General features: G+C 70.1%; 59 protein-coding genes and 1 rRNA gene (1 of these 60 only partly in view). 40 read left to right on the top strand and 20 right to left on the bottom strand.

Annotated elements, in window-relative coordinates; all coding sequences use genetic code 11:
• From rrf to ACWEMY_RS18045, 4 genes are all read left to right on the top strand, one after another.
• Window positions 1–77 (top strand): 5S ribosomal RNA (gene rrf / locus ACWEMY_RS18030); the annotation flags it as partial.
• 208 nt (window positions 78–285) lie between these two features.
• Complete coding sequence (locus ACWEMY_RS18035; protein ID WP_452390950.1) at window positions 286–537, top strand: hypothetical protein; 252 nt, start codon at window positions 286–288, stop codon at window positions 535–537.
• A 51-nt stretch (window positions 538–588) separates the two neighbouring features.
• On the top strand, window positions 589–1,332 hold the full coding sequence (gene nucS / locus ACWEMY_RS18040) for an endonuclease NucS (RefSeq protein ID WP_375938679.1): 744 nt from the start codon (window positions 589–591) through the stop codon (window positions 1,330–1,332).
• A gap of 16 nt (window positions 1,333–1,348) precedes the next feature.
• Window positions 1,349–1,639, top strand: coding sequence for an ATP/GTP-binding protein (locus tag ACWEMY_RS18045; RefSeq protein WP_452390951.1), 291 nt, complete (start codon window positions 1,349–1,351; stop codon window positions 1,637–1,639).
• Between the two features lie 83 nt (window positions 1,640–1,722).
• Here ACWEMY_RS18045 and ACWEMY_RS18050 read toward each other — a convergent pair whose 3' ends face one another.
• Together ACWEMY_RS18050 and mce are read right to left on the bottom strand one after the other, a co-directional pair.
• On the bottom strand, window positions 1,723–2,727 hold the full coding sequence (locus ACWEMY_RS18050) for a coiled-coil domain-containing protein (protein ID WP_375938673.1): 1,005 nt from the start codon (window positions 2,725–2,727) through the stop codon (window positions 1,723–1,725).
• Window positions 2,728–2,813: 86 nt separating this feature from the next.
• The gene (gene mce, locus ACWEMY_RS18055; protein WP_375938670.1) at window positions 2,814–3,275 is read right to left on the bottom strand and encodes a methylmalonyl-CoA epimerase; all 462 of its coding nucleotides are present in this window, start codon (window positions 3,273–3,275) and stop codon (window positions 2,814–2,816) included.
• A gap of 133 nt (window positions 3,276–3,408) precedes the next feature.
• Between mce and ACWEMY_RS18060 the strand changes: the two genes are divergently transcribed.
• The 4 genes from ACWEMY_RS18060 (at window position 3,409) to ACWEMY_RS18075 (ending at window position 7,153) form a co-directional block, all read left to right on the top strand.
• Window positions 3,409–4,593, top strand: a complete 1,185-nt coding sequence (locus ACWEMY_RS18060; protein WP_452390952.1) for an acetyl-CoA C-acetyltransferase — start codon at window positions 3,409–3,411, stop codon at window positions 4,591–4,593.
• Between the two features lie 102 nt (window positions 4,594–4,695).
• Window positions 4,696–5,052 carry a DUF3817 domain-containing protein gene (locus ACWEMY_RS18065; RefSeq protein WP_375938664.1) on the top strand — a complete coding sequence of 119 codons (357 nt, stop codon included), beginning with the start codon at window positions 4,696–4,698 and terminating at the stop codon, window positions 5,050–5,052.
• Between the two features lie 61 nt (window positions 5,053–5,113).
• On the top strand, window positions 5,114–5,971 hold the full coding sequence (locus ACWEMY_RS18070; RefSeq protein WP_452390989.1) for a tetratricopeptide repeat protein: 858 nt from the start codon (window positions 5,114–5,116) through the stop codon (window positions 5,969–5,971).
• A 96-nt stretch (window positions 5,972–6,067) separates the two neighbouring features.
• Window positions 6,068–7,153 (top strand): class I SAM-dependent methyltransferase, encoded by a 1,086-nt coding sequence (locus ACWEMY_RS18075; protein WP_452390953.1) that lies wholly within the window; start codon window positions 6,068–6,070, stop codon window positions 7,151–7,153.
• A 3-nt stretch (window positions 7,154–7,156) separates the two neighbouring features.
• On the opposite strand, the gene glgB is transcribed toward ACWEMY_RS18075, so the two are convergent.
• Both glgB and ACWEMY_RS18085 read right to left on the bottom strand, forming a co-directional pair.
• Window positions 7,157–9,313 (bottom strand): 1,4-alpha-glucan branching protein GlgB, encoded by a 2,157-nt coding sequence (glgB, locus tag ACWEMY_RS18080; protein WP_452390954.1) that lies wholly within the window; start codon window positions 9,311–9,313, stop codon window positions 7,157–7,159.
• On the bottom strand, window positions 9,313–11,313 hold the full coding sequence (locus ACWEMY_RS18085; RefSeq protein WP_452390955.1) for a maltotransferase domain-containing protein: 2,001 nt from the start codon (window positions 11,311–11,313) through the stop codon (window positions 9,313–9,315). The genes glgB and ACWEMY_RS18085 overlap by 1 nt, the downstream gene beginning before the upstream one ends.
• Before the next feature lie 242 nt (window positions 11,314–11,555).
• Here ACWEMY_RS18085 and glgP point away from each other — a divergent pair, with 242 nt between their 5' ends.
• From glgP to ACWEMY_RS18110, 5 genes are all read left to right on the top strand, one after another.
• Window positions 11,556–14,126 carry an alpha-glucan family phosphorylase gene (gene glgP / locus ACWEMY_RS18090; RefSeq protein ID WP_452390956.1) on the top strand — a complete coding sequence of 857 codons (2,571 nt, stop codon included), beginning with the start codon at window positions 11,556–11,558 and terminating at the stop codon, window positions 14,124–14,126.
• 102 nt (window positions 14,127–14,228) lie between these two features.
• Window positions 14,229–15,590, top strand: coding sequence for an NCS2 family permease (locus ACWEMY_RS18095; RefSeq protein WP_375938649.1), 1,362 nt, complete (start codon window positions 14,229–14,231; stop codon window positions 15,588–15,590).
• Between the two features lie 37 nt (window positions 15,591–15,627).
• Window positions 15,628–16,041, top strand: a complete 414-nt coding sequence (locus tag ACWEMY_RS18100) for a hypothetical protein (RefSeq protein WP_375938646.1) — start codon at window positions 15,628–15,630, stop codon at window positions 16,039–16,041.
• A gap of 180 nt (window positions 16,042–16,221) precedes the next feature.
• Entirely contained in the window at window positions 16,222–16,776 is a 555-nt protein-coding gene (locus tag ACWEMY_RS18105; protein ID WP_375938643.1) for a DoxX family protein, read from the top strand.
• 180 nt (window positions 16,777–16,956) lie between these two features.
• Entirely contained in the window at window positions 16,957–17,769 is an 813-nt protein-coding gene (locus ACWEMY_RS18110) for a hypothetical protein (protein WP_452390957.1), read from the top strand.
• On the opposite strand, the gene ACWEMY_RS18115 is transcribed toward ACWEMY_RS18110, so the two are convergent.
• From ACWEMY_RS18115 to ACWEMY_RS18140, 6 genes are all read right to left on the bottom strand, one after another.
• A complete protein-coding gene (locus ACWEMY_RS18115) occupies window positions 17,740–19,035 on the bottom strand; it encodes a glycosyltransferase 87 family protein (RefSeq protein WP_452390958.1) in 1,296 nt (431 codons plus the stop codon). The genes ACWEMY_RS18110 and ACWEMY_RS18115 overlap by 30 nt on opposite strands.
• Window positions 19,036–19,220: 185 nt before the next feature.
• Entirely contained in the window at window positions 19,221–19,850 is a 630-nt protein-coding gene (locus ACWEMY_RS18120; protein ID WP_452390959.1) for a hypothetical protein, read from the bottom strand.
• 167 nt (window positions 19,851–20,017) lie between these two features.
• Window positions 20,018–22,063 (bottom strand): ATP-dependent DNA helicase, encoded by a 2,046-nt coding sequence (locus tag ACWEMY_RS18125; RefSeq protein ID WP_452390960.1) that lies wholly within the window; start codon window positions 22,061–22,063, stop codon window positions 20,018–20,020.
• Window positions 22,064–22,105: 42 nt separating this feature from the next.
• Complete coding sequence (locus ACWEMY_RS18130; protein ID WP_452390961.1) at window positions 22,106–22,642, bottom strand: DMP19 family protein; 537 nt, start codon at window positions 22,640–22,642, stop codon at window positions 22,106–22,108.
• 89 nt (window positions 22,643–22,731) lie between these two features.
• On the bottom strand, window positions 22,732–23,298 hold the full coding sequence (locus ACWEMY_RS18135; RefSeq protein WP_452390990.1) for an isochorismatase family protein: 567 nt from the start codon (window positions 23,296–23,298) through the stop codon (window positions 22,732–22,734).
• 35 nt (window positions 23,299–23,333) lie between these two features.
• On the bottom strand, window positions 23,334–24,647 hold the full coding sequence (locus tag ACWEMY_RS18140) for a nicotinate phosphoribosyltransferase (protein ID WP_452390962.1): 1,314 nt from the start codon (window positions 24,645–24,647) through the stop codon (window positions 23,334–23,336).
• 59 nt (window positions 24,648–24,706) lie between these two features.
• Here ACWEMY_RS18140 and clpS point away from each other — a divergent pair, with 59 nt between their 5' ends.
• The 10 genes from clpS to rdgB all read left to right on the top strand — a co-directional run bounded on the left by clpS (window position 24,707) and on the right by rdgB (window position 31,492).
• Window positions 24,707–25,057 (top strand): ATP-dependent Clp protease adapter ClpS, encoded by a 351-nt coding sequence (gene clpS, locus ACWEMY_RS18145; protein ID WP_452390963.1) that lies wholly within the window; start codon window positions 24,707–24,709, stop codon window positions 25,055–25,057.
• A 13-nt stretch (window positions 25,058–25,070) separates the two neighbouring features.
• Window positions 25,071–25,640 (top strand): oxidative stress transcriptional regulator AosR, encoded by a 570-nt coding sequence (gene aosR, locus ACWEMY_RS18150; protein WP_452390964.1) that lies wholly within the window; start codon window positions 25,071–25,073, stop codon window positions 25,638–25,640.
• Window positions 25,640–26,698 (top strand): P1 family peptidase, encoded by a 1,059-nt coding sequence (locus ACWEMY_RS18155; RefSeq protein ID WP_452390965.1) that lies wholly within the window; start codon window positions 25,640–25,642, stop codon window positions 26,696–26,698. Before aosR ends, ACWEMY_RS18155 begins: the two co-directional genes overlap by 1 nt.
• 102 nt (window positions 26,699–26,800) lie before the next feature.
• Window positions 26,801–27,220 (top strand): Mov34/MPN/PAD-1 family protein, encoded by a 420-nt coding sequence (locus ACWEMY_RS18160; protein ID WP_452390966.1) that lies wholly within the window; start codon window positions 26,801–26,803, stop codon window positions 27,218–27,220.
• A 35-nt stretch (window positions 27,221–27,255) separates the two neighbouring features.
• On the top strand, window positions 27,256–27,531 hold the full coding sequence (locus tag ACWEMY_RS18165; RefSeq protein ID WP_375938612.1) for a MoaD/ThiS family protein: 276 nt from the start codon (window positions 27,256–27,258) through the stop codon (window positions 27,529–27,531).
• A gap of 4 nt (window positions 27,532–27,535) precedes the next feature.
• Window positions 27,536–28,498 (top strand): PLP-dependent cysteine synthase family protein, encoded by a 963-nt coding sequence (locus ACWEMY_RS18170; protein ID WP_375938609.1) that lies wholly within the window; start codon window positions 27,536–27,538, stop codon window positions 28,496–28,498.
• 53 nt (window positions 28,499–28,551) lie between these two features.
• A complete protein-coding gene (locus ACWEMY_RS18175) occupies window positions 28,552–29,262 on the top strand; it encodes a rhomboid family intramembrane serine protease (RefSeq protein WP_452390991.1) in 711 nt (236 codons plus the stop codon).
• 69 nt (window positions 29,263–29,331) lie between these two features.
• Window positions 29,332–30,096 carry a cyclic nucleotide-degrading phosphodiesterase gene (locus ACWEMY_RS18180; protein ID WP_375938606.1) on the top strand — a complete coding sequence of 255 codons (765 nt, stop codon included), beginning with the start codon at window positions 29,332–29,334 and terminating at the stop codon, window positions 30,094–30,096.
• Window positions 30,097–30,116: 20 nt separating this feature from the next.
• Entirely contained in the window at window positions 30,117–30,884 is a 768-nt protein-coding gene (gene rph / locus ACWEMY_RS18185) for a ribonuclease PH (protein ID WP_452390967.1), read from the top strand.
• A gap of 2 nt (window positions 30,885–30,886) precedes the next feature.
• Window positions 30,887–31,492, top strand: coding sequence for an RdgB/HAM1 family non-canonical purine NTP pyrophosphatase (gene rdgB / locus ACWEMY_RS18190; RefSeq protein ID WP_452390968.1), 606 nt, complete (start codon window positions 30,887–30,889; stop codon window positions 31,490–31,492).
• A 71-nt stretch (window positions 31,493–31,563) separates the two neighbouring features.
• On the opposite strand, the gene ACWEMY_RS18195 is transcribed toward rdgB, so the two are convergent.
• From ACWEMY_RS18195 to ACWEMY_RS18210, 4 genes are read right to left on the bottom strand one after another with little or no spacing between them, the layout of a single operon-like run.
• Window positions 31,564–31,911 (bottom strand): DUF3817 domain-containing protein, encoded by a 348-nt coding sequence (locus tag ACWEMY_RS18195; protein WP_375938685.1) that lies wholly within the window; start codon window positions 31,909–31,911, stop codon window positions 31,564–31,566.
• A gap of 26 nt (window positions 31,912–31,937) precedes the next feature.
• Window positions 31,938–32,372 (bottom strand): transcriptional regulator, encoded by a 435-nt coding sequence (locus ACWEMY_RS18200; protein ID WP_452390969.1) that lies wholly within the window; start codon window positions 32,370–32,372, stop codon window positions 31,938–31,940.
• Window positions 32,373–32,422: 50 nt separating this feature from the next.
• Entirely contained in the window at window positions 32,423–33,298 is an 876-nt protein-coding gene (locus ACWEMY_RS18205; protein WP_452390970.1) for an oxidoreductase, read from the bottom strand.
• Window positions 33,299–33,337: 39 nt separating this feature from the next.
• Window positions 33,338–34,258 (bottom strand): sigma-70 family RNA polymerase sigma factor, encoded by a 921-nt coding sequence (locus tag ACWEMY_RS18210; protein ID WP_452390971.1) that lies wholly within the window; start codon window positions 34,256–34,258, stop codon window positions 33,338–33,340.
• Window positions 34,259–34,638: 380 nt separating this feature from the next.
• On the opposite strand from ACWEMY_RS18210, the gene ACWEMY_RS18215 reads away from it, so the two are divergent.
• From ACWEMY_RS18215 to ACWEMY_RS18235, 5 genes are all read left to right on the top strand, one after another.
• A complete protein-coding gene (locus ACWEMY_RS18215; protein ID WP_375938585.1) occupies window positions 34,639–35,268 on the top strand; it encodes a TetR/AcrR family transcriptional regulator in 630 nt (209 codons plus the stop codon).
• A 67-nt stretch (window positions 35,269–35,335) separates the two neighbouring features.
• Complete coding sequence (locus ACWEMY_RS18220) at window positions 35,336–37,366, top strand: MDR family MFS transporter (RefSeq protein ID WP_452390972.1); 2,031 nt, start codon at window positions 35,336–35,338, stop codon at window positions 37,364–37,366.
• A gap of 24 nt (window positions 37,367–37,390) precedes the next feature.
• The gene (locus tag ACWEMY_RS18225) at window positions 37,391–38,428 is read left to right on the top strand and encodes a methyltransferase (protein WP_452390973.1); all 1,038 of its coding nucleotides are present in this window, start codon (window positions 37,391–37,393) and stop codon (window positions 38,426–38,428) included.
• A 32-nt stretch (window positions 38,429–38,460) separates the two neighbouring features.
• Window positions 38,461–39,102 carry a PadR family transcriptional regulator gene (locus tag ACWEMY_RS18230; RefSeq protein WP_452390974.1) on the top strand — a complete coding sequence of 214 codons (642 nt, stop codon included), beginning with the start codon at window positions 38,461–38,463 and terminating at the stop codon, window positions 39,100–39,102.
• Window positions 39,103–39,268: 166 nt separating this feature from the next.
• Complete coding sequence (locus tag ACWEMY_RS18235) at window positions 39,269–40,477, top strand: FAD-dependent oxidoreductase (protein WP_452390975.1); 1,209 nt, start codon at window positions 39,269–39,271, stop codon at window positions 40,475–40,477.
• A 41-nt stretch (window positions 40,478–40,518) separates the two neighbouring features.
• Here the strand turns inward: ACWEMY_RS18235 and ACWEMY_RS18240 are convergent, their stop codons facing one another.
• The 4 genes from ACWEMY_RS18240 to ACWEMY_RS18255 form a co-directional block, all read right to left on the bottom strand.
• Window positions 40,519–41,238, bottom strand: a complete 720-nt coding sequence (locus tag ACWEMY_RS18240) for a phosphatase PAP2 family protein (protein WP_452390976.1) — start codon at window positions 41,236–41,238, stop codon at window positions 40,519–40,521.
• Between the two features lie 26 nt (window positions 41,239–41,264).
• Window positions 41,265–41,489 (bottom strand): hypothetical protein, encoded by a 225-nt coding sequence (locus tag ACWEMY_RS18245; RefSeq protein ID WP_375938567.1) that lies wholly within the window; start codon window positions 41,487–41,489, stop codon window positions 41,265–41,267.
• A 35-nt stretch (window positions 41,490–41,524) separates the two neighbouring features.
• Window positions 41,525–42,310 (bottom strand): HNH endonuclease family protein, encoded by a 786-nt coding sequence (locus tag ACWEMY_RS18250; RefSeq protein ID WP_375938564.1) that lies wholly within the window; start codon window positions 42,308–42,310, stop codon window positions 41,525–41,527.
• A 159-nt stretch (window positions 42,311–42,469) separates the two neighbouring features.
• On the bottom strand, window positions 42,470–43,126 hold the full coding sequence (locus tag ACWEMY_RS18255; RefSeq protein ID WP_375938561.1) for a phosphate signaling complex PhoU family protein: 657 nt from the start codon (window positions 43,124–43,126) through the stop codon (window positions 42,470–42,472).
• A gap of 96 nt (window positions 43,127–43,222) precedes the next feature.
• Between ACWEMY_RS18255 and ACWEMY_RS18260 the strand changes: the two genes are divergently transcribed.
• From ACWEMY_RS18260 to ACWEMY_RS18310, 11 genes are all read left to right on the top strand, one after another.
• Window positions 43,223–44,317, top strand: a complete 1,095-nt coding sequence (locus ACWEMY_RS18260; RefSeq protein WP_452390977.1) for a calcium:proton antiporter — start codon at window positions 43,223–43,225, stop codon at window positions 44,315–44,317.
• Window positions 44,318–44,515: 198 nt separating this feature from the next.
• Entirely contained in the window at window positions 44,516–45,361 is an 846-nt protein-coding gene (locus ACWEMY_RS18265; protein WP_375938555.1) for an MlaE family ABC transporter permease, read from the top strand.
• Entirely contained in the window at window positions 45,361–46,227 is an 867-nt protein-coding gene (locus ACWEMY_RS18270) for an MlaE family ABC transporter permease (RefSeq protein WP_278266093.1), read from the top strand. Before ACWEMY_RS18265 ends, ACWEMY_RS18270 begins: the two co-directional genes overlap by 1 nt.
• Before the next feature lie 4 nt (window positions 46,228–46,231).
• Window positions 46,232–47,266 (top strand): MlaD family protein, encoded by a 1,035-nt coding sequence (locus ACWEMY_RS18275; protein ID WP_452390978.1) that lies wholly within the window; start codon window positions 46,232–46,234, stop codon window positions 47,264–47,266.
• Complete coding sequence (locus ACWEMY_RS18280) at window positions 47,263–48,267, top strand: MlaD family protein (RefSeq protein WP_452390979.1); 1,005 nt, start codon at window positions 47,263–47,265, stop codon at window positions 48,265–48,267. The genes ACWEMY_RS18275 and ACWEMY_RS18280 overlap by 4 nt, the downstream gene beginning before the upstream one ends.
• Entirely contained in the window at window positions 48,255–49,256 is a 1,002-nt protein-coding gene (locus ACWEMY_RS18285) for an MlaD family protein (protein WP_452390980.1), read from the top strand. The genes ACWEMY_RS18280 and ACWEMY_RS18285 overlap by 13 nt, the downstream gene beginning before the upstream one ends.
• Window positions 49,256–50,344: an MlaD family protein gene (locus tag ACWEMY_RS18290; protein WP_452390981.1), complete on the top strand. Its 1,089-nt coding sequence runs from the start codon at window positions 49,256–49,258 to the stop codon at window positions 50,342–50,344. Before ACWEMY_RS18285 ends, ACWEMY_RS18290 begins: the two co-directional genes overlap by 1 nt.
• The gene (locus tag ACWEMY_RS18295) at window positions 50,341–51,387 is read left to right on the top strand and encodes an MlaD family protein (protein WP_452390982.1); all 1,047 of its coding nucleotides are present in this window, start codon (window positions 50,341–50,343) and stop codon (window positions 51,385–51,387) included. Before ACWEMY_RS18290 ends, ACWEMY_RS18295 begins: the two co-directional genes overlap by 4 nt.
• Window positions 51,384–52,343 (top strand): MlaD family protein, encoded by a 960-nt coding sequence (locus ACWEMY_RS18300; protein WP_452390983.1) that lies wholly within the window; start codon window positions 51,384–51,386, stop codon window positions 52,341–52,343. The genes ACWEMY_RS18295 and ACWEMY_RS18300 overlap by 4 nt, the downstream gene beginning before the upstream one ends.
• A gap of 132 nt (window positions 52,344–52,475) precedes the next feature.
• Window positions 52,476–53,138: a hypothetical protein gene (locus tag ACWEMY_RS18305; protein ID WP_452390984.1), complete on the top strand. Its 663-nt coding sequence runs from the start codon at window positions 52,476–52,478 to the stop codon at window positions 53,136–53,138.
• Window positions 53,139–53,355: 217 nt separating this feature from the next.
• Window positions 53,356–54,930 (top strand): Na+/H+ antiporter, encoded by a 1,575-nt coding sequence (locus ACWEMY_RS18310; protein ID WP_452390985.1) that lies wholly within the window; start codon window positions 53,356–53,358, stop codon window positions 54,928–54,930.
• A gap of 6 nt (window positions 54,931–54,936) precedes the next feature.
• Here ACWEMY_RS18310 and ACWEMY_RS18315 read toward each other — a convergent pair whose 3' ends face one another.
• Window positions 54,937–55,659: a VIT1/CCC1 transporter family protein gene (locus tag ACWEMY_RS18315; RefSeq protein ID WP_452390986.1), complete on the bottom strand. Its 723-nt coding sequence runs from the start codon at window positions 55,657–55,659 to the stop codon at window positions 54,937–54,939.
• A 9-nt stretch (window positions 55,660–55,668) separates the two neighbouring features.
• Window positions 55,669–56,262, bottom strand: a complete 594-nt coding sequence (locus ACWEMY_RS18320; protein WP_452390987.1) for a YdcF family protein — start codon at window positions 56,260–56,262, stop codon at window positions 55,669–55,671.
• A gap of 63 nt (window positions 56,263–56,325) precedes the next feature.
• On the opposite strand from ACWEMY_RS18320, the gene ACWEMY_RS18325 reads away from it, so the two are divergent.
• Window positions 56,326–56,466, top strand: the 5' end (the start) of a protein-coding gene (locus ACWEMY_RS18325) for a flavin-containing monooxygenase (protein WP_452390988.1). 1,356 nt of this gene lie beyond the right edge of the window; the window shows 141 of its 1,497 coding nt (coding positions 1–141); it begins with the start codon at window positions 56,326–56,328; its stop codon lies off the right edge, out of view.

Raw genomic sequence — 56,466 nt, forward strand, 5'->3', positions numbered from 1 at the left:
CGAACCCGGAAGCTAAGGCCACCTGCGCCGATGGTACTGCACTCGACAGGGTGTGGGAGAGTAGGACACCGCCGGAACATCATTGCGAAAGGCCCTCCAACTTCGGTTGGAGGGCCTTTTTGCGTTCCTGTGCAGCTGATTTCGTGGGCACATGGGTAACTCACCGGGTACGCCCAGCCCGCAACCATCTCCTTGCCGCCGTCCCGCTGACCAAAGTCTTCCGGGCCTTTCGTCCGGCAGAAGTCGCGGGGAGGCGGATCAGGTCCGGCGGCGACCATGCGGATCGTGGCCAGTGAGATCGTGAGCGGCCGTGACGTCGAAGTCGAGTGCTCGAATCCGGACAAGCTGGTGATCACCGACGGGCAGGTCGACGGTGAGTACACCGTCGCGCACTCGTGCGCGGCGCCCAATCTGGTCGTCGGCAACTGCTACTCGGGTGGGATCGGTGGGTACACCTATGCTCCGACGTGCTCGCGAAGCGATGCCAAGATCGACCGGCATGCGGGCAGTACCTACTGCTTCGCGCCGGTTTCGTGAGGACCCGGCCGGGCTTTCGGTGACGTCGGGGGCAGGCGGTAGTGTGCTGGGGTGCGCCTCGTCATTGCTCGTTGCCAGGTCGACTATGTCGGCCGACTGACCGCTCACCTTCCGATGGCCCGCAGGCTGCTGCTGATCAAGGCCGACGGGTCGGTGCTGGTCCACTCCGACGGCGGTTCCTACAAGCCGCTGAACTGGATGAGTCCGCCGTGCTGGCTCGAGGAGCGCGATATCGCCTCGCTGGTACCCGCGGAGCTTCCCGACGGCGTGACGGCGCTGCGAGAGGGCAAAACGGCGCTGCCGGTGAACATCAAGGCGCTGTGGGTGGTGACCAACAAGGCCGGCGAGGAACTGCGGATCACCATCGAGGACATCGAGCACGACTCCTCCCACGAACTCGGCGTCGATCCGGGCCTGGTGAAGGACGGCGTGGAGGCCCATCTGCAGGAGCTGCTGGCCGAACACGTGACGAAGCTGGGGGAGGGGTACACCCTGGTCCGGCGCGAGTACATGACCGCGATCGGCCCGGTGGACCTGCTGTGCCGCGACGCCGACGGCGCCACGGTGGCGGTGGAGATCAAGCGCCGCGGTGAGATCGACGGCGTCGAACAGCTCACCCGCTACCTCGAGCTGCTCAACCGCGACCCGCTGCTGGCGCCGGTGGCCGGGGTGTTCGCCGCCCAGCAGATCAAGCCGCAGGCGCGCACGCTCGCCGAGGACCGCGGAATCCGTTGCCTGACGCTCGATTACGACGAGCTGCGTGGCACGGAGAGCAACGTCTTCCGGCTGTTCTGAGGGATCATCCGCCACCATGCCCCGACGTAAGCCCCGCAACGATCGCCGCAGCGCTCCGGCGCCGATCGGTGACGTGTACGGCCGCACCGAAGACGGGCCGGGCGACGAAACCTACATCGTGCGAACGGTTCCCGGTGCGCGCGCGGTGAAGACCTACCGCTGCCCGGGGTGTGATCACGAGATCGCGCCCGGGGTGGCCCATATCGTCGCCTGGGCGGCCGACGGCGGCGAGGACGACCGCAGGCACTGGCATCAGGGCTGCTGGAACGGGCGCCGCACGCGCGGCATCACCCGGCGCTGGTCCTGAACCGGACACACGTAAACCGAAGGCCGCCTCGATGATTCGAGGCGGCCTTCGGTGTTGGACGATATGTCGTCGCAGTTCCCGCGTCAGTTGCTGACGTCGGCGCTCTCGCGGTCCTCGTCGACGATGTCCTCGTCGGCGTCGGCGACCTCGGGGATGGCCTTGGCCTGACGGCCGGAGACCGACTTGTTGTTGCCGTTGTTGCCGATCGACTTGCGCTCGGGGGCGCCGTCGAGCAGCTCGCTCTCCCGGTTGACCGCCGCGAGCATGGCGGGCACCGAGTCGAGCTGACCGCGGATACCGAGCAGCTGGGCCAGGACCCGGCCGCGCAGCACGCGCATCTCCTCGGCCAGTTCCTTCGCGTGCGCGATCTTGCGCTCGGAGGTCTGGGTGGCGGAGCTGATGAGACGGTTGGCCTCGTCGGTCGCGTCCTTGATCCGCTGGGCGGCCTCGGCGCGGCTGGTGGCCTCGAGCTCCTCCATGGCACGGGTCAGCTTGGTGCGCCGATCGTTCATGGTGGCTTCGAAGTCCTGCTGGGTGGCCTTGCGCTTGGCCTCGGCCTCCTTGCCCAGACGCTCGACATCGGCCTGGGCGGCCTCGATGATCTTGGCGGAATCGGTGCGCGCGTTGGCGAGGGTCTGCTCGTATTCGATCTCGAGCGCCTCGCGCTTCTCCTTGGTCTCCGCGAGCAGCGACTCGTACTTGCCACGCATCTCGGTGGCCTGCTGCTCGGCGATCGACACCATCTCGGCGGCCTCGGCCTGGGCCAGGGCGCGCACCTCGGACGCTTCGTCCGAGGCCAGGCGCAGCATGCGCGAGATACGGTCGGACATGCCTTCGGCGGTGGTCGGCGGCACGGACAGCCGGTCGACCTCCTTGCGGAGCTCGTCGATCTCGTCCCGCGCGTCTTCCAGCTGGCTGGCGAGATTCCGGGCCTGCGCGGCGGCAGCGTCCCGGTCGGTGGCGGTGACGCGAAGCTCCGCGTCGAAGCGGTCGAAGTAGTTGCGCACCTCGTCTTGCGCATAACCCTTGCGCACAACAGTGAAGGGCAGCGCAACGAAGCGATTGCGATCGGACTCAGGTGACGACATGGCACACAAAATACAGCCTCGAGCGACGGTGTGGAGACTCGACCGGGATTGTGATCGCGCCGAGATTTACCGGCCGGGTTCCCGTACTAGTGCGTAACATTCGGGTTGGGCTCCACGAGCTCGACCAGCACACCGCCAGCATCCTTGGGATGGATGAAATTGATGCGGGAATCAGCGGTTCCGTGACGGGGGGCGTCGTACAGCAAACGGAGTCCGCGCTCGCGCAGGAAGCCCGAAACGGCCTCGATGTCGGTGACCCGGTAGGCCAGCTGCTGCAGGCCCGGTCCGCTGCGTTCGATGAACTTGGCGATGGTCGACTCGGGGGTCAGGGGGGCCAGCAATTGCAGGGCGGTCGCGCGGTCGGCGGCGGCGGGGCACGAGAGCATCGCCTCGACGACGCCCTGGGCCTCGTTCACCTCGCGATGGGTCTCGACCATGCCCAGATTGTCGGTGTACCAGGCGACGGCGGCGTCGAGGTCGGGCACGGCGATGCCCACGTGGTCGACGGCGATGACGTAGTCGGCGGGGATGAAGTTCTCGTTGGTCACCCCACGAAGTTAGCGCCAACCTGCGCGCCGGTGCTCGGCGCGGACAAGTTACCGTTGAGTGCAACCCTTGACGCGTGCCGGTTTCGCGGATGTGCATCAGGGCGAGGTTCGACTCTATGAATGCGAGGCTTTCGTGACGACTTCTGTCATCGTGTCCGGTGCGCGTACCCCGGTCGGTCGGCTGCTGGGCGGTCTGAAGGATTTCAAGGCCTCGGATCTGGCGGGTGTGGCCATCAAGGCGGCGCTGGAGAAGGGTGGCGTCGCCCCTGAACAGGTCGACTACGTCATCCTCGGGCAGGTGCTGCAGGCGGGCGCCGGGCAGCTGCCCGCGCGACAGGCCGCCATCGCCGGTGGCATTCCGATGGACGTGCCCTCGCTGCTGATCAACAAGGTCTGCCTCTCGGGCATCAACGCCATCGCGCTGGCCGACCAGCTGATCCGCGCCGGTGAGCACGAGATCATCGTGGCCGGTGGCATGGAGTCGATGAGCCAGACCCCGCATCTGCTGCCCAAGAGCCGCGAGGGCTTCAAGTACGGCAACACCACGCTGGTCGACCACATGGCCTACGACGGCCTGCACGACGTGATCACCGATCAGGCCATGGGCCTGCTGACCGAGGACCGCAACGACCTGGACAAGGTGAGCCGCGAGGAGCAGGACGCGCTGGCCGCGGCCTCGCACCAGCGCGCCGCCGCCGCGTGGAAGAACGGGCTGTTCGCCGACGAGGTCGTGCCGGTGGCCGTGCCGCAGCGCAAGGGCGACCCGGTCTACGTGACCGAGGACGAGGGCATCCGCGCCGACACCACCGTCGAGTCGCTGGGCAAGCTGCGCCCGGCCTTCCGCAAGGACGGCACCGTCACCGCGGGCACCGCCTCGCAGATCTCCGACGGCGCGGCCGCGGTGGTCGTGATGAGCAAGGCCAAGGCCACCGAGCTCGGGCTGGAGTGGATCGCCGAGATCGGGGCAGCCGGTCAGGTCGCCGGGCCGGACTCGACCCTGCAGGATCAGCCGGCCAACGCCATCCTCGCCGCCTGCGCCAAGGAGGGCATCACCCCGGCGGAGCTGGATCTGATCGAGATCAACGAGGCGTTCGCCGCCGTCGGTGTGTCCTCGACCAAGAAGCTGGGCTACGACCCGGAGAAGGTGAACGTCAACGGTGGCGCCATCTCCATCGGTCACCCGCTGGGCATGTCGGGCGCGCGCATCCTGCTGCACCTGGCCCTGGAGCTGAAGCGTCGCGGTGGTGGCGTGGGCGCCGCGGCACTGTGTGGTGGTGGTGGTCAGGGTGACGCCCTGATCATCCGCGTGCCTGCCTGATTTTTCGTCCGGAAGGCCCCGGTACCGCTGGTCGGTGCCGGGGCCTTTTGTGTGACCGGTCCAACTACGTGGTGTCGTAGTGGGTCCGGCACAATGGGGGTCATGGGTTTCTTCGATCTGCGGTCCACTGCCAGTCGTTTCCGGTTCTTCGCGGTGCTCGAGGCGCTGTCCTGGATCGGTCTGCTGACCGGTATGGCGTTCAAGTACCTGCCCGCCGAGGGCAACGAGATCGGTGTGAAGATCTTCGGGCCGGTGCACGGCGCGATCTTCGTGCTGTTCGTGATCACCGCGCTGCTGACCGCGCGCGAGCTGAAGTGGTCGATCACCACCACGCTGCTGGCGCTGGCGTCGAGCATTCCGCCGCTGTTCACCGTGCTCTTCGAGGTGTGGGCGGTGCGTACCGGCCAGCTCGGTGAGCTGAGCGCGGAGGCGAGCAAGACCTCGCCGAGCGCTTCGTGACAAACTGGAAACCGTGACTCGACCCGCTGCCCGTCGTCCTTCGCCCGCCGTCGCCGCCGCTATGTCCGGCGCGGTGGATCTGTCCGCGCTGAAGCAGCCGCCCGCCGCGTCCGGCGGGGCGGCCGCCGCCCCGGGGAACCACGCCGTCACCGAGGCGGATTTCGAGGCCAAGGTGATCCGCCGCTCGATGCAGGTGCCCGTGGTGATCGCGCTGTTCTCGCAGCGCAGCCCGGGCAGCGTCGAGCTGGTTCGCACGCTGGAGCGGTTCGCCGCCGAGGACCGCGGCGCCTGGGATCTGGCCGCTGTCGAAGCCGAACCCAATATGAACATCGTCCAGGCGCTGCGTGTGCAGGGCATCCCGACGGTGATCGCGGTGGCGGGCGGGCAGCCGCTGGCCGACTTCGAGGGAGCCCAGCCGGAGGCGCAGGTGCGCCAGTGGCTCGACGCGGTCCTCGACGCGACCGCGGGCAAGCTCGAAGGCGACGGCACCGCGCCGGAGCCCGAGGTCGAGGACCCGCGCTTCGTCACCGCCGAGGACAAGCTGGCCGAGGGCGACATCGCCGGTGCCGAAGCGGCCTACGAGGCCATCATCGCCGAGGAGCCGGGCAACGAGGAGGCCAAGGCGGCGCTGCGTCAGCTGCGCTTCCTGACCAGGGCCCAGCAGGTCGACCCGGCGGTGGTCGCCACCGCCGACGCCGACCCGTCGAACCTCGACGCCGCGCTCGACGCCGCCGACGTGGAACTGCTCGAGCAGCGTCCCGAGGCGGCCTTCGACCGGATCATCGCGATCGTCAAGCGCACCGCGGGCGACGACCGCACCAGGGCCCGCACCCGCCTGCTCGAGCTGTTCGAGCTGTTCGACCAGGCCGAGCCCTTCGTGACCGCGGCCCGGCGCAAGCTGGCCGCGGCACTGTACTGACCCCACTCCCGTCTCGGCTGAACTGCCGGGGCGGGCCCGCCGTATGTCCTGGGTGAACGCGTGGCACCGGGCCGCGTCGAACCGAGGAGTACGACCATGACCGCACTCGATCAATCGGCCGCCGTCGATCCGGCCGCCGTGGAAGCCTTCGCCGGACGGATGGTCGAGGTGCTCGACCACGCCAGTACCGCCCTGATGATCAGCATGGGTCACCAGGTGGGGCTGTTCGACACCATGGCCGGGCTGCCCGGCGCGACCAGCGAGCAGCTCGCCGCCGCCGCGGGACTGGACGAGCGGTACGTGCGCGAATGGCTCGGCGCGATCACCACCGCGGGCATCGTCACCTACGAGCCGGCCGCGGCCGCCTACACGCTGCCGCCCGCGCACGCCGCCTCGCTGACCAGAGCGGCGGGCCCGGACAATCTGGCCAGGGTGATGCAGTTCATCGGCCAGCTCGGTGAGGTCGAGCCCAAGATCGCCGAGAAGTTCCGGACCGGCGGTGGGCTGTCCTACGAGGACTACGGGCGCTTCCACGCGCTGATGGCCGAGGAGAGCGCCGAGGTATTCGACGCCGCGCTGCTCGAGGTCATCCTGCCGATGGCGCCCGGTCTGCCGGATCGGCTGTGCGCGGGGATCGATGTCGCCGATATCGCCTGTGGCAGTGGACATGCGGTGAATCTGATGGCCCGGGCGTATCCGGCCGCCAGGTTCACCGGTTACGACTTCTCCGCCGACGCGGTGGCGGTGGGCCGGGCCGAGGCGGCGGAGCTGGGACTGACCAACGCGCGGTTCGTGGAGCAGGACGTCGCGGCGTGGGACGCGCCCGAATCCTGTGATCTGATCACGATTTTCGACGCCGTCCACGATCAGGCGCATCCGGCACGAGTGCTGGCCAATATGGCGCGGGCCCTGCGGCCGGGCGGGGTGTTGCTGATGGTCGACATCCACGCGTCGAGCAGGCTGGAGAAGAACCTGGACCTGCCGCTCGGCCCGTTCCTGTACACGGTGTCCACGATGCACTGCATGTCGGTGTCTCTGGGACAGGGCGGCGACGGACTCGGCACGGTGTGGGGCGAGGAGCTGGCGCTGTCGATGCTGGCCGACGCCGGGTTCACCGAGGTGCGGACCGCCTATGTCGACGGTGATCCGCTCAATACCTACTACGTGGCGCACAAGGCGTGAGTCTCAGCGCTGGGCGGCCAGCCAGACGGCGCTGTTCGGGGCCAGGGTGACCGTCGCCGAGGCGGGGCGGCCGTGCCAGGGCGTGTCCTCGGCGACGACCCCGCCGAGATTGCCCAGGCCCGAGCCGCCGTATTCCTGGGCGTCGGTATTGAGGACCTCGCGCCAGGAACCGGTGTGCGGCAGGCCGATCCGGTAGTTCTCGCGGATGGCGCCGGAGAAGTTGAAGACGCAGGCCACCGCACTGCCGTCGGAACCCCAGCGCAGGAAGGCGAAGACGGAGGCCGCGCTGTCGTCGGCCTCGATCCAGGAGTGCCCGCCCGGCGTGGTGTCCTGGCTCCACAGCGCCGGATGGGCGACGTAGGTGCGGTTGAGATCGCCGACCATGGTCGAAATACCTTGGTGCAGAGGGTTTTCCAGTTCGTACCAGTCCAGGCCGCGGTCGTTGTCCCATTCGCGGAACTGGCCGAACTCCTGGCCCATGAACAGCAGTTGCTTGCCGGGGTGGGCCCACATGTAGGCCAGCAGGGCGCGCACGCCGCTCGCCTTGGCGAAGTCGTCACCGGGCATGCGCGTCCACAGGGTGCCCTTGCCGTGCACGACCTCGTCGTGGCTGATCGGCAGCAGGTAGTTCTCGCTCCAGGCGTAGACCAGGGAGAAGGTCATCTCGTTGTGGTGCCAGGAGCGGTGGATCGGGTCGCGGGCCAGGTAGCCGAGGGTGTCGTGCATCCAGCCCATGTTCCATTTCATGGTGAAACCCAGGCCGCCGACATCGGTGCCGCGGGTGACGCCGGGCCAGGTGGTGGACTCCTCGGCGACGGTGATCACGCCGGGGTGGGCGCGGTGCACGGTGTCGTTGAGTTCCTGCAGGAACTCGACGGCCTCCAGGTTCTCCCTGCCGCCGTGGATATTGGGCTCCCAGCCGCCCTCGGGACGCGAATAGTCCAGGTAGAGCATGGAGGCCACGGCGTCCACGCGCAGGCCGTCGATGTGGAATTCCTCGATCCAGTACGCGGCATTGGCGACCAGGAAGTTGCGGACCTCGTTGCGGCCGAAGTCGAAAACGTAGGTGCCCCAGTCGAGTTGCTCACCGCGGCGCGGGTCGGGGTGCTCGTAGAGCGGGGTGCCGTCGAAGCGGGCCAGCGCCCATTCGTCGCGCGGGAAGTGCGCGGGGACCCAGTCGAGCAGCACGCCGATACCCGCGTTGTGCAGGTGGTCGACGAACCAGCGGAAGTCGTCGGGGGTGCCGAAGCGGGAGGTGGGGGCGTAATAGGAGGTGACCTGGTAGCCCCAGGAACCGCCGAAGGGATGTTCGGCGACGGGCAGCAGTTCGACGTGGGTGAAGCCCGTGGCCCGCACATGGTCCGCGAGCTGTACGGCCAGTTCACGGTAGGTCAGGCCGGGGCGCCAGGAACCCAGGTGCACCTCGTAGACGCTGAGCGGGGAGTGGGTGGCGTCGGTGCGGGCGCGGCGGTCCAGCCAGGCGCTGTCGGACCAGACGTGAGCGGCGCGGGTGACGACCGAGGCGGTGGCGGGCGGTACCTCGGTGGCGAAGGCGAGCGGGTCGGCGTGGTCGACGACGCGACCGTCGGCGCCGTGCACCCGGTACTTGTAGCGCGTGCCCGGCTCGACACCCGGCACGAACACCTCCCACACGCCGGAGCTGCCGAGCGCGCGCATCGGTGCCGAGGTGCCGCCCCAGTGGTCGAAATCGCCGAAGACGGTGACGCCGCGCGCATTCGGCGCCCACACCGCGAACGACGTGCCGGTCACCTCGCCGTCCAGGGTGGTGTAGCGGCGCGGATGCGCGCCGAGCACCTCCCAGAGCCGGGTGTGGCGGCCCTCGCCGATCAGGTGCAGGTCGAATTCGCCGACGGTGGGCAGGAATCGGTAGCCGTCGGCGGAGAGCACCGTCGGGCCGCCCGGGTACTGCGCGCGCACGCGGTAGTCGTCGATCTGGGGGTAGGGCAGCACCGCGGCGAAGACGCCGTGCCCCAGCGACTTCAGCGGATGCTCGGTGTCGCCGACGAGGACGGTCACCGTGCCCGCGTGCGGGCGCAGCACGCGCACCGCGGTGCCGTCGGGGGCCGGGTGCGCGCCGAGCACGGTGTGCGGGTCGGGGTGCGTGCCCGCCGCCAGCAGCATCAGGTCGCGGCGGCGCATCAGAAGCTCCGGCGATAGGCCAGGGGTGCGCGGGCGGCGGCGGGGACGGCGGGCAGGGCCAGGATGTGCGCGACCGCCTTGGCCGGGTCGAGCTGCACGAAATTGCGCTGGCCCCAGTGGTATTCCTCGCCGGTGACCTCGTCGAACACCACGGGGTGGTCGTGCCATTCGCGGCCGAGGGCGGGCAGGTCCAGGGAGATGTGGCCGTACTCGGTGGCGAAAGGATTCAGGTTGACGATCACCAGCACGGCGTCGCCGGTGGCCGGGTCGATCTTGGAGTAGGCCAGCAGCGCGTCGTTGTCGACGGGATGGAAGTGGATGCAGCGCAACTGCTGGAGCGCGGGATGGTCGCGCCGGATCTCGTTGAGCTGGGTCAGCCACGGTTCCAGCGATTCGCCGCGGGCCAGCGCGCCGGCGAAATCGCGCGGGCGCAGTTCGTATTTCTCCGAGTCGAGGTATTCCTCGCTGCCTGGACGCACCGCCTCGTGCTCGAACAGCTCGAATCCGGAGTACACGCCCCAGGTGGGGCCGAGGGTGGCGGCGAGCGCGGCGCGGATGGCGAACATGCCGGGGCCGCCGTGCTGGAGGCTCTCGTGCAGGATGTCGGGGGTGTTCACGAACAGGTTGGGGCGGGCCTCGTCGGCCTTGGCGGCCAGCTCCAGGCCGAACTCGGTGAGCTCCCACTTGTGCACGCGCCAGGTGAAATACGTGTAGGACTGGCTGAATCCGCGCCGGGCCAGGCCGTAGAGACGGGCCGGACGGGTGAACGCCTCGGACAGGAAGATCACGTCGGGGTCGGTGTGGCGCACCTGCGCGAGCAGCCATTCCCAGAAGTCGGCGGGCTTGGTGTGCGGGTTGTCGACGCGGAAGATGGTGACGCCCAGCGAGATCCAGTGCCGGACCACACGCAGCACCTCGGCGTAGATTCCGTCGGGATCGTTGTCGAAGTTGACCGGGTAGATGTCCTGGTACTTCTTGGGCGGGTTCTCGGCGAAGGCGATGGTGCCGTCGGGCAGGGTGGTGAACCACTCCGGATGCGCGCCGACCCAGGGATGATCGGGGGCGCACTGCAAGGCCAGATCGAGCGCCACTTCCAGGCCGAGACCGGCTGCGGTGGAGACGAATTCGGCGAAATCGGCCTCGGTGCCCAGGTCGGGGTGGATGGCGTCGTGCCCGCCCGCGGCCGAGCCGATCGCCCACGGCGAGCCGACATCGCCGGGCTCGGTGGTGAGCGCGTTGTTGCGGCCCTTGCGGTTGACCTCGCCGACCGGATGGACCGGCGGCAGATAGACCACGTCGAACCCCATGCCCGCGATGCGGGGCAGCTCGCGCGCGGCGGTGGCGAAGGTGCCGTGCACGGGACGGCCCTCGGCGTCGCGGCCGCCGGTGGAGCGTGGGAAGAACTCGTACCAGGAGCCGACCAGCGCGCGGCGGCGCTCGACCAGCACGGTGTGCTGGGTGCCGCGGGTGACCATCTCGCGCAGCGGCGTCGCGCGCAGGATCTCGGTGACCTCGGCGCTGAACGCCGGTGCCACCCGCGCGGGTAGCTGGTCGTCGCCGCGCAGGGCGGCCGCGGCGGCGCGCAGGCGCTCGAACTGCTTCTTCGGCACCGCCTGGGCCGCGCGGTCGAACAGCGCAGCGCCGAGCTCGAGATCGTTGGCGAGGTCGGCGGCGCTCTGCCCGACGCCCAGCTTGGCCTCCACCGCCGAACGCCAGGTGGCGATCGGGTCGCTCCAGCCCTCGATCCGGAAGGTCCACAGGCCGGGCGTGGTGGGGGTGAACACGGCACTGAAGACGTCCGGTTCGTACTCCGGCGCCATCCGAGTCCTGGTGATCCGCGAGGAACCGGGCGCGCGCACCGCCAGGGTCGCCGCCACCGCGTCGTGGCCCTCGCGCCAGACAACGGCCCGCACCGGGAAGACCTCCCCGACGACGGCCTTGGCCGGTCGGCCGCCGGGAATCGACGGTGCGATGTCATCGATGGCAATCCGGCCGCTCACCACGCCAACGTACTGTATTTCCGGCGCGCAGGTGCGCGCGTGTCCGCGGCCCCTCGCAGGTCGCCGGTCAGACACCGTTTCTTGCTCCTTCGTCGCCTACGAAACGGCGTCTGACCGGCGACCCGGCCGCGGACCGGCCACTTCGTGGCCGCCGCTCCTCGGGGGTCGCGGGTGCGGGGCCGGGAGGGCGGTCATCGCCGCGTGTTCAGCCTGCGCGGGCGGCATCAGTTAATCTTCCGCTGGTGAAGGCACTTCGTCGGTTCACTGTCCGTGCCCATCTGCCGGAGCGGCTCGCCGCGCTGGGTGAGTTGTCGACGAACCTGCGCTGGTCGTGGCACGGCCCGACGCAGGATCTGTTCGCCGAACTCGATCCGGAGCTGTGGCAGGTCCTCGGCCAGGACCCCGTCCGCATGCTGGGGGAGGTGCCCGCCGAGCGGCTCGACGCGCTCGCCGCCGACCCCGGCTACACCGCCAGGGTCGACGCGCAGGAACGCGGGCTGCGCGACTATCTGGCCCGGCCGCGCTGGTTCCAGGAACAGAGCGGCACCGAGGTGGCGGGGATCGCGTACTTCTCGATGGAGTTCGGCGTCACCGAGGTGCTGCCCAACTATTCCGGTGGCCTGGGCATTCTCGCCGGTGACCACCTCAAGGCGGCCTCGGATCTGGGCCTGCCGCTGATCGGGGTCGGGCTGCTGTACCGCTCGGGGTATTTCCGGCAGTCGCTGTCGGCCGACGGCTGGCAGCGCGAGCACTATCCGGCGCTGGACCCGCAGGGTCTGCCGCTGAAACTGCTGACCAGCGACGGTTCGCCGGTGCTGATCCACGTGGGCATGCCGGAGGGCCGGGTGCTGCGCGCGCGGGTGTGGATCGCCCAGGTCGGCCGGATTCCGCTGCTGCTGCTGGACTCCGACATCGCCGACAACGACCCGGAACTGCGCGCGGTCACCGACCGGCTCTACGGTGGCGACCAGGACCACCGGATCAAGCAGGAGATCCTGGCCGGTATCGGCGGGGTGCGCGCGGTGCGCGCCTACACCCGTGCCAACGGGCTGCCCGATCCGGACGTCTTCCACATGAACGAGGGCCACGCGGGGTTCCTCGGGGTCGAGCGGATTCGCGAATTCGTCGCGGGCGGACTGGATTTCGACACCGCGCTGGCCGCCGTGCGCGCGGGGACGGTTTTCACCACGCACACCCCGGTGCCCGCCGGGATCGACCGGTTCCCGATGCCGTTGGTGCGCAGGTACTTCGGTGGCGCGCACGGCGAGCCGGAATCGGCGCTGCTGCCGGGACTCTCGGTGGACCGGATCCTGGCCTTCGGGCGCGAGGCCGATCCGTCGGTGTTCAACATGGCGCACATGGGGTTGCGGCTGGCGCAGCGCGCCAATGGTGTCTCGAAGCTGCACGGGGAGGTCAGCCGGGAGATGTTCGCCGCGCTGTGGCCCGGTTTCGACGCCGCCGAGGTGCCGATCGGCTCGGTGACCAACGGGGTGCACGCGCCGACCTGGGCCGCGCGCGAATGGCTCGACAAGGCCCGCGAACTGGTGGGACCCGAACTCGTCGAGGAGGCGCGGGGCTGGGAGAAGCTCAGCGATGTCGACCTCGGGCAGCTGTGGTCGACCCGCAACACCCTGCGCGGCGTGCTGATCGCGGAGGTGCGGCGCAGGCTGCGCGCGTCCTGGTTGCAGCGCGGGGCCGCCGAGGCCGAACTGGGCTGGATCGACGACGTCTTCGATCCGGACGTGCTCACCGTCGGCTTCGCCCGCCGCGTGCCCACCTACAAGCGCCTGACCCTGATGCTGCGCGACCCCGAACGGCTGCGCGCGCTGCTGCTCGACCCCGATCGGCCGGTGCAGCTGGTGGTGGCGGGCAAGAGCCATCCCGCCGACGACGGCGGCAAGGCGCTGATCCAGCAGGTCGTGCGCTTCGCCGACGATCCCGCGGTACGCCATCGCATTGTCTTCCTGCCCGACTACGACATGTCGATGGCCCGCTACCTGTACTGGGGTTGCGATGTGTGGCTGAACAATCCGCTGCGCCCGCTCGAGGCGTGCGGGACCTCGGGGATGAAGTCGGCGCTCAACGGCGGGCTCAACCTGTCCATCCGCGACGGCTGGTGGGACGAGATGTTCGACGGCGAGAACGGCTGGGCCATCCCCACCGCCGACGGCGTCCGCGACGAGCACCGCCGCGACGATCTCGAGGCCGCGGCGCTCTACGAACTCGTGGAGCGCACGGTCGCGCCGCGCTTCTACGACCGCGACGCCGACGGTGTCCCGGTGCGCTGGACCGAAATGGTGCGCCACACCCTGCAGACCACCAGTCCCCGGGTGCTGGCCTCGCGGATGGTGCGCGACTACGCCGAGCAGTACTACGGTCCGGCCGCCGCCGCGTTCGCCGAGGCCGCGGACGACGGTTTCGCCGGGGCCGCGCGGGTCGCCGAGTACCGGCGCCGCATCGAGGCGGCCTGGCCCGCGGTGCGCGTTGTCCAGGTGGACAGTTCGGGCCTGCCCGACACCCCGGTGATCGGTGCCGAGTTGTGGTTGCACGCGCGGGTCGACCTGGGCGGGCTCACCGCCGCGGACGTGGTGGTGCAGGCGGTGCTCGGGCGGGTCTCCCCGGAAGACGAGTTGTCCGACACCGTCACCAGGGAGATGCGCCACACCGGTGCCGACGACGCCGTGCAGCTCTACGACCTCGAGCTGCCGGTGCCGCTGTCGGGCGCGGTCGGCTACACGGTGCGGGTGCTGCCGCGGCACCCGCTGCTGGCCTCCGACGCCGAGCTGGGCGCGGTGGCGGTCGCGGGCGGCTGAACCGTGAGCGGGGACACGGGAGACGGGTTGTCGGGTTCAGTGAACTTTCCGCTACCGTTCCTGGGCATCCTTCTTCTCTGAACACCCCCGGACTGGAGAGTCATGGCCAGCGATGTCGTCACCCGCGCCCGACGGCGCGTCGACGGATACTTCGGTGTCTCGTCGAGCGGGTCCACCTTCCGGCGCGAGGCGATGGCGGGGACGATCACGTTCCTGGCGATGTCCTATGTGCTGGCGGTGAATCCGTCGATCCTCGGTGACGAGGGCGCCCTGGGTGACAAGGGCATCCCGATGCAGGCGGTGTTCACCGCCACCGCGGTGGCCGCGGTCTTCGGCACGCTGGTCATGGGCATCTGGGCGCGCTATCCGATCGCGCTCGCGCCGGGCATGGGCCTCAACGCGTTCTTCGCCTACACCGTGGTGCTGAGCATGGGTATCCCGTGGCAGGTGGCGCTGTCGGGGACGCTGCTGTCGGGCATCATCTTCTTCATCCTCGCGGTGACCAAGGTCCGCGAGCGGATTCTCAACGCGATCCCGTTGCAGATGAAGTTCGCGGTGGGCGCGGGCATCGGTCTGTTCGTGGCGTTCCTCGGGCTGAAGAACGCGGGCATCGTGGTGAACAGCGAGGCGACGCTGGTCACCCTCGGCGACTTCACCAAGGGCACCACGCTGCTGGCGCTGTTCGGTCTGGTCGTGACGGTGGTCTTCCTGGTGATCGGCTGGCACGGCGCGGTGCTCTACGGCATCGTCGCCACCACCGTGCTCGGCATGGTGACCGGGCTGGTCGGCATTCCCGACGGCATCGCCGAACTGCCCAAGGGCCTGGACCAGACCTTCGGTCAGGCGATCATCCATCTGCCCGACGCCTTCACCGGGCAGATGATCGTGGTGGTGCTCACCATGCTGTTCGTCGATTTCTTCGACGCCTCGGGCACGCTCATCGGCGTCGCCAACCAGGCCGGGCTGCTCAACAAGGACGGCACACTGCCGCGCGCGGCCAGCGCCCTGGCCGCCGACTCGGTGGGCACCACCGCGGGCGCGATCATCGGTACCTCCACCACCACCGCGTATGTGGAGTCGACGGCGGGCGTGTCGGCCGGTGGCCGGACCGGATTGACGGCGGTGACCACGGCGGGCTGGTTCCTGATCGCGATGTTCTGCTATCCGGTGTTCTCGGTGATCGCCGGGTCCAGCGAGGTCACCGCGCCCGCGTTGATCGTGGTGGGTGTGCTGATGGCCCGTGCCCTCGGTGACATCGATTGGCAGCATCTCGAGTACTCGGTGCCCGCCTTCCTGACCGTGATCATGATGCCGCTGACGTATTCGATCGCCAACGGTCTGGCCATGGGCATGATCCTGTATCCGGTGGTCATGGTGGCCAAGGGCCGGGTCAAGGAGGTGCATCCGGCCATGTGGGGGCTGCTGGTGCTGTTCCTGGCGTACTTCTTCTTCCTGGTCGAATAGGTTAGGCTTACCTCTCCGATTGTTGAAGGAGAGATCTGTGAAGCGCTCGCTCGTCGCCGCGTCGATGGCTGTCGCCACCCTGTTCGCGCCGGTCGCCGTGGCCGTCGTCGCCACCGCCCCGGCCGCGATCGCCGCGCCCGCCACCCCGTCGGCCGGTGAGCTGCAGGGCAAACTGCAGGCCGCGCTCAACGGCTCGACCGCCGAGGTCGAGTCCGGCGACGCGAGCGGCCTGACGGTCGTGCGCGACCGCATCGCCGCGATCCCGGGTTACCACTGGGACGTGTCGGGTCCGGTGACGGTCGAGGGCGACACCCTCTCCGCCACCCTCAACAGCAGCCTCGGCGACTACACCTATCCGATTCCGGTGACCTGGAAGGACATCGACGGCACCTGGAAGCTGTCGAGGGAGTCGGAGCAGACGCTCGTCGGCTACGCGACGATGTCGTACTGACCACCGTGTCAGCAAGCGAAAGGCCGTCCGATCGGGCGGCCTTTCGCATCGGTTGTGACCAGCGGCACAGATCCGGCGGGACGGGCGCGAAATAGCCCGGACCGCACCGGAGTTGATCGGAGAAGGCAATCGGACCGTAGTCCGGTTGCGGGCATGTATCGAATCGCAGATGAGGAAACGATGACCGACACCGCTACCCGCACCACCACTTCCGGCACGACCACCACCCTCACGGCCACCGATGCCGCGCTCTCGAGCGATATCGGCCTGCTCGTCCTGCGCGTCGGCTTCGGCGGCCTGATGGCCGCGCACGGCGCCCAGAAACTCTTCGGCTGGTGGGGCGGCAAGGGCTGGCGCGACACCGCCGACGGCTTCACCGCCATGGGCTACAACCCCGGCGAGATCTTCGGCACGCTGGCCGGTCTCACCGAATTCGCCGGCGGTCTCGCGCTGGTACTCGGCCTGCTCACCCCGCTGGCCGCGGCCGCGGTGCTGGGCACCATGGTCAACGCCATCAATGTCACCTTCGCCGGCGGCCTGCTCACCGGCAAGGGCTACGAGGTGGCGCTGCTGTTCGCCATCCCGGCCGTCACCCTGGCCTTCACCGGTCCCGGCCGGTTCTCGCTGGATCACGGACGGCCGTGGGCGCGGCAGGGCCTGGTGTGGGGCGCGGGAGCGGTCGCGCTCGGTATCGGTTCCGGGCTGCTGACGCTGCTGCTGAAGGCCGTGCTCTGAGCTGAGTTCCCCGCGACGGCGGTGTGGTGACCGCAGTCGCCGCGCCGCCGTTGTCGTGTGCCGGTTGCCGGGTGGTCGCCGCGGTGTCACCCGATGTCGGTGCGACGCACTACCCTCGTCGGCGTGCGGCCCGCGCGGGGCGGGCACGGCATCGTCCGCACAGGGAAGAGGAGAGGCGCGATGAAGGCGTACGACCTGGGTTTCGGGGACTCGGCCGACAAGCTGGCGGAGACGCCCGGTGGTGAGCCGCTCACGCTGGACGCGCCGGTGCGGTCGGGGTGGATCGGTAGCGAGGGGCCCGGGATCGACGCGGCGTGCTGGCCGCGCGGGCCGGTCACCGGGCTGCCGATGATGCACGCGTTCACCCTGCGGTTGCCCGCCGACTACCAGCGGCGCGGTCCCGGGTTCCCCGCCGTCGCGTTCTTCCAGGGCGAGGGGCAGTTCGCCGACGCGGGCGACCCGGTCGTGCCCGATGCCGCGTCCGAGGACCCGGTGGCCCGCGACCTCGTGAGCACCCGCCTGCACCCGCAGCTGCGCATCCTGCACGACGAGATCGGCGGCGCCTTCGCCCTGATCTGGCTCACCGAGGCCGAATTCGCCGCGGGGCCCGTCGCCCCGCCCGCCGATGTCCGCCCGGCCGGGGCGCCGGTGGCGAGCGACGAAGGCTGCAACGCCTGGGACGACGTGCATCCCACCGTCGGCATCTGGCTGGCCGAGCGCACCGGCGATCCCAATGTGGGCATCCCGCCGGTGGAGTACGAGACCGACACGCGCTACCAGGACCCACTCACCGAGGACTCCGGCTGGAATCCCTGGGCCGAGCCCCTGTTCGGGCGCTGTCACCTGGGCGGCACCGCCTTCCCGGTGCAGGCCCTGCCCGAGGGGCTGACCGCGTACTACCTGGAGATCGAGGAGATCTCCGGGATGAACTTCGGCGGCGGCAACGCCCAGCTCGACCTGGAGTCAGGCGTTTTCGACTGGGCGTGCGGGTAGCGGCACCACCACCAGCGGATCGAGGCCGCGCGAATCCGGTTCGGCCGCGGGCGCTTCGATGGCGATCGGCTCGATCGGCGGTGGGGTGCGCCCGCGCAGGCCGACCGCGATACCGGCCAGCGTGATCAGGTAGAGCACCACGTAGATGTTCATCAGCACCTGCGACAACGGCCACCACGGCGGCAGCAGGAAGGTGCCGACGCTGACCCAGCCCGGCAGGTACGTGTAGGTCCACGCGGCGATCGCGGGATAGAGGACACCGGCGGCGAGCCACCAGCGCCGCCGGGTCTGGGCGCGGTGGATCAGGTACACCAGCAGCGGCACGAACCAGACCCAGTGGTGGCCCCAGGAATACGGCGACACCGCACACGCGGTGAGCCCACCCAGGGTCACCGACAGCAGCGGCTCGCCCCGGCGCTGGAGCTCGGCCGCCAGCCGCAGCGCCGCCAGCGCGATCGGCACCGCGATCAGCAGCCACAGCCAGATCGGGGCGGGGCCGTGGAGGAGATGGGCGATGGCGCCGCGCAGGGACTGGTTGGCGGGGTGCACATCCGGGGCGATGCGGCCGGAGTGGAAGAACGTCGAGGTCCAGTACTGGAAGGAGTCGCGCGGCAGGATCAGCGCGGTCCCGGCGATGGTGGCCAGGAAGGTGAGCGCCGCCGTGACCGCGGCCCGCCACTGCCGCTGGAACAGGTACTGGGCGATGAAGAACAGCGGGGTGAGCTTGATGCCCGCGGCGATGCCGACGCCCAGACCGCGCAGGCGGCTGTGCTCACCGCGCGAGAAGTCCCACAGCACCAGCAGCATCAGCCACAGATTGATCTGGCCGTAGTACAGGGTGGTGCGCACCGGCTCGGCGAAGGTGCAGGCCAGCGCGATCAGCGCGCTGACCGTCGCCAGGCGCGGGGTCACCCGGTAGCCGAGCATCCGCCAGCTCTGCAGCACGCAGGCGAACAGCACGAGCAGATTGAGCGTCAGCCAGGTGGTGGTGACCGCGCCCCACGGCACCAGCAGCAGCGGCAGGAACACCACCGCGGAGAACGGGGTGTAGGTGTAGAGCAGGCCGTAGTGGGTGGGTTCGAGATACAGCGCGCGGCCGTGCCACAGCCGCCAGCCGCCGTCGCGATAGATGTGGACGTCCAGGCCGCCGGCGAGGATGCCGCCGCTGTTCATCCAGGGGTCCATGGTGGTGAACAGCAGCGTCACACCTAGGACGGCGGTACCGAGTAGCAGGATGAGCGTCAGGGTCGTGCGCGGCAGCTCCACGCGTCGAGATCTCTCCGCCACGGCCGTGCTACCGGCCGGCTCGCATCGTATGCACGACTAAGAACGTACAACGCCGGGTCCGGGGTGCCGGGCGGCGGCTCGCCTTCGGTAGCCGGAACGTATGACTGGCACGGGCGTGCCCGAATGCCGGTCCGTGATAGCGGACCGGCATCGACCTGCGGTGATCAGGCCACGGGCTGCAACGTCAGCATGGTGTCGGCACCGTGGTGGAACTCATAGTGGGTTTTGCGCAGCGAGGTCTGAATTCCTTTGTCGTGCAGTTCGGTCCGCAGGTGATCGATCAGGTCGTCGAGCGGGGCGCCGGTGTAGTCCAGCAGTGGATACACCCGCGCCTCGGTGGTGGCGACGCGGGCCAGCTCTTGCAGGGCGGCCAGGTGGAAGTCCGCGTCGAGGCGGTCGGCGTAGCTGAACAGCAGGTGCGAACTCAGCGCCAGATCGAACGAGTCGTCGGGGCAGGGCAGCGAAGGCAGGGCGCCGGCGAGGTAGCGGTCGGGCGTGGTGCGGACGTCCTCGGCGAAGCGGGCGGCGGCGCCGCGGCGGATCGCGGCGTGCTCGGCGGTGCTGCCGTACCAGTCCCAGCGGTATCGGTCGGCGTGCTGGTGGGCCCAAGCCACCGCCCGTTCGGTCTCGGGAGTGGCGCGGGCGGCGAGGTCGGCGGGGGCGGTGGCGTAGATGGGGTCGATCGCGGTCACCTCGGCGCCCAGCGCACTCGCCTCCGCGGCGAAACTGGCTGCGCCCCCGGGGCAATCGAGAATGCGGCGACCGGCGAGGTCGTCGTCGGAGAGTTGGAACATCGCGCGGTACTCGGCCAAAGATCTTGCGCTGACCAGAAATTCGCCGAGTACCTCGCCATCGGCGTGGTGCATCATCACCACACGTTCTCACGAGTTACATTCGCCCGGTAGCGAATTCATGGTGCCAACCTTGCGAATCGCAAGGCCCGCTGTGCAAGCTCGCGGATTCACACCGACGCGGTGAGCCTGCGCAGCGCCTTGGCCACGACCTCCGGATCGGTGGTCTCCCAGTACGGCGGCAGCGAGGCGCGCAGGTAGCTGCCGTAGCGGGCGGTAGCCAGGCGCGAGTCGAGCACGGCGACCACGCCGCGGTCGTCGACGCTGCGCAGCAACCGGCCGGTGCCCTGCGCGAGCAGCAGCGCGGCGTGATTGGCGGCCACGGTCATGAAGCCGTTGCCGCCGCGCGATTCCACCGCCCGCTGGCGCGCGGTGAGCAGCGGGTCGTCCGGGCGGGGGAACGGAATGCGGTCCAGGATCACCAGACTCAGCGACGGGCCCGGCACGTCCACGCCCTGCCAGAGGGTGAGCGTGCCGAACAGCGAGGTGGCCGGATCGTCGGCGAACTTGCGAACCAGCGCGCCCATCGAATCGTCGCCCTGACACAGCACGGGCGTGTCGAGCCGCTCGCGCAGCGCCTCGGTGGCGGCCTTGGCGGCGCGCATCGAGGAGAACAGGCCGAGGGTGCGTCCGCCCGCGGCGGTGATGAGCTGCTCGATCTCGTCGAGGTAGGTGGGGGAGAGGCCGTCGCGGCCCGGGGCGGGCAGGTGCTTGGCGACGTAGAGGATGCCGGACTTGGCGTGGTCGAACGGCGAACCCACATCCAGCGAACTCCAGCGCACCGTCTCGGTGTCGGCGGGGGCGGTGGCGCCGTTGGCCAGGGCCGCGTCGACCTTGCCGCCGGACTGCGCGGGCAGGCCCCAGGTGATCGCCAGCCCGTCGAAGGACCCGCCGATCTGCAGGGTCGCCGAGGTGAGCACCACGGTGGCCGAGCCGAACAGCCTGCTGCGCAAGAGCCCCCCCACCGACAGCGGCGCCATCCGCAGCGTGCGCCGGGGCACGCCGCGCACCTCGTCGGCGGAGAGCCAGATGACATCGCGGCGCGCGGCCGGATCGGCCTCCTCGAAAGCGGTGAGCGCGCGCACCGCCGCATCGTGGACGTCCTCGAGCGCGGCCACGGCCATGGTGCGGGCGGCGGCGTTGTCGGGGTCGTCCTGGGTCTTCACCGTCCCCTGCGGGGCGATCTCGGTGCGCGCGTTCCAGGCGGCGTCGCGGACCAGCGCGAGCACCGGGGCGATGCCGTCGGGCAGGTGGTCCCAGCGGGCGGCGGGCAGGTCCTCGATGGCCTGGTGGAAGGCCTCGGCGGCGCCTTCGAGCCGGTCGACCTCGCGCTCGTCGATGAGTTTGGTGCAGCGCCGGGCCGCGGCGCTGATCGCGGTGGCGGCCAGTTCGGCGGTGGCCACACCGGTGACCCGGTCGACCAGTTCGTGCGCCTCGTCGATCACCACCACATCGTGTTCGGGCAGCACCTGGATGCCGCTGATGGCGTCGATGGCCAGCAGCGCGTGATTGGTGACCACCACATCGGCCTGCGCCGATTCGCCGCGTGCCTTCTCGGCGAAGCAGTCCTGGCCGAACTGGCAGCGCGACTTGCCCAGGCACTCGCGCGAGGACACGCTCACCTGCCGCCAGGCGCGGTCGCTGACGCCGGGCGCGATCTCGTCGCGGTCGCCGGTCTCGGTGTCGGAGGCCCACTCGTTGAGGCGCTGCACCTCGCGGCCCAGGCGCGAGATGGCGAAGGCGTCGAACAGTTCGGCCTCGCCGCCGGTGTCCTCCGGGATGACGCTGTTGATCTTGTTCAGGCACAGATAGTTGTTGCGGCCCTTGAGGATCGCGAACTGCGGCACGCGACCCAGCGGCTTCTTCAGCGCCTCGGCCAGGCGCGGCAGGTCCCGGTCGACGAGCTGGCGTTGCAGCGCGATCGTCGCCGTGGAGACCACCACCGTGCGACCCGTGCGCACCGCGTGCCGCAGGCTCGGCACCAGATAGGCCAGCGATTTACCGGTGCCGGTGCCCGCCTGTACCGCCAGATGCTCCTTGGTGTCGATCGCGTGGTCGACGGCAGCGGCCATGGCGGTCTGACCGGTGCGTTCCTTCCCACCCAGGGCACGCACAGCGGTGACGAGCAGGTCGGTGACGGGAGGGAGTTCGGGCACGAAGGCAGCCTAGCGGCCCCCGCCGACAGGTTTCGCCGACGTTCAGTACTCGCGGACGAAGTCGTCGGGGTGGGCGCGGATGTAGTCCAGGACGCGTTGTTCGAAGTCTTCCGGTTCGTTGATGTCGTAGATCTCGTCCGGGTCGTCGGCGCGGTCCCCCGTGGGGCGGCGGATCTGGGCGGGATTGGCGAGGACCTGGTGTTCGTCCTCCCAGAAGCGGTCGAGGGGGTCGTCGGGGGAGCTGGGGGAGATGTCGTGGGCGGTGAGGACGGCGGCGGCGGCCAGTGTCGGCATGCCCGCGGCGCGCAGACCTCGGATGGCCCAGGGGAGTTCGGCGCGGCGGGTGCGCAGGTAGCCGCTGAAGCCGGTGTCCAGGACGGTGGAGTGCAGGCTGGTCAGGGCCAGCAGGTGGGTGAAGGCGGGTGGGAGCCGGCCGAAGGCGCCGAGGCCGAGGCGCTGGAGGTCGTCGGTGGCGGGGTTGGACCAGAAGACGAGTTCGGCGGCGTCGTGGATGTTGTCGAGCCCGGCGAGCGCGGTGGTCAGGGTGGCGCGGGTGTGGGCCGGGAATCGATAGTCCATGCCGGAAGTATCGACGGCGGTGCCTGCGCACCGCCCGCGGGGCATCGCGGCGGCTCGGTCGCTGGGGCGAACGGCGTGGCGGTGTGTGGTCAGGACGCGGTCGCGCCGACGAGGTCGACCCCTGCGGCGCGCAGTCTTTCGAGGGCGGTGCGGGTGGTCTCGGGGGACACGCCCGCGGTGAGGTCGAGCAGCACGCGGGTGCCAAAACCGGCGGCGCGGGCGTCCAGGGCGGTGGCGCGCACGCAGTGGTCGGTGGCGATGCCGACCACGTCGACGGTGTCGATGCCGCGGGCGCGCAGCCAGTCGGTGAGTGTGGTGCCGTCGGCGGCGGCGCCCTCGAAACCGGAGTAGGCGGCGGTGTATTCGCCCTTGTGGAAGGTCTCCTGGACGGTCGTGGTGTCCAGGTTCGGGTGGAACTCGGCGCCGGGGGTGCCGACGCGGCAGTGCGGCGGCCAGGAGTCGACGTAGTCGGGGGTGTCGGAGAAGTGCGCGCCGGGGTCGATGTGCCAGTCGCGGGTGGCGACCACGGCGTCGTAGGGGGTCGTCGCGAGGTATTCACTGATCGCGGTGGCCACGGCGGCCCCGCCCGCGACGGCGAGCGCGCCGCCCTCACAGAAGTCGTTCTGCACGTCCACGATCACCAAGCCGCGCGCCATACCGGTCCCTCCACGTTCGTTCACTGCCATTGTCCTCAGCCGAGGAAGGTCGTGGGGATCGCGGGCTCACCCGCCGAGAGCTTGAGCCCCTCCCACGGCAGGCTGACCAGCCCGCGCGCGACCAGCTCCCGGCTCTGCGCCAGCGTGGCCACCCCGTCGACGATCTCGCCCTTGCGCACCAGCGGTACCTGTAGTTCGCGCACCTGGAAGCCGTCGGTCGCGGGCGCCTCCCCGGCGGCGGGGTAGACGATCTCCTCCACGACGGTGCCGGTCGCGCGGGCCAGCCGCACCGCCTTCTTGGTGCCGCCGCGCGACTCCTTGTGACTCGACCGCTTGGCCACCGGGACGCCCTCGACCTCGACCAGCTTGTAGACCATGCCCGCGGTCGGCGCGCCCGAGCCGGTGACCAGCGAGGTGCCCACGCCGTAGACGTCCACCGGTTCGGCGCGCAGCGCGGCGATGGCGTACTCGTCCAGGTCGCCGGAGACCACGATCCTGGTGCCGGTGGCGCCGAGCCCGTCGAGCTGGTCGCGGACCTGGCGGGCCAGCACGCCCAGGTCACCGGAGTCGATGCGCACCCCGCCCAGCTCGGGACCGGCCACCTCGATGGCGGTGGCCACGCCGCGGGTGATGTCGAAGGTGTCCACCAGCAGGGTGGTCGACACGCCGAGCGCCTCGACCTGGCTGCGGAAGGCGGCGGCCTCGTGCTCGCCGTCGGCACCGGAGTGCAGCAGCGTGAAGGCGTGCGCGCTGGTGCCCGCGCCCGGCACGCCGAAGCTGCGCACCGCCTCCAGATTGGAGGTGGCGTCGAAACCGGCCAGGTAGGCCGCGCGCGAACTCGACGGCGCGGCCAGCTCGTGGGTGCGCCGCGAACCCATCTCGATGGTCCGGCGCCCTGCCGCGGCGCTCACCATCCGCGCGGCCGCCGAGGCGATGGCGCTGTCGTGGTTGAAGATCGACAGCGCCAGCGTCTCGAGCAGCACGCACTCGGCGAAACTGCCGCGTACCGACAGGATCGGCGAGCCAGGGAAGTACAGCTCGCCCTCGGCGTAGCCGTCGATGTCGCCGGTGAAGCGATACTCGCGCAACCAGTCGACGGTGGCCGGATCGAGGAACTTCGCGGCCACCGCCAGCTCCTCGGGACCGAAGCGGAACGCGCGCAGCGCGTCGAGCAGCCTGCCGGTGCCCGCGACGACGCCGTAACGGCGGCCGTTGGGCAACCGGCGGGCGAACACCTCGAAGGTGCAGCGCCGGTGCGCGGAACCGTCGGCCAGGGCCGCGGCCAGCATGGTCAGCTCGTACTGGTCGGTCAGCAACGCGGTGCTGGCGGACTCGTCACGGTGGGGCACACGAGAAACTGTAGTCACCGGGTGTTGTTTCCGGCCTGCCTCGTCGTACCCTGGGGTTTATGGCCGTGTGCAATTCCGTTCGGGCTGGCGCCGTCACCGACGCCGTGAACGCCGCACTGTCGGCGCCACAGGCTACGCCGGAGGCAGTCGAGCACGCCGAGATCCTGGAGGCCGAGGACCGGCCCTGGGTGACCGTCGTCTGGGACGACCCGGTCAACCTCATGCACTACGTCACCTACATATTCCAGAAGCTGTTCGGCTACAGCAAAGCCAAGGCGACCGAGTTGATGCTGCAGGTGCACAACGAGGGCAAGGCCGTGGTGTCGTCGGGTTCGCGCGACAAGATGGAACAGGACGTGCGCAGACTCCACGCCGCGGGGCTCTGGGCAACCATGCAGCGCGACGACTGAGTACCGTGGCCCTGTGCGCAAGTGGAGCCGGAAGAACTCGCTGAGTGGCCTGAAGCTTCGATCCGAGATGGACGAGCACGAGGCCACCGTCCTGCGCTCGCTGATCGGGGCCGTGTCCGGTCTGCTCAGCGACCGCGCCAACGAGGCCCCCGAAGACGAGCTCGCCGCCCTCACCGGGCTGCGCACCGGCAACTCCACCCCACCCGACGACCCGCAGCTGCTGCGTCTGCTGCCCGATTTCCACCGCGCCGAGCCGGGCTCGCCCGATGCCAAGCGCGCCGATCTCAACAGCGCGCTGCGCAGCCTGCACGAGCCGGAGATCATCGACGCCAAGCTCGCCGCGGGCCGGACCGTGCTGGAGAGCTGTCCGGAGAGCGGCGGCAAGATCGTGCTCACCCCCGAACAGGCCGACGCGTGGCTGGCCGCGCTCACCGACGTCCGCCTGGCGCTGGGCACCCTGCTCGACATCGACGACGACACGCCCGAACATTTCGAGCCGGAAGATCCGCGCGCGCCGCATCTGGACGTCTACCACTGGCTCACCTGGATGCAGGACTCGCTGCTACAGGCGCTGGCCCCCTGATGCGCAGCGCGCCGGGCGCCCGCGACGCGATCACCGATGTCGCGGGGGTGCTCGTCGGGCACTGTCAGCGGCTCGATCCGCAGGTCACCCTGGGTTCCGGGGCGGCGACGGGCTGCACGGTGGTGCGGGTGCCCGGCGGCGCGACGGCCGCGGTCGACGTGCGCGGCGGCGGCCCCGGCACCAGGGAGACCGATCTGCTCGACCCCGCCAACACCGTCCGGCAGCTGCACGCCATCCTGCTCACCGGTGGCAGCGCCTACGGCCTGGCCGCCGCCGACGGCGTGATGCGCTGGGCCGAGGAACACGGCGAGGGCATCCCGATGGACCCCGCCGACCCGGGCCGGGTGGTGCCGATCGTGCCCGCCGCGGTGATCTTCGACCTGCCGGTCGGGGACTGGCGCGTCCGGCCGACCGCCGACGACGGTTTCCGCGCGGCCGAAGCGGCCTCGACCGAGTTCGCGCGCGGGACCGCGGGCGCGGGGGTGGGTGCGCGGGCGGGCGCGCTCAAGGGCGGAATCGGTTCGGCGAGTGTGGTTCTCGGCGAGGGCCCGGGGGAGGGGATGACCGTGGGCGCGGTGATCGTCGCCAATCCGGTCGGCTCGGTCGTCGACCCGCGCACCGGCCTGCCCTGGGGCACCGGCACCGACGGACCGGAGTTCTTCGGGCTCGCGCCGGGCACCCCCGAGCAGATCGCCGCGATGAACGCCCTGCCCGTGAAGGGCACCGTGCTCAACACCACCATCGGCGTGGTGGCCACCGACGCCGCCCTCGACCCGGCGGGCTGTCGCAGGCTCGCCACCACCGCGCACGACGGGCTGGCCCGCGCCATCCGGCCGGTGCACTCACCCCTCGACGGCGACACCCTGTTCGCCCTCAGCACCGGCGCGAAGCAGGCCCCGGCGATCCCGCTGCCGCCCGCGTTCCCGCCGGACCTGCTGCTGCTCGACCAGCTGTGCACCGCCGCGGCCGTGGTCGTCGAACGCGCCGTGGTCGACGCGGTACTGCACGCCACCTCGATCGCCGGCATCCCCGCCTACCGCGACCTGTTCGGCGCCTGATCCGGACCGGCGTGCGCACCCGCCGGAATACCCGAATAGGGTGAGTGGTTGTCGGGACTGGTGCTCGGCACCGCTGGAACAGGATGTGGAAAGGGCCGACAAGTGCTGGTGATCAGGGCCGACCTCGTGGACGCCATGGTGGCGCACGCCCGCGCCGACCACCCCGACGAAGCCTGCGGCATCATCGCCGGACCCGAGGGCAGCGACCGCCCGGAACGCTTCGTGGCCATGGTCAACGCCGAACGCTCGCCCACCTTCTACCGGTTCGATTCCGGCGAGCAGCTGAAGGTCTGGCGCGCGATGGACGACGCCGACGAGACCCCGGTCGTCGTCTACCACTCGCACACCGCCACCGAGGCCTACCCCAGCCGCACCGACATCTCCTACGCCTCCGAGCCGGACGCGCACTACGTGCTGATCTCCACCCGCGATCCGGAGCACCACGAGCTGCGCAGCTACCGCATTCTCGAGGGCGAGGTCACCGAGGAACCGGTGCGCATCGTCGAGACCTACGACGCCTGAACCCCACCGAACCAAGTCATCACCGAGGAGTCACCATGCCGGTCACCGTGTCCATCCCCACCATCATGCGTGGTCTCACCGGAGGCGAGAAGCGCGTCCAGGGCGAGGGCGCGACCCTGTCCGCGCTGATCGACGACCTCGAGGCCAACCACCCCGGCCTGGCCGAGCGCCTGCTCAAGGACGGCAAGCTCAACCGCTACGTCAACATCTACGTCGACGACGAGGACGTGCGCTTCGCCGGCGGCCTCGACGCCGAGGTGCCCGCCGACGCGTCGGTCACCATCCTGCCCGCCGTGGCCGGCGGCGCCTGATCCCGTGGCCCGCTACGAATCGCTGATCGCGACCCTGGGCAACACGCCCCTGGTCGGGCTGCAGACGCTGTCGCCGCAGTGGGACGGCGAGAACCACGTGCGGCTGTGGGCCAAGCTCGAGGACCGCAACCCGACCGGTTCGGTCAAGGACCGGCCCGCGCTGCGGATGATCGAGCAGGCCGAGGCCGACGGGCTGCTCACCCCCGGCTGCACCATTCTGGAACCGACCAGCGGCAACACCGGCATCTCGCTGGCCATGGCGGCCAAACTCAAGGGCTACCGGATCGTGTGCGTGATGCCGGAGAACACCTCGGTGGAACGGCGCCAGCTGCTCACCATGTTCGGTGCCGAGATCATCGATTCGCCCGCCGCCGGTGGCTCCAACCAGGCCGTCGCGCTGGCCAAGCAGATCGCCGCCGAGAACCCCGACTGGGTGATGCTCTACCAGTACGGCAACCCGGCCAACGCGCTGGCGCACTACGAGACCACCGGTCCCGAACTGCTGGCCGACCTGCCCGAGATCACCCACTTCGTGGCCGGTCTCGGCACCACCGGCACCCTCATGGGCACCGGCCGCTACCTGCGCGAACAGGTCCCCGGCATCGAGATCGTGGCGGCCGAGCCGCGCTACGGCGAACTCGTCTACGGGCTGCGCAACATCGACGAGGGCTTCATCCCCGAGCTCTACGACGAGAAGGTGCTCACCACCCGTTTCTCCGTCGGCCCCTACGACGCGGTCAAGCGCACCAGGGAACTGGTCGGCGAGGAGGGCATCTTCGCCGGGATCTCCACCGGCGCGATCCTGCACGCGGCCCTCGGCATCGGCAAGAAGGCACTGAAGGCGGGCAAGCGCGCCGACATCGCCTTCGTCGTGGCCGACGGCGGCTGGAAGTACCTGTCCACGGGCGCCTACGACGGCACCCTGGACGAGGCGGAGGAGAAGCTCGAAGGCCAGCTCTGGGCCTGAGCCGTTTCGGTACGCTCGACGTAGTGGGCTTGTCCCCTGCCGGAGTGGAGGCGATGTCGGTGAGTGGTGGAGTCGGGGCGTCGTTCGACCCGGACCGGATCGCGGGATTGCAGGGCCGGTCGACAACGCCCGCGCCGCGGGCTACCCGGGTCTGGGTGCAGGCGGCCGTGGTGATCCTCGGGTTCGTCGGGGCGCTGTATGTGATCGAGGGGATCGACACGGTCCTGTCGCACGGTCAGCCGCCGGGCACCCTCAACCAGCTCGACGGCGCCGGGATCGAACCGCGCGCGATCGGCGGGCTCGACGGGATCCTGTGGGCACCGCTGCTGCACGGCGGGTGGGACCATCTGCTCGCCAACACGCTGCCGCTGCTGGTGCTCGGGTTCGTGGTACTGCTGTCGGGGATCGGGCGCGGGATCGCGGCCACGGCCATCATCTGGGTGGTGGCCGGAGTGGGCACATGGCTCACCGCGTCGTCGGGGAGTGTGCACCTCGGCGCGTCCTCGATCGTGTTCGGCTGGCTCACGTATCTGATCTGCCGTGGCTGGTTCGCGCGCAATGTGGGGCAGATCGTGGTGGGCCTGGTGATCTTCCTGATCTACGGTTCGATGCTGTGGGGCGTGCTGCCCAGCGACCCCCGAATTTCTTGGCAGGGACATCTTTTCGGGGCGGTGGGTGGAGTGCTGGCGGGCTGGGTACTCTCATCAGATGAACGTCGACGCCGCCGTGGAGCATCGGTCGGCCGCGCAGTACCAACGCGGTAGCCGGGGATCCGGTCTGGGAAATGGGGGGATCCTGCAGTGAGCACCAGCACGCCGTGGCAGCATGAGGGTATGCGCCTTACCGTCCTCGGGTGCTCGGGCAGCGTGTCCGGCCCGGACTCCCCAGCGTCGGGTTACCTGCTGACGGGCCCCGATATGCGGCCGACGGTCATCGACTTCGGCCCCGGGATCTTCGGTGCGCTGCAGAAGCATCTCAACCCGGGTGAGGTCGACATCTTCCTCACCCATCTGCACGCCGACCACTGCCTCGATCTGCCCGCGCTGCTGGTCTGGCGTCGCTACCACCCCAACCCGCCCACCGGCCGGGCCCTGGTGCGCGGCCCGTCCGACGCGGCACTGCGCATCGGCAACGCCTCGGCCGAGATCGGCGGCGAGACCGACGACTGGTCCGACGTGATCGACTCCCAGGCGTGGGTGGAGAACACCCCGATCCCGTTCGGCCCCGGCCACACCGTCGAGGCGCGGCGGATGTACCACCCGCCGGAGTCCTACGGCCTGCGCATCACCGCCGCCGACGGCCGCGTGTTCGTCTACACCGGCGACACCGCCATGTGCGACGCGGTGGTGGAACTGGCCCAGGGCGCCGACGTGCTGATGGCCGAGGCGTCGTGGACCCACGATCCGGCGAATCGTCCTCCGGGCATTCACCTCTCGGGCACCGAGGCGGGCGAGATCGCCACCCGTTCCGGGGCCAAGGAACTGCTGCTCACCCACATCCCGCCGTGGACCTCGCGCGAGGACGTCATCGCCGAGGCGAAGGCCGCCTTCGCCGGGCCGGTGCACGCCGTGTCACCGGGTGAGAGCTTCGATCTCTAGCGTTCCCCTACACTATCCGCGTGTCGAGACGAGCCGATGGCAGAGCGGATGACGAACTCCGCGAAGTGAAGATCACCCGGGGATTCACCTCGCACCCGGCGGGGTCGGTGCTGGTGGAATTCGGGCAGACGCGGGTGATGTGCACCGCGAGCGTCACCGAGGGGGTGCCGCCGTGGCGCCGCGATTCCGGCCTGGGCTGGCTGACCGCCGAGTACGCCATGCTGCCCGCCGCCACCCACACCCGCAGCGGCCGCGAGTCGGTCAAGGGCAAGGTGGGTGGACGCACCCAGGAGATCAGCAGGCTGATCGGGCGTTCGCTGCGGGCCTGTATCGACCTGGCCGCGCTCGGTGAGAACACCATCGCCCTGGACTGCGACGTGCTCCAGGCCGACGGCGGCACCCGCACCGCCGCCATCACCGGCGCCTACGTGGCCCTGCACGACGCGGTGACCTACCTGGCCGCCGCGGGCAAACTGGCCGACCCGCAACCGATCTCGTGCATGATCGCCGCGGTGAGCGTGGGCGTGGTGGATGGCCGTGTGCGCCTGGACCTGCCGTACGAGGAGGACTCGCGCGCCGAGGTCGACATGAACGTCGTCGCCACCGACACCGGCACCCTGGTCGAGATCCAGGGCACCGGCGAGGGCGCCACCTTCCCGCGCTCCACCCTGGACAAGCTGCTCGACTCGGCCCTGGCCGGTTGTGAGCAGCTGTTCGCGGTGCAGAAGGAAGCCCTCGCGCTGCCGTACCCGGGCGTGCTGCCCGAGCCCGCCGCCACGAAGAAGTAGCCGTGGCCGTGCGTGTGCTGGTGGCCAGCCGAAATGCCAAGAAGCTGAAGGAACTGCGGCGCATCCTCGACGAGGCGGGCGTGGCCGGGATCGAACTGGTGAGCCTGGCCGACGTGCCGCCCTACGAGGAGGCGCCCGAGACCGGCGCCACCTTCGAGGAGAACGCGATCGCCAAGGCCCGCGACGGTGCCGTGGCGACCGGATTGCCCTGTGTGGCCGACGATTCCGGTATCGAGGTGGACGCGCTCAACGGCATGCCGGGCGTGCTGTCGGCGCGCTGGTCGGGCACCCACGGTGACGACGCGGCCAACAACGCCCTGCTGCTTGGCCAGCTCGGTGATGTCCCCGACGAGCGGCGCGGCGCCGCGTTCGTGTCCACCTGCGCGCTGGTGCTGCCCGACGGGACGACCACCGTGGTCCGTGGCGAATGGCCGGGCAGCATCGCGCGCGCTCCGCGCGGTGAAGGTGGCTTCGGGTACGACCCGCTGTTCCTGCCCGAGGGCGGCACCGGTTCGGCCGCCGAGCTGACCCCTGCCGAGAAGGACGCCGTGTCCCATCGTGGCCGGGCGCTGACCCAGCTCATTCCCGCCCTGGCTGCTCTCGCCTGAGATTCCTGAGCCGCCTACACGACAGAACGCCGCCGTCCCCGGAAGGGGCGGCGGCGTTCGTCGTCCGAAGATCAGAGGCTGTACTGGTTCTTCACGTCGTTGGCATTGCGGTGCTCGACGAAGAACGACAGGAACGGGATCGTGCCCGCGATGAGGGTGCCGACGGTCCGGCCGATCGGCCAGCGCACCTTGACCGCGAGGTCGGCGGTGACGAGCAGGTAGGCGAAGTACACCCAGCCGTGCACGACCGCGATCCAGCTCGGGGTGTCGACGTCGAAGCCGTACTTGGCGACCATCTCGAAGGTGAGCAGCAGCAGCCACAGGCCGGTGACCCAGGCCAGCACCCGGTAGCGCAGCAGCGCCGAGGCGATCTTGGCGCTGCTCGCGCCGCCCGCCGGGGCGCCGGGGTCCTTGTCCAGCGACGGGGCGGTGGTGTTGTTGTCGGTCACCCGGCGTTCCTCTCTGGGGCGTGCAGACCGGCCGAGCGGACCTGCGCGTCGATGTCGCTGGCATGCAAGTGCGCCAGGTACTGGTTGTAGGCGACCGTCTCCGGGTCGTCGGCCGACGCGGCGGTGGGCCGTTCGGGCAGGATGCCCGCGGGGATCTCGCGCGGAGCCTCGGCCTTGCGCGGGCGCGGCCGCTCGTCGGCGGGCGCTTCGGCCTCGCGTTCGAGCCGCACGAACCGCACGTAGGCGAATACCGCGAAGGCCGCGAACAACGGCCACTGCAGGGCGTAGCCGAGGTTCTGGCCGGTGCCCGAGGACGATTCGAACCGCTCCCACTGCCACCACGCCAGCGCGAGGCAGCCCAGCGCGACGACGACGACCAGCGCGATCAGAGCCGGTCGGTTGTGCGCCGGACGGGGCGAAGAAGCGGACACGCGCTCCACGGTACCCGCCTACTACAGGGTGCGTAGGACCAGGTCGGGCCTCAGAACTTGTAGGTGATGCCGGTCATCCGCTCGGATTCCTCCCACAGCCTGCGCTGCAGTTCGCGATCGCGGGAGATGGCGCTCGACGGGCACGCCTCGACCGGGCCCTGCGACTGCATCCACTTGTTGGGTCCCCAGTAGACGGTGGGGTCGGCGGACGGTTCGGTCGCGGCGAACAGGGTGGAGTGCGCGGCCCGGTGCGGTGGGTGGCCGACGAGCTTGATGAACGGCTTGCTCACCCGGTCCAGCGGGGTCTCGGTGCGGGCGAACAGGTCGGTCGCCGAGACGCCGGGGTGCACGGCGTAGGACTTCTTGGCCGAGCCCGCCTCGGTGAGCCTGCGCTGCAGTTCGCGGCCGAACATGAGATTGGCCAGCTTGGCCTGGGCGTAGGCGAGATTGCGCTGGTAGCGGCGGTTCTCGTAGTTGAGGTCGTCGATCCAGAGCTTGGGGGTCTGCTTGTGGGCGATGGAGGCCAGGGTCACCACCCGGTCGCCGATGCGGTCCAGCAGCAGGGCGGTGAGCGCGAAGTGGCCCAGGTGGTTGACGCCGAACTGGGTCTCGAAGCCGTCGGCGGTGCGCGAGAACGGGACGTTCATCAGGCCGGCGTTGTTGATCAGGACGTCGAAGTCGCCCTGCTGCTCGGCGAAGGCGCGCACGGAAGCCAGGTCGGCCAGGTCGAGCGCGGCCACGCGGACGTCACCGGGGATGGACTCGGCGATCGGCTGGGCCTTGGCCGCGTTGCGGCAGGCCATGATCACGGTGGCGCCCTTGCCCGCCAGTACCCGGGTGGTTTCGGTTCCGAGGCCGCCGTTGGCCCCGGTGATCACGAACGTGCGCCCGCTCTGGTCCGCGATGTCGGTTGGTTTCCATGCCATGCACCGACCTTACTCTGGAGTAAGATAGGAGGGAAGGGGTCAGCCGAGCAGGCCGGCCAGCGCGCCCGCGCAGCTGGGCCTGCGCAGCTTGGTCATCGCCTTGGCCTCGATCTGCCTGGCCCGTTCCCGCGACACCCCGAGCTCGGACCCTACCTCCTCGAGGGTGCGCGCCTCCCCTCGGTCGAGCCCGAAGCGCAGCCGGATGACGGCGGATTCGCGCTCGGTGAGACCCGTCATCGCGGCCTCGACATAGCCGCGCAGCATCTGCCCGGCGACCACGTCGGCCGGGGCGGGCGCGGTGTCGGGCAGCAGCGCGCCCAGCTCGGTGTCCTCGCCGATCGGCGCGTGCAGCGACACCGGTTCGGCCTCGAGCCGCAGCATCGTCTCCACCTGGGCCACGCCGATCTCCGCGGCTGCCGCCAGCTCCTCGACGGTGGCGGGCCTGCCGAGCTGCTGGGCCAGCTCGCGGCGCACCTTGATCACCCGGTGCAGCACGTCGGCGACGTTCGAGGGCAGCCGGATGGTGCGGCCCTGATCGGTGAGCGCGCGCCCGATCGACTGCCGGATCCAGTAGGTCGCGTAGGTGGAGAGCTTGAGCCCGCGCTCGTGGTCGAACTTCTCCACCGCCCGGATCAGGCCGAGCGTGCCCTCCTGGACGAGATCCAGCAGCGACATGCCGGTATTGGTGGGGAAGCGCCGCGCGATGGAGACGACCAGGCGCAGATTCGCCCGCACCATCTGGTCCTTGGCGCGCAGACCCGCCCGTTCGGCGCGGTGCAGCTCCGCGCGCCGCTCGGCGGTGGGTTCGATGCCCGCGGCCGCGTCGGCGTCGAGTTCGGCGCGCGCCGCGGCCCCGGCGGCGATGCGGGCGGCCAGCGCGTACTCCTGCTCGGGGGTGAGCAGGGGAGTGCGGGCGATCGCGGTGAGGTAGTCGCGGACGGAATCGGCGGTGACGTTCAAGGGAGCTCCGTTCGATACGGCGAGATCGTGGTGGGCCGGAGGGCGGGCGGGGCCGTGGGTGGCCCCGCCCGCCGGGTGCTCAGCGCCCCGGAATCCGCAGCGGGCGGCGCACGGCCGTCGACCTGGTCTGCGCCCCGCGGATGACCGGGCCTGAGTTCCGGCGGCGTGCGCCGGGGAACTGCGGGGTCGCCGTGCGGGGGCGTTCCGTGGTGAGCGGTGCGCGGACGGTGGCGTCGAGCGAATCTCGCAGTGTCGTGTATCGGGCCATATCGGCTGCTCCTTCGTCGATGGTGTGGGTGGCGGCGACGAACACAAACTTAGACTCGACCTAAAAATATGTCAAGAACAATTTTGGGACGAGTTCAGCTACGCTGGTCGACATGACCACACAGGGGCTCCGGGCCAGGAAGAAACAGCAGACCAAGGAGCAGATCTCGCACCGGGCGACCGAGCTGTTCCTCGAGCGCGGGTTCGACAAGGTGACCATCGCCGAGATCGCCGCGGCCGCCGACGTCGCCAAGATGACCGTCACCAACTACTTCCCGCGCAAGGAGGACCTCGCGCTCGACCTGGGCCCGGTCTTCACCGGCCAGCTCGCCGCCGTCGTCCGCGATCGGGCGCCGGGGGAGTCCGCGCTGGCCGCGCTGCGCACCGCCTACCTCGCCGCCGTCGAGGCCCAGGACCCGGTGATCGGTTTCAGCGGCAAGCCGTTCGCGACGATGATCACCGACAGTCCCGCGCTGGTGGCGCGCCTGCGCGAGTTCCACGAAGTCCGCGAGGCGGCGCTGGCGCAGGCGCTCGCCGAGGACACCGGCGCCGCCGCCGACGACATCACCCCCCGGGTCGCCGCGTCGCAGCTCGCGGGCGTGCAGCGGGTGCTGTTCGAGGAGATCCTGCGCCGGTTGCTGGCCGGCGAATCCGGCGACGACATCGCCGCGGCCCTGCGCGGCTACGCGCACACCGCCTTCGACGCACTCGAACCCGGCCTCGGTTCCTACGCCGTGCGTTGAGATCTCGACCTGATTGCTGCCGTGTCACTGGACTCCGCGACCACAGGGGAAAGCCCATACTGGGGCAATGCCGGAGGGTGTTGCTGTAGCCGATCCCGTCGAGCCGATGAGCCGGGCCAAGATCAATGTCATCTTCGCGACGGTGGTGCTCGGCATGCTCATGGCCGCACTCGACCAGACCATCGTCTCGGCGGCACTGCCCAGCATCGTGGCCGATCTCGGCAGCGCCGGGCACATGGCGTGGGTGGTCACGGCGTATCTGCTGGCCGAGGCGGTGGCGACCGCCCTGGCGGGCAAACTCGGTGACCTGTTCGGCCGCAAACTGCTCTTCCAGATCAGCGCGATCATCTTCATCGCCGGCTCGGCGCTGGCCGGGCTCGCCAACGGCATGGTGGTGCTGGTGATCGCGCGCGGCATCCAGGGCGTGGGCGCGGGCGGGCTCATGGTCACCTCGATGGCGCTCATCGCCGACACCATCCCGCTGCGCGAACGCGGCAAGTACCAGGGCGCGCTCGGCGCGGTGTTCGGCGTGACCACCGTCGTCGGGCCCACGCTGGGCGGGCTGTTCACCGACCACGCGAGCTGGCGGTGGTGCTTCTACGTCAATGTGCCGATCGCGATCGTCATGGTGCTGATGGCCGCGCGCACGCTGCCGCGGCTCAAAGCCGTGCAGCGGCCGGTGGTCGACTACCTGGGCATCGGCCTGATCGCGCTGGGTGTCTCGGCGCTGATCCTGGGGCTCGAGTTCGGCGGCAACGAGTTCGACTGGCTGTCCTGGCAGATCATCGGGTTGTTCGTGCTCGCCGTGGTACTCATCTACTTCTTCATCAGGGTGGAGCAGCGCGCAGCCGATCCGATGCTGCCGATGCGGTTGTTCCGCAGCCGGGTGTTCACGGTGTCCTCGGTGCTCAGTTTCATCGTCGGTTTCGCCATGCTCGGCTCGATGACCTACCTGCCCGCCTACCTGCAATACGTCGACGGTGCCTCGGCCACCGAGTCCGGCGTGCGCACCTTGCCGCTGGTCGTCGGCCTGTTCGTCACCTCGGTGTTCTCCGGGCAGGTGGTCGGGCGCACCGGGCAGTACCGGTACTTCCCGATCGTGGGCATGGCGGTGATGGCGATCGGGCTGTGGCTGATGTCGACGATGGGCCGCGACACCAGCGCCTGGCTGGAATCGCTGTACATGCTGATCCTCGGCTGTGGGCTCGGCCTGTCGATGCAGGTGCTCACCATCGTCGTGCAGAACACCGTGCCCTACGCCGACCTGGGCACCGCCACTTCCGGGGTCACCTTCTTCCGCACGCTGGGTAGCGCGTTCGGCACCGCGGTGTTCGGCACGCTCTACTCGAATCAGAGCCAGGCCGCGCTCGCCGAGGCGATGCGGGAGGTGCCCGGGGTGCCGCCGAACGCGGTGGCCGATCCGAAGGCGCTGCGTGAGCTGCCGCTGGACCAGGCCAGGCCGATCATCGACGCCTACGCGAACTCGATCGACTACGTCTTCCGCTGGGTGGTTCCGGTGGCGCTGATCGGGTTCGTGGTGGCCTGGTTCCTGCCGCAGGTGCGATTACGCGACAGCGCCCGCCACGGCGCGGGTGATGTCGGCGAGGGGTTCTCGGTGCCCGATTCGCCCGACCGGATCGTCCAGCTGGAACGCTCGGTGGCCACCACGGTGCGCCGGGCCAGGGCGAAGGGCCCGATCATGCCGCAGATCGTGGCCGCCTCGGGCAGCTCGCTGGCCCCCGATACCGCCTGGGGCCTCGCCCAGATCTATCTCGCGGACAAACAGGGCCACCCCGCCGCCGCGCACGCCATCGCCTACCGGCACCGCGTCCCCGTCGAGATCCTGCTGCCCGTCTTCCGCAATGCCGTCGACGAGGGTCTGCTCGCCGACGACGGCGGCACCCTCACCCTCACCGAATCCGGCACCGCCGAGGTCGGCAAACTCCGCGCGGGCTGGCGCCGCTGGCTCGGCGACCGCCTCGACGACTGGAACTCCGACGACCCCGCCGACCGCGCCCTGCTCGACCAGGCCCTCACCGACATCGCCGCCAAACTCCTCGACCAGGGCGCCGACGACGACCTCACCGTCAAGACCTGACCCGCCGTGCCACAGTGGATTCCCGTGGCACACAACGACGACGCCCAGACCCTCCGGCGAATGGCGAGCCTGGCGACCCCGATGGCCCTGCGGGTCGCGGCGACCCTCGACCTCCCCGACCGCCTCGCCGACCACCCGGCCGACGCGGCCGCCCTGGCCACCGAACTCGACACCGACCCGGTCGCCCTCGAACTCCTGCTCGCCCACCTCGCGACCCTCGGCGTCGTGGAACCGACCGCCGCGGGCTATCGCACGACCGCGTTCGGCGCGCATCTCGGCACCGGCGCGGCCTTCACGAACATCCTGTTGCGCCTGGACTCCGCGGCCGGGCGCGCCGAACTGGCTTTCGTCGAGCTCGCGCACAGCGTCAGCACCGGTCAGGCGGCCTATCCGCGCCGCTACGGTCAGGACTTCTGGGCCGATCTCGCCGAATCCGCCGAGCTGCGGACGTCTTTCGACCAGCAGATGGGCCTGCGGTTCCGCGATCAGGCCCCGCGGATCGCCACCGGGTTCGACTGGTCACGCTTCGCCACGCTCGTCGATGTCGGCGGCGGCCGCGGTGACCTGCTCGCGGCGATCCTGCACGCGCATCCGGACGTCCACGGCCACCTGGTCGACCTCGCCCCCACCGCGACCGCGGCGCGCGACCTGTTCGCGGCCCGCGGGCTGGCCGGGCGCACACACGTGAGCGCGCGGAGCTTCTTCGACCCGCTGCCCGCCGGGGCCGACGCCTACCTGCTCTCCGACATCCTGCACGACTGGGACGACCACCACGCCGACCGGATTCTGGCCCGCTGCGCCGAGGCCGCCGGGACGACGGGCCGGGTGCTGGTGGTGGAGCCGGTCGGCGGTCAGCGGGCGATGAGCGAGATGGATCTGGCCATGCTCGTCATCTACGGCGGCCGGGAGCGGCGGATCGAGGAATTCCAGGTCCTGGCCGCCGCGCACGGGCTGGTTCTCGACGCGGTGGCGGACCTGACCGAGCAGCGCTGCCTGCTGGAATTCCGGCCCGGCGTTCCTGATAACCCCGCCGGACACTCCTTGCCCGGCGATTACTCGTAGACGTATATTCGTAGACGAGTAAGGAGGTGGGTGTGGCGGGCAAGCGCAAGGTGAACAACCTGCTGGCGCTGGCGGTGCTGTCGGTGATCGTGCAGCGGCCGATGCACCGCTACGAGATCGCGGCGACGCTGCGGGCCCACGGCAAGGACCGGGACATGGACATCAAGTGGGGTTCGCTCTACACGGTGGTCCAGAACATGGCCAAGGCCGGATTCCTCGAGGTGGTGGGCAGCGAGCGGGAGGGAGCCCGCCCCGAGCGGGTGATCTACCGGATCACCGACGCCGGACGGGCCGAGATGGCCGACTGGACCCGGGAACTGCTCGCGCGGCCCGAACCCGAACACCACCGGTTCACCGCGGGCCTGTCGATCCTGGCGGTCCTGCCGCCCGACGAGGTGATCGCCCTGCTCGGCACCCGGATCGACACGCTGACCCGGACCATAGAGACCACGCGAAACGACCTCACCGCGCTGACCGGCACCCTGCCCCGGCTGTTCGTCGTCGAATCCGAATACGGCCTGGCGATGCTGGAAGCCGAACGCGCCTGGGCGGATTCCCTGCGCGAGGAACTGCGCACCGGCACCTTCGACGGCCTCGACGCCTGGCGGCAGTGGCACGCCGACGGCATGCCCACCGACCGGATTCCCGCACTCGGCGAAAGGGGGAGCGACTAGCGGCGCCCCGAACAGACACCGGACCCGATGGTGTGCGGCAACACCCCACCGGGCCCGGCGAAACCGTCCCGACACCGTGCTCGCACGGAGAACCCACGCGCACCCGGCCCCGAGGCAGGCAACCACAGGATAACCGGGTGACGCGGCACAGATCTGGAGATCACCCATGTCCCGAACCCGTACCGCGCTGATCATCGGCGGTGGCATCGCCGGACCCGTCACCGCCGCCGCGCTGCACCGCGCGGGCATCGACGCCCACGTCTACGAGGCCTATTCCGGCCCGTCCGACGGCATCGGCTCCGGCCTCGCCCTGGCACCCAACGGCCTCGCGGCCCTCGACCTGCTCGGCGCGGGCGATGCCGTGCGCGCCATCGCCCTGCCCTGCGCGCACATGCGCCTGGCCGTCGGCGGCCGCGAACACGAGCTGCCGATGCTCGCCGACCAGCCGCCGCTGCAGGTCGTCGACCGGGGCGAACTGCACCGCGCCCTGCACGACCACGCCGTCGCTGCCGGGGTGCCGTTCACCTACGACAAGCGCCTGACCCACGTCGAGGAACACCCCGACGGCGTCACCGCGCACTTCGCCGACGGCACCACCGCCACCGCCGACATCCTCGTCGGCGCCGACGGCATCCGCTCCACCGTGCGCACTCTCATCGACCCCGAGGCCCCCGGGCCCGACTACACCGGCATGCTCGGCTTCGGCGCCCAGATCGACTGCGATCCGGCCCTGCCCGACGACACCATGGTCTTCGCCTTCGGCGCCAAGGCGTACTACCTGTACTGGAAGCACGCCGACGGCCGCGTCACCTGGGGTGCGAACCTGCCCAGCGCGCAGTACTACTCGCTGACCGAGGCCCGTGCCGTCCCGGCCGAGTACTGGCTGCGCGTCCTGCGCGAGACCTACGCCCCCGACACCCCCGGCGGCGAATTCGCCCGCCGCACCACCGCCGCGAACCTGGAGATCACCGGCGCGCTGCACATCATGCCGCCGGTCCCGCACTGGTACCGCGACCGGCTGGTCCTGGTCGGCGACGCGGTGCACGCCCCGTCCAACAGCTCCGGCCAGGGCGCCTCGCTGGCCATCGAGAGCGCCGTGCAACTGGCCCGCTGCCTGCGCGACCTCGACACCCCCGCCGAGTCCTTCGCCGCCTACGAACGACTGCGCCGCACCCGCGTCGAGGACATCACCGCCCGCGCGGCCAAGATCAACCACAGCAAGACCCCGGGCCCGCTCGCCCGCAAGATCATGAACGCGCTCATGCCGTTGATGGTCCGCACGGTGATGAACCCGGAGAAGACCATGGGCGCCGAACGCCGCTACCGCATCGACTGGGACGCCCCGGTCCAGCGCGAACCGGCCGCGACCAGCTGATCCGTCCGCTGCCCGGCACCGACCCGCCGGGCAGCGGGTACCTAACGATCAGCCGGCGCGGGTATCGGCTCGACCGCCGCCCGCTCGGCCCGCACCACGGTGAACACCGTGACACACACCGCCAGCCAGATCAGCCCGATCGTCCACCCCGCCAGCACATCGCTGAGCCAGTGCACACCCAGATAGACCCGCGACAATCCCACCGCGACCGGGAACAGCACCGCGAGCACGGTCGCGACGACGCGCACCCACTGCCACCGCAGCCGGGGGATCAGGGTGATGGCCACGATGCCGACCACCACCGTGCTGCCCAGGGTGTGTCCGGACGGGTACGACAGGCTCGGTTCGTAGACCAGCCTGCTCAGCTCCGGCGGACGATTCCTGCCGACGAGCTGCTTGATCACCACGACGAGCAGGCCCGCGCCGAGCGAGGTGACCGCGACCAGCACCGCGCACGCCCAGTGCCGCTGCCACAGCAGCCAGCACACGGTGATCGTGGCGAGCACCGTCATCGACAGGGTGTCGCCGAGATCGGTGATCACCCTGGCCACCGAGGTGAGGGGTTCGCCGCGGTGGGCGATCATCCAGTCGAGGACGCGCGCGTCCAGCCGGGTGACGGCGGCGCCGCTGTCGACCTGCCAGGTCAGCACCGCGACCACCACCGCGGCGGCCGCGATCAGCGCGGCGGTGAGTGGCAGGCGGCGGCCCAGCGCGGACCAGGCGATCTCATCGGGCGGGGGACGTCGAGAGGCGATCGGCATAACTACCAGATTGCCAGCTCGCGCGATCAGGCCTCGAAAACGACGGTGTTGCCCGCCACGTCGCGCGTGCCCGCGACCTTCTTGATCGCCTTCACCAGGTCGGCGACGGTGTCCCAGGTGCGTGGGGGTTCGGCCTCGATATTGCCGATCGTGTACCAGGTGTCGGTACCCCGATAGCGGACGAGACCTCTACCGGTGTCGTCGAGCATGACATCAAGCTCGCCCGACACCGTCCCTTCCTCTTCGGTCATGACGGCGCTCTCGGCGGTGATCTCGATGGACTCGCTTATTTGAACTCTCCTCGACGGACGCAGTCGTCGACTGCGGTGCGCAACGCGGTGTGCTCGGCGGTATCAACGGTCAACGCGTACTTTATCTTCACCTTGACGTAGTGCTCGACATAGGCGCACCGGAAATTGCCCGGCGGCAGGTAGTTCGCCGGGTCCTGGTCACCCTTGGAGCGGTTGGCCGAGGGGTCGGCGGCGACCAGGTTGAGCGAGTCGTTGGCGATGCGGCGGCGGGTGTCCTCGTCGCGGTCGGCCGCGCCGGAGCGCCACGCTTCGGCCAGCGCCACAATGTGTTCGGCGTCGACCTTGGACGGGTCGGTGATGAACTTGTACGGGCCGAGCTGACCGGTCTTCTTGTCGATGAAGCCGTAGTGGTCCTGCCAGCCCGCGCCCGCGGGGATGTTCAGCTCGCAGGTCTTGGGGTCGAGGGTGACCTTGCCGGTGGCGTCACGCAGCATCATCACTTCGCGGCTGGTGCATTTGGTGTACTGGGCGAGGTCGCCGCCGAAGCCGTGCTCGGGCTTGTTGGTGTCCCAGTGCGGGAACTTCTCCCGGGTGTAGCCGGTCATCGGGCCCTCTTTCGCCACGACCAGCTTGGCGACCAGATCCCCGATCTCCTTGCCCGAGACCGTCGCCGCGCCCGCCGAACCGGGGCCGGGCACGGTGGGACTCACCTTGTCCAGCAACGTGTTCGCGACCGTGAGCGCGATGGCGAAGATCGCCGCCGCGGCCAGTGCCAGCACCGCCTTGCCGATCGGAGAGCCGCTGATCGAGGACCATTTCATGCCCGTACCACCCACATGCTTCGTCGAGAGATGAACCGGCACAACCTATCGGCCGTACCCGGTGGAGTCGAGCGCGACGCGCGCGCCTCGATAGCGTTCGCCTATCGAGTGAGGTGACCCCCGGAATCACCGGGCAAACAGATGGTGACGCATTTCACGTCAATCCGCCAGCGAACCGGCCTCGGGCGGAATTCCGGTGTCCAGGAAGCGGATCAGGCGGGCGATGCGCGCGGCGTGATCGGCGCAGCGCTGGAACTGACTGCCCAGCAGGGCCAGGTCGATCGCGGCGCCCGCGTCGACCTGTGCCGCCGGTGCGATCAGGGCGGTGCGCAGCTCGGCGCACAGGGCGCTCATGGCATCGGCGTCGGTGCCGTCGTCGGCGACGAACCGGCCGGTCGCCACCGACGAACTTACCCGCGCAACGCATTCCGCGGCCAGCGTGCCCATGGCCACCAGCGCGGCGAGCACCGGCGCGGGCGCGACCGCGCGCGGATGGGCCCGATAGACGTACTGCCCAGCGGTTTCCGTGCGACGGCCGATGCGCGAGAGCTCCCCGGCGATCTGGATCGCGGTCACCACATGGCGTAGGTCGCGCGCGACGGGGGCCTGGAGCGCGAGCAGTGCCATGGTCCGGGTTTCGCAGGCGGCGAACATCTCCTGGAGTCGCTCGTCGAGTGCGAAGACCTCGTAGGTCGCCGCGAGATCGGCGCCTGCCAGCGCCTCGGTGACCCGTTCGGTCGCATCGTGGGCCAGGCGCGACATGAGGGTGAGCTCGTTGGACAACTCGACGAGCTCGAGGGTGAACTGGGTCCGCACGCGCTGAATTGTTCCCCATCGGGGCGCGTGGAGTGAATCCATCGAGGGAATCCGTGATCTCCGGGCAATTCGGACACACCTGGAAGGATGGGGGGCATGATTGCCGCGTTGACGACCAGATGGACCCTGTACGTGCCCATACTCGCCGCCCTCGTGCTCGCACTCAGCTGGGGGCGTTCCGTGCCGGGATTGATCGTCGCGCTGGTGAGTCTGGCGCTGGTCGGCGCCGTGCTGGCGGCGGTGTATCACGCGGAGGTGGTGGCCCACCGGGTCGGTGAACCGTTCGGCTCGCTGGTACTGGCGGTCGCGGTGACGGTGATCGAGGTCGCGCTGATCGTCACCATGATGGTCTCGGGCGGGGAGAAGGCGGCCTCGCTGGCGCGCGACACCGTCTTCGCCGCGGTGATGATCACCTGCAACGGCATCTTCGGCCTGGTGCTGCTGGTCGGCGCCCTGCGCAGGCGGGTCGCGGTGTTCAATTCCGAGGGCACCGGCGCCGCCCTGGCGACGGTGGCCACCATCGCGACCTTGAGTCTGGTGCTGCCCACCTTCACCACCAGCAAACCCGGCCCGGAGTTCTCGGTGGCCCAGCTGGCCTTCGCCGCGGTCGCCTCGCTGCTGCTCTACGGCCTGTTCGTGATGGTGCAGACGGTGCGTCATCCCGACGACTTCCTGCCCGTCGAGGACGGCGGCGCGGTGGACGACGACGATGACCCGCATGGTGCGCTGCCGTCGAAGAAGACCGCGCTGATCAGCCTCGGCCTGCTGGTACTGGCCCTGATCTGCGTGGTCGGCCTGGCCAAGGTGGTCTCGCCGACGCTGGAGTCGGCGGTGAACTCCGCCGGGCTGCCGCAGTCGGCGGTCGGCGTGGTGATCGCGATGCTGGTGCTGCTGCCCGAGACGCTGGCCGCGGTGAACTCCGCGCGCCGCAATCGCGTGCAGATCGGCCTGAACCTGGCCCTGGGTTCGGCGATGGCCAGCATCGGCCTGACCATCCCGGTGATCGCGATCGCGACGATCTGGCTCAGCGGCCCGCTGGTGCTCGGCCTGGGTGCCACCCAGATGGTGCTGCTCGCGCTCACCGTCGCGGTGGGCACGCTCACCATCGTTCCCGGCCGCGCGACGCTGCTGCACGGTGGCGTCCACCTGGCGTTGTTCGCCGCGTTCGTGTTCCTGGCCGCCAGTCCGTAGCTGAAGTGTTGCGGATCACAAGGGTCCGTTAGCTGTCATCGGAACGCCGCGAAAGAGACGAGGGTCACTACTCGGAAATTTTGTTGTGACGCAGAGTACCGGTTAGCTTGCTGGAGTTGGCACCGACGCCGAAGCCAGAGAGTGCGGTATGAAAACCACCATCCGCCGCGCTTCGCGAGTGGGCCGGGGGCATCCCTGATGTCCACCGATCTGCATTCCGCGAAGCCGGATTCCGCTAGCCAGATCGTCCGCAAGAATTTCACCGACACGGTCGTGTCGTCGTTGCGGACCTTCGGTCGCGCGGTCGACCTCGCCCAGGAGTCGGTCACCGGCACGATCACCGATGTCGCGCGCCGTCAGTTCCAGTGGCGCGAGACGCTGGTGCAGGCCTGGCGCCTGATCACCGTCACCGCCATCCCCGCGATCCTGATGGCCATCCCGTTCGGGGTGATCGTCTCGATCCAGGTCGGCAACCTGATCCACAGCCTGGGCGCGGACTCCATGCTCGGCGCCACCGGCGGTCTGGGCGTCATCAAGCAGGGCGCCCCGATCGCGACGGGCTTCCTGCTCGGTGGCGCCGGCGCGGCGGCCATCGCGGCCGACCTGGGCGCGCGCACCATCCGCGAGGAGATCGACGCGCTCAACACCATGGGCATCAGCCCGGTGCACCGGCTGGTCATCCCGCGCATGATGGCGATGCTCATCGTGGCGCCGATGCTCAATGTGCTGATCATCTTCGTCGGCGTGCTCGCCGGATACGCGGTCGCCGTCGGCGGCCAGGGCGTCACCCCGGGCAGCTACTGGTCGACCTTCGGCTCCTTCGCCACCGCCGGTGACGTGTGGGTCTCGCTGCTCAAGGCACTGATCTTCGGCTTCCTGGTCGTGGTCATCTCCTGCCAGCGCGGCCTGGAGGCCAAGGGCGGTCCGCGCGGTGTCGCCGACGCGGTGAACGCCGCGGTGGTGCTCTCGGTGGTCTCGATCGCGATCGTGAACCTGCTGGCCACCCAGATCAGCGCCATGTTCCTGCCGACGAAGTTGGCGTGATGGCTGCCTCCTCCTACATCCCCACCTCGCTGCACTGGCTGCGCAAGCCCGCGCGCCTGGGTCGCAAGATCACCTCCGCGGGCGAGTCGCTCGGCTTCGTGGCCGTGTTCGTCTGGCAGGTGCTGTCCTCGGTGCCGCTCACGCTGCGCCGCTACCGCGACGAGACGCTGCGCGCGGTCACCGACATGACCTGGGGCCGCGGCTCGATCATCGTCGGCGGCGGCACCGTGCCGATGATGATCGTGCTCGGCCTGGTCATGGGCGCCTCGGTCGGCGTGGAGTCCTTCGCCTCGCTCGACATGCTCGGCATGGGCCCGGTCACCGGCGTCATCTCGGCCTACGCCACCACCCGTGAGCTGGCCCCGATCGCGGCGGCCATCGGCTTCGCCGCCCAGGCGGGCTGCCGGATCACCGCCGAGATCGGCTCGATGCGCATCTCCGAGGAGATCGACGCCATCGAAGCGCTCGGCCTGCGCTCGGTGCCCTTCGTGGTCACCACCCGCGTGATCGCCGGCGCCATCGCGATCGTGCCGACCTTCCTGATCGCGCTGATCCTGTCCTACGGCGCCTGCCGCGGGCTGCTCACGATGGTCTACGGGCAGTCGGCCGGTGTCTACGACCACTACTTCTTCCAGTTCATCTCCGGCTTCGACATGATCGCCGCGGTGATCAAGGTCGCCGTGTTCGGCACCGTCGTGATCCTGGTGCACAGCTATTTCGGATTCTTCGCCACCGGTGGCCCCGAGGGCGTCGGCATCGCCTCCGGCCGCGCGGTCCGGGCCAGTTCGGTGGCGATCGTCGCCATCGACATGGTGCTGTCGATCGTGCTGTGGGGCTTCAACTCGGCGATCAGTTTTACGGGGTGAGGTAGTGCCGAATTACGGAATGCCCGGCGTGGCCGCCGACCGACGGACCTCCCGGCTGACCGGGGCGGTCATCCTCGGCATCATCGCCGCGGTCGTGCTCGCCACCGTCGTCTACAACAATGTGAAGACCGAGGACGGCCTACGCATCGCGCTGCACACCGAACACCTCGGTGACGGCATCAGCGCGGGCAGCCAGGTCCGCATCGACGGTGTCACCGTCGGCGAGGTCGCCGAGGTGGCCCCCGGCGAGCGCGGCACCCAGCAGATCTCGCTGCTGCTCGACGCCGAGCGCCTGCACGGCATCGACGACAGCCTCGCCGTCGACTACGCCCCGACCAACCTGTTCGGCATCGCGGAGCTGGAACTGCGCCGCGGCACCGGCGGCGCGCCGCTGCGCGAAGGCGCGGTCCTCGACCTCACCGGCGCCAACTCCGGCCGCGTCTACGACGCGACCATGAGCGCCATCCTGCGCAGCCTGTCCCAGGTCGGCATGACGGTGACCAGCCCGCAGATGGCGACCGTGGTCTCCCAGCTGGCCGCCGACTTCAAGGCCTTCACCCCGCTGGTGCAGGCGCTGATCACCGTGGCCAAGACCATCGCCGACAACCAGGACGTCTCCCCGTCGGAGCTGTTCGGCAGGCTCGGCCCGGCCTTCGCGGGCGGCGGCGAGTTCGCCGGCGCCACCATGCAGGTGATCGACACCCTCAGCGAGATCAAAGTGACCCAGGTCGACAAGGACCGCTACGACATCGGCGTCGGCGTGATCGGCGGCAGCATCCTGCCCGCCCTGACCACCACCGTGAACACCGCGGGCGGCCACTTCGCCGAGACCACCGACATGCTCGCGCCCATGCTCTACGCGCTGGCCCAGATGTCGCCCAACCCGGCACAGACCGGCGCCGACCTGCGTGCCCTGCTCACCAACCTGCTCGGCGCCATGCCGGTGGGACCCGAGGGCCCGGTGCTCAACCTCGACGTCGAGCTCGCCGGTGTCCCGGCACTGGCGGTGCCGCTGTTCGGAAAGGACGGTGCGCGATGAAGATCGGTGGCGTAGCGCTGCGACTCGGCGCGTTCGCACTGGTGATGGTCGCCGTGCTCGGACTCGTGTTCACCCTGATCAAGCGGCCGGTCTCCGGTGACACCGCGGCCCACGACGCGCTGTTCACCGACGCCAACGGCCTCAAGGTCGGCAACGACGTGCGCATGTTCGGCGTGCAGGTGGGCAAGGTCGAGAAGATCAGCCTCGAGGGCGACAAGGCCAAGGTCCACCTCACGGTCAAGACCGACACCCCCATCTACGACAACAGCACCCTGGCCATCCGCTACCAGAACCTCACCGGCCAGCGCTACATCGACCTCCAGCAGGCGACGGTCCCCGGCACCCGCATCGCCGCCGACGCACGCATCGGCGCGAACATGACCGTCCCGTCCTTCGACGTGACCAGCCTGTTCAGCGGGTTGAAGCCGGTGCTGGCGACGCTGTCGCCGGAGGCGATCAACCAGTTCACCGCCAGCATGCTGGCCGTCATCGAGGGCGACGGCAGCGGCCTTGGCCCCGCGCTCACCGCGATCGACCAGCTCGCGAGCTACGCCGAGGACCGTCAGCAGGTGGTCAGCACGCTGATCCGCAACCTGTCGACGCTCTCGGAACGCCACGGCGGCCAGGTCGGACATCTGCTGCCGCTGCTGGCCCGGCTCACCGACATCTTCGAGGCCATGCAGCGCAATATCGGTGGCGTCGCGCAGTTCGCGATGACCGCGCCCTCGGTGCTGGGCCCGGTCGACCGGATGCTCGCCTCGCTCGGCCTGACAGAGGGCGGCGGCGCCGATATCGACGCGCTGATCGCGAGCCTCTTCCCGGACCCGCGGCAGGCGGTCGAGGTCTTCGGGCGGCTGCCCGGCCTGCTCGCCGGTTTCGACGCCTCGCTCTCGCGCGGGTTCGCCGACTTCACACCGCACTGCAGCAACGGCGCCGCCGAGGTACCCGCGCCCCTGCAGGTGCTGATCGCCGGACAGAAGGTCACGATATGCAACGCCTGACGAAGTTCTTCTCCGGCGACCGCCCGATCCTCGACGAAGCATCCAAGCGCGCACGGGAACTGCGCCTGGGCATCATCGGCCTGGCCCTGGTGGTGCTGTTCATGATCGGCGCGGGCATCGTCTACGTGGTGCCGCTGGGCAAGCACACCTACACCGCCGAACTCAGCGAGGCCCAGTCGGTGCGTGAGGGCGACGACGTGCGCCTGGCCGGTATCTCGGTCGGCAGCGTCACCTCCCTGGAGCTGAAGCCGGACAAGGTGATCATGCGATTCACCGTCGACAACGACGTGTTCGTCGGTGATCAGACCTCCCTCGACATCCGCATGCTCACCGTGGTCGGCGGCCACTACGTCGCGCTGTACCCCGCGGGCTCGCAGCCGCTGGGCGAGACGGCCATCCCGGCCGACCGGATCCGCCTGCCCTACAGCCTGATCGAGACCTTCCAGGACGCCACCACCCCGCTGGCCACCGTCGACGGCGACACGGTGCGCAAGAACCTGGCCGCGGCCAACGACGCCATCGCCAACTCCCCGGAGGCGCTGCGCGGCACCCTCGACACCGTCGGCAAGTACGTCGACATGCTCGACCGCCAGCGTTCGCAGGTCTCGCGCTCGATCGCCATCCTCGACGAGTACATCTCCATGTACGACGGCGCCAAGTCCGATCTGGGCAGGCTGATGGACAACGTCAACCTGCTCGAGGACCTGCTGCTGAGCCGTAAAGCCGAACTGGCCGAAGCGGTTCGGCTGCTCACCTCGGTGGTCGGCAGGCTCGCCGGGCTCGCCCCCTCCTGGGACTCGACTCTGAAGCCGCAGGCCCAGGCCCTGGCCGACGCGCTGCCCAAGCTCCAGGAGCTGACCGGTCAGCTCGAGCCGCTGCTGGGCACCGTCGGCTCGCTGCAGACCAAGCTCACCGAACTGGGCGCGGGCGTGGTCGTCGACCAGTCCGGCACCCAGGTGTGCGTGCCGCTGCCCGGGAAGGACTGCTGATGCTGAAACGACTGCTCGGCTCGCAGGCGTTCATGTCGATCGCGGGTGTCGGCGTGCTGGTCGCGCTGGTGGCGGCGGGCTACTTCGTCGCCTTCGACCCGCTGAAGAAGACCGAATCCTATTGCGCGATCATGCCCGACGCGATCGGCCTGTATCCCGGCAACCACGTCACCATGCGCGGTATCGATGTCGGTGAGGTGACCGCGGTGCGCAACCAGGGCGCCACGGTCCGTGTCGATTTCGAGGTCGACGCCGACCATCCGGTCCTCGCCGACGCCTCGGCGACCACGGTCGCCTACTCGGTGGCCGCCGACCGCAACCTGGCCGTGCTCAGCAGCGGCGAGGACACCCGCGAATTCGGCCCCGGCTGCATCACCAAAACCCTGACGCCCAAGAGCATCACCGAGACCCTCACCGCGCTGGCGAGCCTGTCCGAGCAGCTCTCCGGCGGCGAGGCCGGTCAGCCCACCGCGCTGGTCGACGGTCTGGCCGCACTGGACCGCGCCACCGTGGGCACCGGCCCCACCGTCAACGAACTCGTGCACAAGCTGGGTTCGGCGATGAACCAGCCCGACGCCGACATCGGCCATCTCGCAGGGCTTTTCGACGCGTTCGCCTCGGTCTCCAACCGCGTGGCCGCCAACTGGGGCGACCTGCAGTCCATGCTCACCCGGCTCGCGCCGCTGCTGAGCCAGTCCTCCGACGACCTGCTCGGCCCGGCGACCACCCTGTTCGACGGCCTGGGTGAACTGCTGCCGATGCTCAACGACTTCGCCACCATCCTCGGTGACCCGCTGATCGGCGCGCTCGACGGCGCCGTCCCGCTGGTGAAGTTGTTGCGCGCCAACGCCGGATCGCTCGGCGAGATCGTGGCCAAGACCCCCGCGCTGGCCACGGCGCTGCGCGGGGTCACCGAAGGCACCGCGATCACCTACGCCCCACCGCGGGTGGCGCTGCCCGCCGGTGAGGCCGACCAGGTCTGCGCCGCGGTGAACGCGCTCGTCCCCGGCCAGTGCGCCGACCCGGCGCAGGGCCTGTCCGATATGAACCTCGCGCAGGTCGTGCTGGGAATGGCAGGTGCTCGATGAACACGCGAAAGACTGTGCGGCACGGCATGATCGCGGCCCTGGTCGCGGCCGGGCTCGCAGTCGGCGGCTGCGGCTTCGACCCCGCCGAGGTGCCGGTGCCCGGTGCCACCCTCAGCGGCCCGACCTACCGGGTGAACATCGAGTTCAGCAGTGCGCTGAACCTGCCCGCGAAATCGAAGGTGATCGCCAACGGCGCCGAGATCGGCATCGTCGAGGGCGTGCGGGTGGTCCAGCCCGCCGACGCCCCCGCCGGTCGCGGCGGCTACGTCGTCGTCGAGGCCGACATCCGCGACTCGGTGCAGCTGCCCACCTCCACCATCGCCGAACTGCGCCAGGACACCATCCTCGGTGACATCCACCTCTCGCTGACCACCCCCAAGGACGGCTTCGGTCAGCTGCTGCGCGACGGCGGCACCATCGGCATCGACCACACCAAACCGCCGGTCCAGCTCGAGGACACCATGGCGACGATGGCCCTGTTCGTGCAGGGCGGTGCCATCGGTCAGCTCCAGGAGATGATCGGCCGGATCAACTCGGTCATGCCGCAGGACCCGCAGGAGACCGCGCGCATCTCCGCGGTCATGGGCGCCGACGCCGCCGACCTGGCCGCCAACCTCGACCAGGTCGACCTGCTGGTCGACGGCCTCGCCGCCAATGCCGAGGTCATGGTCGGCATCGGCCCCGAGCTCACCAACATCCTCACCCCCGAGGCCGTCACCGCGCTCACCGGCACCGCCGACTCGATCGCCAAGACCATGAAGATCTTCGAGGCCCTCGGCCCGGTCGGCTCCTCGCTGACCTGGCTCGCGCCGGTCGCGAACTCCGGTGACGCGGCCGTGGCGGCCTTCCTGCCGCTGGCCACCGGCGGCGCGCCCGACTCGCGCACCCCGGGCAACATGGCTCTGCTCAGCACCCTGTTGCAGGAGCGCGTGCTGCCGTTCGCGCAGAAACCGCAGGTGAATGTGACCGGTGTGCGGGTCTCCGAGGAGGAACGGGTCGAGCAGATCGTCACCGCCCTGCGGATGATCGGAATGGTGCGATGAAGATCGGTGCCCTGGCCTCGCTGGGCGGTATCGCCGCCATCACCGTCCTCGGTGCGAGCTATCTGACCTTCGGCGTCGTGCGCGTCGACCCGTTCGCCGACTACACCGAGGCCTCGATCGAACTGGCCAATTCCGGCGGTCTCAGCGTCGGCTCGCCGATCCTGCTCACCGGCATCGAGATCGGCAAGGTCACCGCGGTCGACACCTCGGCGGCCGGGCGCGTGCAGGTCGGTTTCCGCTTCGGCGCCGAGCACAAGGTGCCGATGAGCAGCGTCGTCACCATCGAGCACCTGTCCTCGCTGGGTGAGCCGTACGTGCAGTTCGTCCCGCGCGGTGCCGACGGGCCGTTCGTCGCCGACGGTCAGCACCTGGCGGGGGAGAACGTGCGCACCCCGATGTCGATCCCGGAGGTCGCGCGGCTGGTCACCAAGACCGTCGAGCAGCTCGACCCCACCGTCGTCGGCTCGCTGGTCGACACTCTCGGCACCGCCATGGTCGGCACCGAGAACGTCATCCCGGAGCTGGCCAGGGCCGGTGACCTGCTGGCCGCCGCGATCATGAGCCGCGCGCCCGCCATCGCCGAACTGCAGAACAACTTCGAGTACGTCTCCGGCGACATCGGCTGGGCCGGCCCGGCCACCTCGGCCGCCGCCCCGGAATTCCGCCGGCTGGCGCACGTCATCGATCAGTTCGTCGAGTCGGTCGGCCGGGTGAGCGCCGCGGGCGGCGACCCGGAGATGTACCTGCGCGACGGCGGCCTGGTGCCCTTCCTGCAGGAGCTCGCCGCCAAGCTCGACGAGCTCGGTCCGGAGCTGTCGGCGCTGCTGCCCGGCCTGCGTCCGCTCACCGAATCGGTGACCGCCACCGGCCCGCAGCTCGACCTCGGCGCCCTGATCGCCCAGGCTCTGCACAACACCGACGCCGACGCGGTGAAGGTTCGGGTCGCGATCAAGTAAACATCTGGCAACCACTGGATATAGGTATTCGCCCTGGCCAGTGGTTGTCGGTTGCGGTGCGGCCATCGGCGAGCAACCGTGCGGTAGCCTGCTGGACGAGGGGAGTCCTGGTCCGCGGTCGAAGGCGGTGCGATGGCAGAGAGCAGCGAAGCCCCCGAGCAGGAATCCGGGCGCAGTACTCGAACGATCGCGATCGCGGCGGTGCTGGCCGCGCTGCTCGCGCTCGTCGTCGCCCTCGGCCTGCTGCTGCGCGCCGGCCAGGGCGACGAGAACGACCCGGTCAACCCGATGCGCGGCAACAGCGGCCTGCCGGTCGGTGACGAGTCCTCCGATCACGAAGCCACCGATGTCGGCTTCGCCCCACCCTGGCCCGCGCGCCGCGTCGGCGGCAACTGCTCGGCGGGCGGGATCGTCGCGCACTGGCGGGTCGACGACGACGGCGCCTGGCAGTGCACGGCCACCACCCCCGACAACCCGGCCCCGGTCACCGCCCCCGCACCACCTCCCGCGGGCGAGCCCGCCCCACCTCCCGCTCCCGGCCCCGCCCCGGCCCCCGCGCCGGAACCGGCCCCGGTCGAAGCACCCCCGCCGCCCCCACCCCCGGCACCCGAACCGCCACCCCCACCCGTCTACGAGCCCCCGGCCTACGAACCCCCGCCCCCACCGGAACCCGCCCCGGCGCCCGAACCCGCCCCAGCCCCTGCCCCGGCTCCGCCCCCGCCCCCACCCGCCATCCAACTCCCGTTCCCCCTGCCGCCGATCCTGCTACCCCCGGCCGCCGCCGTCCTCGGCTGACATCCCGCCCACGCCCAGCCGACGAGCGTTCCCCTCGCTGCTCCGTCACCGCCGCCGCGACCGAGTCTCACCGGCTGGCCTGCGCGCTGTCGCCGTGACCGGGCGGGGTTCGACTGGCCGGGCCCGAGCATCGCTGCCGTGGCCGGGGTGGGACGGTGTCGTCCCGACCGGCGGGTCGGCCTCCGGGGCCCGCCGGAATCCGTGACACTGGTCGGCTATGGACCAGTTGGTGCTCACTCTGGTGATCCTGCTCGCGGCCGTGCTCGCCGAGTCCTTCGGTGACCGGATCGGTGTCGCCCCCTCGATCCTGATGACGGTCTTCGGCTGCCTGCTCGCGGTGATCCCGGCCGTGCCGAGCCTGAACATCCCGCCCGAGCTGATCCTGCCGCTGGTACTGCCCCCACTGCTCTACGCCGCCGCGCGCCGCACCTCCTGGCGCCAGTTCGCCGAGAACTGGCAGATCATCGCCCTGCGCGCGGTCGGCCTGGTGATCGTCACCGCGATCGCGGTCGCCGCTGTCTTCCACGCCTGGAACCCGGCCGTCGCGGTCGCGGCGGGCGTGGTGCTCGGCGCGCTGGTCGCCCCACCCGACCCGGTCGCGGCCACATCGATGGCGGGTCGGCTCGGGCTGCCCCGCCGCCTGATCGTCACCCTCGGCGGCGAGGGCCTGTTCAACGACGTCACCGCGATCGTCATCTACACCGTCGGCATCCAGGCCGTGGTCACCGGCCTGTTCTCGCCCTGGCACGCCCTGGGCGATTTCGTGCTGGCCGCGGTGGTCGGGCTCGGCGTCGGCCTGGCGCTGGGCTGGGTGGGCAGCAAGGTCACCCGCTATCTCGACAACGCGATCAGCCAGGTGGCGCTGACCCTGCTGCTGCCCTTCGTCGCCTACGGCCTGGCCGAGCACTGGGAGGGCTCGGCGGTGCTCGCGGTGCTGGTCTGCGCGCTGTATCTCACCGACGCGGTGACCGAGATCGTCGACCGCGAGTACCGCCTGGTCGCCGACTCCTTCTGGGACATCACCGAAATGCTCATCACCGGTTTCGCCTTCGCCCTGATCGGCCTGGAACTGCGCGTGGTCATCGACACCACCGGCGCCAACTGGCCCGAACTGGCCGGGGTCACCGTCGCGGTGATCGCCGTGGTGGTGCTGTTGCGGCTGGTCTGGCTGCTGGTCACCTGGCTGATCAGCATGAAGCTGTGGCGCTACACCGACGAGCCGTTCACCTGGCGCGAGGTGATCGTCACCTGGTGGGCGGGCATGCGCGGGGTGGCGACGGTCGCGCTGGCGCTGGCCGTCCCGTTCACCATCGATTCCGGCGCCGACTTCCCGGCCCGCTCGGAGATCCTGTTCGTTGCCTTCGCCGTGGTCCTGTTCACGCTGCTGGTGCAGGGCCCGACCCTGCCGCTGATCGTGCGGATCACCGGCGTGCACGCCGACACCCGCGAGGAACGCGCGGTCGAACAGGCCCTGTGGACCCGCGTCCTGCACGCCGAACTCGCCGAACTCAAACGTATCGCCGCCCGCGACGACCTCCCCGACGACGTCTACGAGGACCTGCGCGACGCCTTACGCCACCTCTCGGCCAAGGCCGACCCCGAGGCCGCCGACGCCGACGCCCGAGCCACCCTGGAAAAGGAACGCGCCCTCGCGTCCCGCATGCGCGGGGTCCGGCTGGCCGTCGTCGAGGCGGGCCGCCGCGAGGCCCAGGCCGCCCGCCGCGAGCCCGGCATCCCACCCGATGTCGTCGACCGGGTCATCCGCAGGCTCGACCTCGGCCCGGCCCACTGACCCCGCTCACGCTCCGAGGGTGTCGGTGAGGGTGCCGATCGCGTAGGTGATCGCCATGGCCAGCGCGCCACCGATCACCACCCGCGGCACGGCGCGGCGCCGCAGACCGCCGCCGAGCCGCGCGCTGAGCGAACCGGTCAGCGCCAGCGCCACCAGCACCGCCGCGAAGGTCACCGGCACCCGCCACCCGGCCGGCGGGATCGCGATGGCCAGCAGCGGCAGCAGCGCACCGCAGGTGAACGCGATCGCCGAGGAGATCGCCGCCGCCCAGGGGTTCGTCAGCTCGCGCGGGTCCAGCCCCAGCTCGGCCTCGGCGTGCGCGGTGAACGCGTCGTGCGCGGTGAGTTCCTCGGCGACCGTGCGCGCCGTCGCCGGACTCAGCCCCTTGGCCTCGTAGATCCCCGCCAGCTCGACCAGCTCGGAGTTGGGATCGTCGGCCAGCTCTCGCCGCTCCTTCGCCAGCAGCGCCTTCTCCGAATCGCGCTGGGTACTCACCGACACGTACTCACCGGCGGCCATCGAGATCGCGCCCGCGACCAGCCCGGCGATGCCCGCGGCGAGAATCGTCTGTGTGTTGTTCGTGGTCGCGGCGACACCGACGACCAGCCCCGCGGTGGACACGATCCCGTCGTTGGCGCCGAGTACCCCGGCCCGCAGCCAGTTCAGCCGCGCGGCGAAGCTCTCGGCGTGCGGTTCGTGCGGGTGGGCGGTGGATGACGGGTCCGGCACCCGGTCAGCCTAATCCGGCGCCGCCCCGGCCGCCCCGCGCCGCGCCGCGACCACCGCCTCGCAGCGCTGGTTCACGAAAGCCCGCAGATAACCGGCGGATTCGCGCACATACATCCACGTCCAGTATTTCGCGCCCGCGCCGGTCGCCCCCGCCACCATGGTCAGCTCACCGTCGAAACACTTGCCCACCAGGTGCCGGGCGCGCGAGAGCTCGGGCGTCGAGGTCACCACGATGAGATGACGCCACCCGTAGATCGTCGCGCGCCGGACGATCTCGCGCGCCTCGCCGTCGGTGCGCGCGGTATCGGGCGCGAAACACGAGACCCGGAACGGGAACCGCCCACCGCAGTACCGGTCCATCCGGGGATCGTTGGGCTCCGCACCCAGTGAGATGAGCACCTCCGCGGCCAGCCCGTGCTCGGCCAGCGCGATCCCCACCTCGACACGCTCGTCGGGACCACCGCCGAGCACCACGACGACATCGGCGGCGCGCACCGGATCACGCTGCGGTGCGACATAGACCGGCAGCCCCGCGATCCCGGCCGCCGCCACGATGACCAGTGCGCCCAGGAGCGACCACCCGGTGCGCCGGAGAATCGACACCGCCCGACGATAGGCGAAACGGCGCCCTTCTGTCCCCGCCTCGGGCCAGGCACACTGGACGCCATGACCGACTCCGCCGTTGCCCCCGAACACCTCGACGTCGTCATCGTCGGCGCAGGACTGTCCGGCATCGGGGCCGCTTATCGGCTGCAGACCGAGCATCCGCACCGCAGCTACGCCGTGCTCGAGGCCCGCGCCGATCTC

The sequence above is a fragment of the Nocardia sp. NPDC004415 genome (assembly GCF_053602435.1).

Coding starts and splice junctions, on each gene's coding strand:
- ACWEMY_RS18045 (WP_452390951.1), top strand. CDS start 1,349: ATGCCCCGACGTAAGCCCCGCAACGATCGCCGCAGCGCTCCGGCGCCG.
- ACWEMY_RS18050 (WP_375938673.1), bottom strand. CDS start 2,727: ATGTCGTCACCTGAGTCCGATCGCAATCGCTTCGTTGCGCTGCCCTTC.
- ACWEMY_RS18065 (WP_375938664.1), top strand. CDS start 4,696: ATGGGTTTCTTCGATCTGCGGTCCACTGCCAGTCGTTTCCGGTTCTTC.
- ACWEMY_RS18070 (WP_452390989.1), top strand. CDS start 5,114: ATGTCCGGCGCGGTGGATCTGTCCGCGCTGAAGCAGCCGCCCGCCGCG.
- ACWEMY_RS18075 (WP_452390953.1), top strand. CDS start 6,068: ATGACCGCACTCGATCAATCGGCCGCCGTCGATCCGGCCGCCGTGGAA.
- glgB (WP_452390954.1), bottom strand. CDS start 9,313: ATGCGCCGCCGCGACCTGATGCTGCTGGCGGCGGGCACGCACCCCGAC.
- ACWEMY_RS18095 (WP_375938649.1), top strand. CDS start 14,229: ATGGCCAGCGATGTCGTCACCCGCGCCCGACGGCGCGTCGACGGATAC.
- ACWEMY_RS18105 (WP_375938643.1), top strand. CDS start 16,222: ATGACCGACACCGCTACCCGCACCACCACTTCCGGCACGACCACCACC.
- ACWEMY_RS18110 (WP_452390957.1), top strand. CDS start 16,957: ATGAAGGCGTACGACCTGGGTTTCGGGGACTCGGCCGACAAGCTGGCG.
- ACWEMY_RS18120 (WP_452390959.1), bottom strand. CDS start 19,850: ATGTTCCAACTCTCCGACGACGACCTCGCCGGTCGCCGCATTCTCGAT.
- ACWEMY_RS18130 (WP_452390961.1), bottom strand. CDS start 22,642: ATGGACTATCGATTCCCGGCCCACACCCGCGCCACCCTGACCACCGCG.
- ACWEMY_RS18135 (WP_452390990.1), bottom strand. CDS start 23,298: ATGGCGCGCGGCTTGGTGATCGTGGACGTGCAGAACGACTTCTGTGAG.
- clpS (WP_452390963.1), top strand. CDS start 24,707: ATGGCCGTGTGCAATTCCGTTCGGGCTGGCGCCGTCACCGACGCCGTG.
- ACWEMY_RS18155 (WP_452390965.1), top strand. CDS start 25,640: ATGCGCAGCGCGCCGGGCGCCCGCGACGCGATCACCGATGTCGCGGGG.
- ACWEMY_RS18165 (WP_375938612.1), top strand. CDS start 27,256: ATGCCGGTCACCGTGTCCATCCCCACCATCATGCGTGGTCTCACCGGA.
- ACWEMY_RS18175 (WP_452390991.1), top strand. CDS start 28,552: ATGTCGGTGAGTGGTGGAGTCGGGGCGTCGTTCGACCCGGACCGGATC.
- ACWEMY_RS18180 (WP_375938606.1), top strand. CDS start 29,332: ATGCGCCTTACCGTCCTCGGGTGCTCGGGCAGCGTGTCCGGCCCGGAC.
- ACWEMY_RS18205 (WP_452390970.1), bottom strand. CDS start 33,298: ATGGCATGGAAACCAACCGACATCGCGGACCAGAGCGGGCGCACGTTC.
- ACWEMY_RS18215 (WP_375938585.1), top strand. CDS start 34,639: ATGACCACACAGGGGCTCCGGGCCAGGAAGAAACAGCAGACCAAGGAG.
- ACWEMY_RS18220 (WP_452390972.1), top strand. CDS start 35,336: ATGCCGGAGGGTGTTGCTGTAGCCGATCCCGTCGAGCCGATGAGCCGG.
- ACWEMY_RS18235 (WP_452390975.1), top strand. CDS start 39,269: ATGTCCCGAACCCGTACCGCGCTGATCATCGGCGGTGGCATCGCCGGA.
- ACWEMY_RS18240 (WP_452390976.1), bottom strand. CDS start 41,238: ATGCCGATCGCCTCTCGACGTCCCCCGCCCGATGAGATCGCCTGGTCC.
- ACWEMY_RS18245 (WP_375938567.1), bottom strand. CDS start 41,489: ATGACCGAAGAGGAAGGGACGGTGTCGGGCGAGCTTGATGTCATGCTC.
- ACWEMY_RS18250 (WP_375938564.1), bottom strand. CDS start 42,310: ATGAAATGGTCCTCGATCAGCGGCTCTCCGATCGGCAAGGCGGTGCTG.
- ACWEMY_RS18260 (WP_452390977.1), top strand. CDS start 43,223: ATGATTGCCGCGTTGACGACCAGATGGACCCTGTACGTGCCCATACTC.
- ACWEMY_RS18265 (WP_375938555.1), top strand. CDS start 44,516: ATGTCCACCGATCTGCATTCCGCGAAGCCGGATTCCGCTAGCCAGATC.
- ACWEMY_RS18270 (WP_278266093.1), top strand. CDS start 45,361: ATGGCTGCCTCCTCCTACATCCCCACCTCGCTGCACTGGCTGCGCAAG.
- ACWEMY_RS18280 (WP_452390979.1), top strand. CDS start 47,263: ATGAAGATCGGTGGCGTAGCGCTGCGACTCGGCGCGTTCGCACTGGTG.
- ACWEMY_RS18285 (WP_452390980.1), top strand. CDS start 48,255: ATGCAACGCCTGACGAAGTTCTTCTCCGGCGACCGCCCGATCCTCGAC.
- ACWEMY_RS18290 (WP_452390981.1), top strand. CDS start 49,256: ATGCTGAAACGACTGCTCGGCTCGCAGGCGTTCATGTCGATCGCGGGT.
- ACWEMY_RS18295 (WP_452390982.1), top strand. CDS start 50,341: ATGAACACGCGAAAGACTGTGCGGCACGGCATGATCGCGGCCCTGGTC.
- ACWEMY_RS18300 (WP_452390983.1), top strand. CDS start 51,384: ATGAAGATCGGTGCCCTGGCCTCGCTGGGCGGTATCGCCGCCATCACC.
- ACWEMY_RS18305 (WP_452390984.1), top strand. CDS start 52,476: ATGGCAGAGAGCAGCGAAGCCCCCGAGCAGGAATCCGGGCGCAGTACT.
- ACWEMY_RS18310 (WP_452390985.1), top strand. CDS start 53,356: ATGGACCAGTTGGTGCTCACTCTGGTGATCCTGCTCGCGGCCGTGCTC.